A 55,605-nucleotide genomic window follows, 5' to 3' on the forward strand; every position below is an offset into this window, starting at 1 on the left:
TGGGCATGGAGCAGGAAGCCATCAAGTTGGTCGAGGTGGTGCAGGGTGATCGTGATGTGGACCTGGCCGGGGGCAAGAAGTGAAATTCCGCCGCAAGCCACGGGAAACCATCGACATCAACCTCGCGTCGCTGATCGACGTGGTGTTCATCCTGCTGCTGTTTTTTGTCGTGACGACCACCTTCACCCGTGAAACCCAACTCAAGGTCGAGTTGCCTCAAGCCGTCAGTGGCTCGCCGGCCGAAGACCAGCAGCTCAAAAGCATTGAAATCACCATCAGTGCCGAAGGAGCCTTCTCGGTGAATAATCAACTGCTGCCCAAGAGTGACCTGGCGAGCCTGATCGAGGCCCTGCAAAAGGAATCCGGCGGCGATACCAATCTGCCGCTGTCCATCAGCGCCGACGGCAAAACTCCCCATCAATCGGTGATCACCGCCATGGACGCGGCCGGCAAGCTCGGTTTCAGTCATCTGCGCATGACCACGGTCGAGGCGGCGCCGGCATCCTGATGGCCATTTCCGATCGATTGCTCGGCGCGTGGTATGAAGGTCATCCGGCCCTGGCCCTGTTGCGACCGCTGGAGTGGTTGTACCGGCGGGTGGTGGTCGGCAAGCGCGAGCGCTTCCTGGCGGGCGAGGGCAGCATTTATCAGCCGCCGGTGCCGCTGGTGGTGGTCGGTAATATCACGGTCGGCGGCACCGGAAAGACGCCGTTGATCCTGTGGATGATCGAGCATTGCCAACGCAGCGGCCTGCGGGTTGGCGTGGTCAGCCGGGGGTATGGCGCCAAGCCGCCGCAGTTGCCATGGCGCGTCGAAGCCGAGCAGGGCGCCGACGTAGCGGGTGACGAGCCGCTGCTGATCGTCCAGCGCACCGGTGTGCCGCTGGTGATCGACCCCGACCGCAGCCGTGCGATCCAGGCGCTGGTGGACGCCGAGCCGCTGGACCTGATCCTCTCCGACGACGGCATGCAGCATTACCGCATGGCCCGCGACCTTGAACTGGTGCTGATTGACAACGCCCGCGGCCTGGGCAACCAACGTTGCCTGCCCGCCGGGCCGTTGCGCGAACCTGTAGAGCGCCTGCAGTCGGTGGACGCCGTGCTGTTCAACGGCGCCAGCACGGATCGCGAGGACGGTTTCGCCTTCGAGCTACGACCGACTGCGCTGGTGAACCTGCTCAGCGGTGAACGGCGCGCCCTTGACCACTTCCCGGCAGGCCAGGCCTTGCACGCCGTGGCCGGTATCGGCAATCCCCAGCGTTTCTTCAAGACCCTCGAAACGCTACACTGGCGCCCCATACCGCACGGTTTCGCCGACCACGCCGAATACACGGTCCAGGCCCTGAGCTTCACGCCGCCGTTGCCCGTGATCATGACGGAGAAGGACGCAGTCAAATGCCGAGCCTTCGCGGCGACGGACTGGTGGTACCTGGCCGTGGACGCTGCACCATCGCCGGCCTTCGCAGCCTGGTTCGATATGCAGCTGATGCGCCTGTTGCCGGATCGACTTCTGCCTTAAACCTTTATTCAAGGGAATCTCATGGACACCAAATTGCTCGACATCCTGGCCTGCCCGGTCTGCAAAGGCCCGCTCAAGCTCAGCGCCGACAAGACCGAACTGATCAGCAAGGGCGCCGGCCTGGCCTATCCGATTCGCGACGGCATCCCGGTGATGCTCGAAAGCGAAGCCCGTACCCTGACCACCGATGAGCGCCTGGATAAATGAGTGCCGCCTTCACCGTTGTGATTCCGTCGCGTTTCGCCTCGACGCGCCTGCCGGGTAAACCGCTGTTGTCGATCGCCGGCAAGCCGATGATCCAACACGTGTGGGAACAGGCCAGCAAAAGCAGCGCCCAGCGCGTGGTGGTGGCGACCGATGATGCGCGCATCGTCGAGGCCTGCAAGGGGTTTGGCGCCGAGGTGGTCATGACCCGTGAAGACCATAACTCCGGTACCGACCGCCTGGCTGAAGTCGCGGCGAAACTGGGCCTGGCGCCCGACGCCATCGTGGTGAATGTGCAGGGTGATGAACCGTTGATCCCGCCAAGCGTGATCGACCAGGTCGCGGCGAATCTTGCCGCCCACACCGAGGCGCGCATGGCCACCCTGGCCGAGCCGATCGAAGACGTGCAAACCCTGTTCAACCCCAATGTGGTCAAAGTGGTCAGTGACCTCAACGGCCTGGCGTTGACCTTCAGCCGCGCCACGTTGCCCTGGGCCCGGGACGCATTCGCCCAAAGCCGTGACGTGATGCCCCAGGGCGTGCCGTATCGCCGTCACATCGGCATCTACGCCTACCGTGCCGGCTTCCTTCAGGACTTTGTCGCCTGGGGGCCGTGCTGGCTGGAAAACACCGAATCCCTTGAACAATTGCGTGCGCTCTGGCACGGCGTGCGGATTCATGTCGCCGATGCCGTGATTGCCCCGCCGACCGGCGTCGACACCCCTGAAGACCTCGAGCGCGTTCGTCGCCTGCTGGAGGCCTGATGCGGGTTCTGTTCGTCTGCCTTGGCAACATATGCCGCTCGCCCACCGCCGAAGGCATCCTGCGGCACAAGCTGCGCGAGGCCGGTTTGGCGGAGCAGGTGGAGGTTGCCTCCGCCGGCACCGGCGACTGGCACGTGGGCAAAGCCCCGGACAAGCGCAGCATGGCGGCGGCCTTGAAGCGCGGCTACGATCTGTCGGCCCAGCGGGCCCGGCAGGTGAGCCGCGCCGACTTCTCGGCCTACGACCTGATCCTGGCGATGGACAGCAGCAACCTGCGCAACCTCAAGGCGCTGCAACCGGCCAACGGCAGGGCCGAGCTGGACCTGTTCCTGCGGCGCTACGAAGCTGAACTCGATGACGTGCCGGACCCTTATTACGATGGCGAGCAGGGCTTCGAACAGGTACTGGACCTGATCGAGCGCGCCACTGATCGCCTGGTGATCGAATTGAAGGGGCGGTTATGACCTTACAGGTGCGGGCGAGCGTCAGCCTGAAGCCTTTCAACAGTTTCGGCGTGGATGTCAGCGCCCGACTGTTCGCTGAAGCCCATAGCGATGACGACGTTCGTCAGGCGCTGGCTTATGCTCGCGGCCATGACCTCCCGTTGTTGGTGATTGGCGGCGGCAGCAACCTGCTGCTGACCGGCGACATCGACGCCCTGGTGCTGCGCATGGCCAGCCAGGGAGTACGCGTGCTCGGTGATGACGGCGAGCGGGTGGTGGTCGAGGCCGAAGCCGGGGAGCCGTGGCATCCGTTTGTCCAGTACACGCTGGCCCAAGGCTGGTCGGGCCTGGAAAACCTCAGTCTGATTCCTGGAACCGTAGGCGCAGCACCGATGCAGAACATCGGCGCCTATGGCGTGGAGATCAAGGACGTATTCGCCGGCCTCACCGCTCTGGACCGCCAGACCGGCGAGCTACGGGAGTTCAGTCTCGAGGAGTGCTGTTTCGCCTACCGTGACAGCCTGTTCAAACAGCAGGCCGGTCGCTGGTTGATCCTGCGGGTACGCTTTGCGCTCAGTCGTGCCGCGCATCTGCATCTGGAATACGGCCCGGTTCGCCAACGCTTGACTGAGCAAGGTGTCGATCAGGCGACGCCCAGCGATGTCAGCCGGGCTATCTGCAGCATCCGCAGCGAGAAACTCCCCGATCCGGCCGTTCTGGGCAACGCCGGCAGCTTCTTCAAGAATCCGCTGGTGCCGGCCGCGCACGTGGCCCGGCTCAAGGAGCAATACCCGGACCTGGTGGCTTATCCACAGCCTGAGGGCCAGATGAAGATCGCCGCCGGCTGGCTGATCGAGCGGGCCGGTTGGAAGGGATTCCGCGAAGGCGATGCCGGTGTGCATAAGTTGCAGGCGCTTGTCCTGGTCAACTATGGCAGCGCCACGGGCCCGCAATTGTTGGACCTGGCCCAGCGCATCCAGAAAGACATCGCCGAGCGTTTCCAGGTTGAACTGGAAATGGAGCCCAACCGGTACTGAGCGAGTGAGAGTAGAGCTTGCTCGCGATCAACTGAAAAACGCCCTGTCTCAATCAGGCACACGATCATTTGTGCAGGATTGTGCAGGGCGTTTTGCTTCATCCTGGGTTAATTTAGCGAGCTGAAGATGCCATCATCGCATCATAGAAGGCCCGGTGCAGACGCCTTGCGTATCTGCACAAGAGAGCCCGATCAGCCTGAGCCAGTCTGCGACAACCGAACCGTTACCCACGCGGCAGATTGCTCGACCCCATAACTCCAAGACTATGCGGGCGTGCCCATGATTACCCTGAAACTCAATGGAAAAGACCATCAACTGGATGTGACCGAGGACATGCCGCTTTTGTGGGCGATCCGCGACGTCGCCGGTTACAACGGCACCAAATTCGGCTGCGGCATGGGCCTGTGCGGCGCGTGCACCATCCACATCGACGGTGCCCCGGCACGTAGCTGCATCACGCCGATCGGCTCGGTGAAAGGGCAGGCCGTCAGCACCATCGACGAGCTTCATGCCGACCCGGTCGGGCAAATCGTCCAGAAAGCCTGGCTCGACACCGCCGTGGCCCAGTGTGGTTATTGCCAGGGCGGGCAGATCATGTCCGCGACCGCCTTGCTCAAGACCAACCCCAACCCGAGCGACGAGCAGATCGAAGAAGCCATGGTCGGCAACCTCTGCCGCTGTGGGACCTATAATCGGATCAAGACCGCCATCCGCCAGGCTTCCACGCATCTGAAGGAGGCCAAGGCATGAGCCGTCTGCCCAATGATTTTGTGCTGAGCAACCTCAGTCGTCGCGGCTTTCTCAAAGGCGCCAGCGCCACCGGGGTATTGGTACTGGCCGCCAGCTGGGGCCTGCCGGACGCCTTCGCCGAAGAGAAAAAATACGGTGCCGAGGGCATGCCCCACGGCGCGGTCGACGACCCGAAGGTCTATGTCAGCATCGCTGCCGACGGCAGCGTGACGGTGATTTGCAACCGCTCGGAAATGGGCCAGGGCATCCGCACCAGCTTGAGTATGGTGGTGGCCGATGAACTGGATGCCGACTGGGCGCAGGTCAAGGTACAGCAGGCGCCGGCGGATGAAGCGCGCTTCGGCAACCAGGACACCGATGGTTCGCGCAGTATGCGCCACTGGTACGAGCCGATGCGCCGCTGCGGCGCTGCCGCCCGGACCATGCTGGAACAAGCCGCCGCTGCGCAGTGGAACGTCCCGGTGACTGAATGCCGGGCGCAATTGCACAAGGTGCTGCACCAACCGTCCGGGCGTGAACTGGGCTATGGCGCGTTGGCTGCCGCCGCCAGCGCCTTGCCGGTGCCGGCCCGTGACAGCTTGCGCCTCAAGCAGCCGTCGGAGTTCCGCTACATCGGCAAGGAAGCGAGCCGGGCCATCGACGGTGCGGACATCGTCAATGGTCGCGCGGTGTTCGGCGCCGATGTGCATCTGGACGGCATGCTCTCTGCCGTCGTGGCCCGCCCACCGGTCTATGGCGGCAAGGTCAAGTCGGTGGACAGCAGCGCCGCGCTGAAAGTACCCGGCGTGGTCAAGGTGGTGCAGATCGAGGGGCGGCCTTTGCCCTCGGAGTTCCAGCCCCTGGGCGGCGTGGCAGTGGTGGCGAAAAACACCTGGGCGGCAATCAAGGGCCGCGAAGCGTTGAAGATCGAATGGGACGACGGTCCGAATGCCGGCTATGACTCCGTTGCCTATCGCAAGGAGCTGGAGGCGGCAGCCCTCAAGCCCGGGAAAGTCGTGCGCAGCGCCGGTAACCTGGACGACGCATTGGGCAAGGCCGATTCGACCCTCGAAGCGACCTATTACCTGCCGCACCTGTCCCAATCGCCGATGGAACCCATGGTCGCCGTCGCCCGGTTCAAGGATGGCCAGCTCGAAGCCTGGGCGCCGAGCCAGGCTCCGCAGGTCACTCGCGAGCGTCTCGCTGAACGGTTGGGTATCCCCTTTGAAAAGGTTACGGTGAATATCACGCTGTTGGGGGGAGGGTTCGGGCGCAAGTCCAAACCGGATTTCGTCGTCGAGGCGGCAGTGTTGGCCAAAGAGTTTCCGGGCCAGCCCATACGGGTGCAGTGGACCCGCGAGGACGACATCCATCACTCGTATTTCCACACCGTGTCAGCGGAATACCTGAAAGCCGGGTTGAACCAGGACGGCATGCCCTCCGGTTGGTTGCACCGCACCGTGGCGCCGAGTATCACCGCGCTGTTTGCGCCGGGCATGACCCACGAGGCGCCGTTCGAGGTGGGAATGGGCCTGACCAACCTGGCCTACGCCATTCCCAATCTGCGCCTGGAGAACCCTGAAGCCGTGGCGCACGCCCGGGTGGGCTGGTACCGCTCGGTGTCGAACATCCCTCATGGTTTCGCGATTCAGAGCTTCATTGACGAGTTGGCCCACAAGGCCGGTCAGGATCCGCTGAAGTACCAGATCAAATTACTCGGCCCGGACCGCAGGATCGATCCCCGTACGTTGAGCGAAGAGTGGAACTACGGCGAATCCCCTGAGCGTTATCCCATCGATACGGCGCGGATCCGCACGGTACTGGAAACCGCCGCCAAGGCCGCCGGTTGGGGGCGTCAACTGCCCAAGGGTCGCGGCCTTGGGCTGGCGGTGCACTACAGTTTCGTCACCTACGTGGCGGCAGTGCTCGAAGTCGAGGTCAAGGACGATGGGACAGTGATCGTGCACAAGGCCGACATCGCCGTGGATTGCGGCCCGCAGATCAACCCGGAGCGGATCCGCTCGCAATTCGAAGGCGCCTGCGTCATGGGCCTGGGCAATGCGATGGTCGGCGAGATCAGCTTCAAGGACGGCAAGGTCCAGCAGGACAACTTCCACATGTACGAAGTGGCGCGCATGTCCCTTGCGCCGAAGGAAGTGGCAGTGCACCTGGTCACGCCACCGGGCGAGGTGCCGTTGGGCGGTGTCGGTGAGCCGGGCGTGCCGCCGATCGCGCCGGCGCTGTGCAACGCGATTTTCGCCGCCACCGGCAAACGCATCCGCAACCTTCCCGTGCGTTACCAGCTGCAAGGCTGGCAACAGGCCCAGGCCTGATGGACAGCGTTGATCTGAACGTGCTGCGCAGCGTGCTTGAATGGCGCCGCGCCGGACAGCGGGTGGTGTTGTTCACGGTGGTCCAGACCTGGGGGACCGCGCCTAGGCCTCCGGGGGCGATGCTGGCCTTGCGTGAAGACGGTGTAGTGATTGGCTCGGTGTCGGGCGGCTGTGTCGAGGATGACTTGATCGCCCGGCTGCACGACGGCCGTATTCCGGCCGAGGGGCCGCCGGTGCAGTTGATTACCTATGGCGTGACTCGCGAGGAAGCGGCGCGTTTCGGCCTGCCCTGCGGCGGTACTTTGCGCCTGACCGAGGAGCGGGTCGGCGATCCGCAATGGGTGGCGCAGCTGCTGGAGCGTTGTGAAGCCCATGAGATCGTGGCCCGTGAGCTGACAGTCGCCCGTGGTGATGTGGTGCTGACACCCGCCAGCAAGACTGACACCCTGACGTTCGACGGGCACGTTTTGCGGGCGATTTATGGCCCGCGCTGGCGGCTGTTGCTGATCGGCGCCGGGCAACTGTCGCGTTATGTGGCGGAGATGGCAAGGTTGCTGGACTTCGAAGTATTGATCTGCGACCCGCGCGAGGAATTCGTCTACGGTTGGGAAGAGCAGCATGGCCGTTTCGTCCCGGGCATGCCTGATGAAGCGGTGCTGAATATCCAGACTGACGAGCGCACAGCCATCGTTGCCCTGACCCACGATCCACGCCTTGACGACATGGCGTTGCTCACCGCGCTGGACTCCAGGGCTTTTTATGTCGGGGCACTGGGCTCGCGGGTCAACAGCCAGAAGCGCCGGGACAACCTGGCTCAGCTAGGCTTGTCGGCAGAGGCCATCGACCGCCTGCACGGACCGATCGGCCTGCACATCGGCAGCCACACCCCGGCGGAAATCGCCTTGTCGTTGCTGGCGGAAATCGTCGCCACCAAGAACGGTGTGGAGTTGCGTCAGAAAAAGCCGCTGTAACGTGTGGACGAGGAGGGCACATGGGCGAATCGATTGGCGTGATCATCCTGGCTGCGGGATCAGGCAGTCGTTTCCGGCAGGTTGCAGGTCCCGACAAGGATAAGTTGTTGGCCGACTGCACGGGACGTGATGGCGCTGTCCGTTCGGTGATCGAGCAGGTGCTGGTGAATCTGCCTGCATCGCTGGAAAAGCGCGTGCTGGTGACAAGTAGCGAACGGCCACAGGTCATGCGCATGGCCCAGGCTTACGGTTGCGATGTCGTGGCGCTGGATTCGCCAGGGCTGGGTGATAGCATCGCGGCTGGTGTCCAAGCCTGTCCGGACCTTGATGGCTGGTTGATGGTGTTGGGGGATATGCCTTTCATCTTGCCATCGAGCTATGAGCAGGTGACTGCCGGAATGCGCGAGGACGGCATCTGTGTGCCGGTCCTTGCGGGAGAGTACGGACATCCCGTGGGATTTGGCCGTGCCTTTGGTCCGAGATTAATGGCGCTGACGGGAGACCGCGGCGCCAAGGCTTTGTTTGCCGGGGCGTCAGTGGTTGAGGTAGTTGTGGACGATCCTGGCGTGACCTGGGATGTCGACGTGCCAGAGGCATTGGCCTTCAAATAACAACCATCACTGATTCCCCAGTCACAGCCTGGCAGCGGTCCTGTGCGGTCCGGCGCCAGGCTTTTGTGGCGAGGGAGCTTGCTCCCGCTCGGCTGCGAAGCCGTCGTGAACTGGCTGGCGCGGTCTGTCTGGGCAGTCGCATCGTCTGGATGGGGGCGGCTGCGCCACCCAGCGGGAGCAAGCTCCCTCGCCACAGCAGTCAAACAGTCCGAAACAAACCGCTCCCACATTTGAATTGAGATAGACAGTGATTCCATGGCCGTCGCAGATCCCCTGTGGGAGCGAGCTTGCTCGCGATTGCGGTCTGACATTCAGCATTGATGCAATCTGACCCGACGCCATCGCGAGCAGGCTCGCTCCCACAGGATTCTGGTGCGCCTGCTGCTTATGTTCCAGCCATGAAAAAGCCCCGCCTGGCATGACCGGGCGGGGCTTTTTTACTGGGCGATGGAATCAGGCGTGAGGTTTAGGCTCGTGCTCTTTTTCCAAGGCTTCAGTGTGACGCGGTGCGACTTCTTCGGCGAAGGGTTGAGGTTCGTCGATCACTGGAGCCGATTCCACCGGGGCTGGCTCGGCAGGCGCTTCGGCGACCGGGGCAGGGGCTGCCTCGACAACGTCCACTGCCGGAGCCGGCTCGGCGGCGGGTGTTTGAGCGGCAGCGGCCGCCAGTTCGGCTTCCTTCTGCAGGCGCTCGGCTTCGCGCTTGCGGCGACGCACTTCACGCGGGTCGTTCGGGGCGCGACCATTGGCTGTCAGGGCACTGGCAGGTGCCGGTTCCTGCACAGGGGTTGGCGCTTCGACAACCACCGGGGTTTCGACCACTGGAGCGGCCTCGACCACGGGTGTTTCGACCACGGGGGCTTCGACCGCTTTCACTGGCTCCGGAGTCGGCTCTGGCTCAGCGATCGGCGCCGGGGCGACCGGCTCGGCGTGCCAGTTGAACGCGGTCTGTTCCTCGCGGACCGGCTCGGCTGCCGGTGCTGGTGCAGCTGCCTCGACGGCCGGCTCAGCGGCAACCACTGGCTGCTCGATGACCGGCGCAGGCTCGGCAACGGCTTGGACGTCAGGCTGGGCTTCACGAACCGGAGCGAGCTCCACTTCCGGCGAAGCCGTCACTTCTACCGGGGTAGAAGCTTCAACCACAGGTGCTTCGACCGTCGGGGCGTTCTCCACAGCGGCAGTGGCGCGTTCGGCCTGCTCGTTGGCCTGGGCTTCAGCCGGGGCGCTGATCGTGCTGCTGGCAACCGCCGCAGTCACAGCCAGGCCGGCGGCCAGGTCGGCGGCGCTCGGCGCTTCGGCGTTCGCGGTGGATTCGGACTCTTCCGAACCTTCGATCACATTGCCGTTGGCATCGCGCTGACGCTCACGACGGTTGCTGCGGCGACGCTGGCCACGGGAGCGGCGGCGTGGACGATCGCCTTCGGCGGTGTCCTGGCCGTCTTCCGCTTGTTGCTCTTCGGCGCTCAGTACTTCTTCTTCGCTGGCTGCGGCGGCCTGTTCGGCGCGTGGTTGACGCTCTTCACGCGGTGGCCGCGGTGCGCGCTCTTCACGTGGCTGGCGAGCCGGACGTTCTTCAGCGGCAGTCGTGGCTACGGCCGGAGCGGCATCCAGTGGCTCGCGCAGTTCACGCACGCGTTCTTCACGCTCGCCACGTGGCTTGCGATCCTCACGCGGGGCGCGCGGTTGACGTTCTTCACGCGGCGGGCGCGGTGCGCGCTCTTCGCGAGCCACGGCTGGCGCGTCTTCACGGATTTCGCGAGGCTGGCGTTCTTCACGTGGCTCGCGCGGTGCACGCTCTTCACGCGGTGCACGCTCTTCACGAGGCCCGCGTTCTTCACGAGGCTTGCGCTCTTCGTCGCGGCGGCCATTGCGGTTGCGGGTCTGCTGGCGACCGTTGCGGCGTTCCTCGTTGCGAGCCGGACGCTCAGGAGCGGCAGGCTTGGCAACGACGGCAGGCGCGACGGGCTCTTCCTTGGTGGCGAACAGGCTGACCAGCGACTTCACCAGGCCTTTGAACAGGCTAGGTTCTGGCGCGGCGACCGGTGCCGCAGCCGGAGCAGCCACTTCGGTCGGGACCGGAGCGTTGGCGCGGGCCGGGGCAGTCTTGACCGCGGCTTCCTGGCGAACCAGGGTGCGGGTGGCGGCAGCCGGCTGGACGTCTTCGGCTTCGGCTGCGGCCGCGGCGATTTCGTAGCTGGACTGGTTGGTGTGGGCTTCCGGGCTGTCATCGCGCAGGCGCTGCACTTCGAAGTGCGGCGTCTCGAGGTGATCGTTCGGCAGGATGACGATACGCGCCCGGGTGCGCAGTTCGATCTTGGTGATCGAGTTGCGTTTTTCGTTGAGCAGGAACGCGGCGACCGGGATCGGCACCTGGGCACGCACTTCGGCGGTGCGATCCTTCAGGGCTTCCTCTTCGATCAGGCGCAGGATCGCCAGGGACAGCGACTCGACATCACGGATGATGCCGGTGCCGTTGCAGCGTGGGCAGACGATGCCGCTGCTTTCACCCAGGGATGGACGCAGGCGCTGACGGGACATTTCCAGCAGGCCGAAGCGCGAGATGCGACCGACCTGCACACGGGCGCGGTCGGCTTCCAGGCATTCGCGGACTTTTTCTTCCACGGCGCGCTGGTTCTTGGCCGGCGTCATGTCGATGAAGTCGATGACGATCAGGCCGCCGATGTCACGCAGGCGCAGCTGGCGGGCGATTTCCTCGGCCGCTTCCAGGTTGGTCTGCAGGGCGGTTTCTTCGATGTCGCTGCCTTTGGTGGCGCGAGCCGAGTTGATGTCGATGGACACCAGGGCTTCGGTCGGATCGATGACGATGGAACCGCCGGACGGCAGTTCGACGACGCGTTGGAACGCAGTCTCGATCTGGCTTTCGATCTGGAAGCGGTTGAACAGCGGGACGCTGTCTTCGTAGAGCTTGATCTTGCTGGCGTACTGCGGCATCACCTGGCGAATGAAGGTCAGGGCTTCGTCCTGGGCTTCGACGCTGTCGATCAGTACTTCGCCGATGTCCTGGCGCAGGTAGTCGCGGATGGCGCGGATGATCACGTTGCTTTCCTGGTAGATCAGGAACGGCGCGGAGCGATCCAGCGAGGCCTCTTTGATGGCGGTCCACAGTTGCAGCAGGTAGTCGAGGTCCCACTGCATTTCTTCGCTGCTACGGCCAAGGCCGGCGGTGCGAACGATCAGGCCCATGTCGGCCGGGGCCACCAGGCCGTTGAGGGCTTCACGCAGTTCGTTGCGCTCTTCGCCTTCGATGCGACGGGAGATGCCGCCGGCGCGAGGGTTGTTCGGCATCAGGACTAGGTAACGGCCGGCCAGGCTGATGAAGGTGGTCAGGGCGGCACCCTTGTTGCCACGTTCTTCCTTTTCGACCTGGACGATGACTTCCTGGCCTTCGCTCAGGACGTCCTTGATGTTGACGCGGCCTTCAGGGGCTTTCTTGAAGTATTCGCGGGAGATTTCTTTGAGGGGCAGGAAGCCGTGGCGCTCGGAGCCGAAATCGACAAAGGCAGCCTCAAGGCTTGGTTCGATGCGAGTAATCCGGCCTTTATAGATGTTGGCCTTCTTCTGCTCGCGTGCACCGGATTCGATATCCAGGTCGTAGAGGCGCTGGCCGTCTACCAGTGCAACACGCAACTCTTCGGGTTGAGTTGCGTTAATCAGCATTCTTTTCATGTAGTACCGTCGGTTTCCGGGCTGCCGGAAACGGCGTTCGGCACACACGACTTCTCACGGTCGGTGTCAGGTGCGTCCTGGAAGTGGCGGGGCCGTTCCAGTGTCCAGCGAGTTCGACCCAATGATGGCGAAGTCGCGACGGACGCGTCCTGCTTGCTGGTACTCAAGCACTCAGTCAGGAGGAGGAATCAACCGGCGCCTGTGGACGATATGAAGCGTCTAAATATAAGCCTAGTGCTACACAGTCCGACGGTTGTACATCTCCACCCTACACGTATCCCTGATAATTCGGGTGCTGCCGCGCGCAGAATCCGCAGCGGGTTGGCATTTACCGTGAGCTCCGAAAGGGGAGGTCACGCATCATGGCTCATTTAGGCGTTGTTTCCGAAGCTCTCGCTCGGGGTCGTTCATAGCTGACTGCACTTTGTGAACTGGCCGTGAATGTGGCGCGCAAGGCGAGTCAGAACTCTGCTTTGCGGCGTATTTCAGGCCTCATGTCACCTGCGCTCGTAACACCTGCAAACTCTACCGTTCGTAGCGAAAGCCCCGTAGGACGGCCTCTCGTCCTCGTGAATTGCGTTGGTCAGGGCCGGTTTTTGACCGTTGGTCCGCTGTCCAGCCACTTTTGGCGGCGTTCGCGACTATAGCAGCAATGATTAAGTGCTTCAATTCCATAAAAAATTGTTATGATCGCCGCCATGACAACTACTGCCCCTTCGACCCCTGGCGTTCAACTGCTCGAGGTCTCGCCGGAATATGCCGGCCAACGAATCGATAATTTCCTGCTGGCCCGACTCAAAGGCGTGCCCAAGACCCTGATCTACCGCATCTTGCGTAAAGGTGAAGTGCGGGTGAACAAGGGGCGGATCAAGCCTGAATACAAGCTCCAGGCGGGCGATGTCGTGCGTGTGCCGCCGGTTCGCGTGCCTGAGCGCGATGAGCCGGTGCCGGTGGCTCAAGGCCTGCTGCAACGCCTCGAGGCTGCGATCGTCTACGAAGACAAGGCCTTGATCGTGATCAACAAGCCCGCGGGCATTGCGGTTCACGGCGGTAGTGGGCTGAATTTCGGCGTGATCGAAGCCTTTCGTCAGTTGCGTCCGGACGCCAAGGAGCTGGAGCTGGTCCATCGCCTGGACCGCGACACGTCCGGCCTGCTGATGATCGCCAAGAAGCGCAGCATGCTGCGCCATCTGCATGAGCAATTGCGCGGCGACGGCGTGGACAAGCGCTACATGGCGCTCGTCCGCGGTCATTGGGCAACCTCCATCAAGCAGGTCCGTGCCCCGCTGCTCAAGAGCAACTTGCGTTCGGGTGAGCGCATGGTCGAAGTCAATGACGAGGGCAAGGAGGCGCTAACCGTGTTCAAGGTGCTGCGCCGCTTCGGCGAGTTCGCCACCCTGGTCGAGGCCAAGCCAGTGACGGGTCGTACCCATCAGATTCGCGTCCACACCCTGCACGCTGGACATTGCATTGCTGGTGACAGCAAATACGGCGACGATGATTTCACCAGGGAAATCCGCGACCTGGGCGGCAAACGCCTGTTCCTCCATGCCTACATGCTCACTGTGCCGTTGCCTGATGGCGGCGAGCTGAAGTTGCAGGCCCCGGTGGATGAAATGTGGGCCAAGACCGTGGAGCGCTTGAGTGCACCCTGATTACAAGCTGCTGATCTTCGACTGGGACGGCACGCTGGCCAATTCCATCGGCCGCATCGTGGAATCGATGCATGCCGCGTCGGACCGCTCGGGGTTCGCCCGGTGCGACGACCTGGCGGTGAAGGGCATTATCGGTCTTGGATTGCCAGAGGCGATTCGCAGTCTCTATCCCGAGATCGATGACGAAGCGCTGGTGGTTTTCCGCCAGCATTACGCCGACCATTACATCGCGCTGGAGGCCGAACCTTCGCCATTGTTCGACGGCGTGGCGGATACCTTGCACGCCCTGCGTGCCGAGGGTTATCACTTGGCGGTCGCGACCGGCAAGGCGCGGCGCGGGCTGGACCGGGTGTTGAAATCCCATGGCTGGGATGATTATTTCGATATCACTCGCGCTGCCGATGAAACTGCCAGCAAGCCGCACCCTCTGATGCTTGAGCAGATCCTGGCGCACTGCAACGTGCGGCCGGAGCAGGCGTTGATGGTGGGAGATTCGTCGTTTGATCTCCAGATGGCGCGCAATGCCGGCATGGGCTCGGTGGCTGTCAGCTATGGAGCCCAGACTATTCAGGCGCTGCAGGCCTTCGAGCCGCGACTGTCGATTGATCATTTTCCTGAGTTGCACGCCTGGCTGAGCGGGCGGGCCTATTAAGTTTTGCTGGGGATGCACGCATGACCGATGAATGGAAGGCACCTGCCAAGGCAAGCGTAGAAAGCGGTGACGACAAAAGCTGGAAGCTGTTGGAAAAGACCTTGCTGGCCAGTGTGCAGGAGCAACGTCGCTCCCGTCGCTGGGGCATCTTCTTCAAGCTCCTGACGTTTGTTTACCTGTTCCTTGCGCTGGCGTTGTTCACGCCGCTGATGTCGGTGGAAAAGAGCGCCGTCAGCGGATCGGCCTACACCGCGCTGATCAATATCGAAGGCATGATCGCCGACAAGGAGCCCGCCAGCGCGGACAATATCGTCGGCAGCCTGCGGGCGGCTTTCGAGGACTCCAAGGTCAAGGGCGTGGTGCTGCGCATCAACAGTCCGGGCGGCAGTCCGGTGCAGTCAGGGTATGTGTATGACGAGATCGTCCGGCTGCGCGGTTTGCACCCTGATATCAAGGTCTACGCCGTGATTTCCGATCTCGGGGCGTCCGGCGCCTATTACATTGCCAGCGCCGCCGACCAGATCTATGCCGACAAGGCCAGTCTGGTGGGCTCCATTGGGGTTACGGCCGCTGGCTACGGGTTTGTCGGAACAATGGACAAGCTTGGGGTTGAGCGTCGGGTTTACACCTCTGGCGAACACAAGTCTTTCCTGGATCCGTTCCAGCCGCAGAAGCCTGAGGAAACCGCTTTCTGGCAGGGCGTGCTCGACACCACTCACAAGCAGTTCATCGCCAGCGTCAAGAAAGGACGGGGCGAGCGCCTGAAGGACAAGGAGCATCCTGAGCTGTTTTCCGGGCTGGTCTGGTCGGGGGAGCAAGCCTTGCCGTTGGGCCTGATCGACGGTCTCGGCAGTGCCAGCTCGGTGGCGCGGGATGTGATTGGTCAGAAAGAACTGGTGGACTTCACCATCGAAGAGTCGCCATTTGACCGCTTCTCGAAAAAGCTTGGGGCGAGTATCGCCGAGCATCTGGCGATGTGGATGGGCTTCCAGGGGCCGACGCTGCGCTGATTGGCGTGCGCTGTCATGTGGCGAGGGGATTTATCCCCGCTGGGGTGCGGAGCACCCCAAGTAAACAGGCACTGAGGTCTTCTTGGTGGATTGTTTTAGGCTGCTTCGCAGCTCGACGGGGATAAATCCCCTCGCCACAGGTTCAGTGTCTCTTGGGGCTGATGAATCAGGGGATCTGCATGCCCTCGGCCAGTAACATATCCACAAGGCGAATCAGCGGCAGGCCGACCAGGCTGGTGGCGTCCGGGCCTTCGGTGCTCTGGAACAGGCTGACGCCCAGCCCTTCGGCCTTGAAACTGCCAGCGCAGTCGTAGGGTTGCTCGGCGTGCAGGTAGCGTTCGACGCGCGCAGGCTCAAGGGTGCGCATAGTGACGGTGAACGGAACGCAATCGACCTGGCAAGCGCCGGTCTGGCTGTTGAGCAGTGCCAGCCCCGTCAGGAAAGTGACCCGGGTGCCGCTGGCGGCCAGCAATTGTTCACGTGCGTTTTCGAAGGTGTGCGGCTTGCCCAGGATGCGCTCGCCGAGCACGGCAACCTGGTCCGAGCCGATGATCAGGTGCGCCGGGTGGCTGGCCGCCAATGCCTGGGCCTTTTCCCGGGCCAGGCGCTTTACCAGTTCGACGGCGGGCTCGCCGGGGCGATGACTTTCGTCGATGTCTGGCGAGCTGCAGACGAATGGCAGTCCGAGTCGGGCCAGCAATTCCCGTCGGTAGACTGAGCTGGAGGCAAGTAATAAAGGCAGCATGGGCATCTCCTAGGGCAATGGCCGATTCTAGCGAGGCGTGCGAGTGACGCACAGGGCTGAATTTCCTTTGACATGGCCGGGGGCATCCCTATAATGCTGCGCCTATGTTGAATGACCCGATTCCACCTCACGTTGACCCGCGCAAATTGGCTGACCGTGGCACCACCCTCCAAGGTGAGTTGTTGCTGGCCGATTTGAAGAGACTCTGCGACCCACTTTCCGACGATGTCGGAACGGTCCAGGCCAAATTCGTTTTTGAACGAGATGAACGTAAATCTGTGGTGATCCACAGCTTTATCGACACTGAAGTCAAAATGGTTTGCCAGCGTTGTCTTGAGCTGGTCACCCTGCCGATCCACAGCGAATGCAGTTACGCCGTGGTGAAGGAGGGTGCGAATACCCAGTCGTTGCCGAAAGGTTATGACGTGCTGGAACTGGGCGAAGATCCATTGGATCTGCAGTCACTGATCGAGGAGGAGCTTCTGCTCGCCTTGCCCATTGTGCCTGCTCATCATCCGGAAGAATGCCAGCAGCCGGCGGGAGCAGATGAGCCCGAACCGAGCGAGGACGAGGTAACGCGGTCCAACCCGTTCAGTGTATTGGCGCAGTTAAAGCGTGACCCAAACGTTTAGGAGTTAATCAATTATGGCTGTTCAGCAGAACAAAAAATCCCGCTCTGCCCGTGACATGCGCCGTTCCCACGACGCTCTCGAGGCTAGCACCCTGTCTGTAGAAAAAACCACCGGTGAAGTTCACCTGCGTCACCACGTATCGCCAGAAGGCGTATACCGTGGTCGTAAAGTGATCGACAAGGGCGCTGACGAGTAATCCTTGTCCGCTCAAGTCATCGCGATTGACGCAATGGGCGGGGACTTCGGTCCCCGCAACATTGTTCAGGCCAGCCTCGCTTGTCTGAATGCTACGCCCTCGCTGCACCTGACCCTCGTCGGTCAACCCTCCCTCCTGGAAGACATGCTCAGCGGCCAATCGGCTGTGGATCGCGCGCGCCTGACCGTTACACCGGCAACCGAAGTCATCACCATGGATGAAAAACCGGCCCAGGCCTTGCGCAACAAACCCGACGCCTCGATGCGGGTGGCACTCGAGCTGTTGCGCGACGGCAAGGTCCAGGCCTGTGTCAGCGCCGGCAATACCGGTGCACTGATGGCTCTGTCGCGCTACGTGCTCAAGACCCTGCCGGGCATCGACCGGCCGGCGATGGTGGCGGCGATCCCAACCCAGCGTGGCTTTTGTCAATTGCTCGATCTGGGCGCCAACGTCGATTGCAGCGCCGAACACTTGCTGCAATTTGCGGTGATGGGCTCGGTAGCGGCTGAAACCCTGGGTATCGTACGTCCGCGGGTGGCACTGCTGAACATCGGCACAGAGGACATCAAGGGCAACCAGCAGGTCAAGCTCGCGGCCACGCTGTTGCACAAAGCCCCCGGCATCAACTACATCGGCTTCGTCGAGGGGGATGGCCTGTACCGCGGCGAAGCGGATGTGGTGGTGTGCGACGGTTTTGTCGGCAATATCCTGCTCAAGTCCAGCGAAGGCCTGGCGACCATGATCGGTCAGCGCATCGAGAGCCTGTTCAGGCAGAGCCTGGCATCGAAAATGGTGGGTGCGCTGGCATTGCCGCTGATGCGTCGATTGCAGGCTGACCTGGCACCGGCACGGCACAACGGGGCGAGTTTCCTCGGACTGCAAGGTATCGTGATCAAGAGTCATGGTTCGGCGGGTGCCGAGGGTTTCCAGAGCGCGATCAACCGGGCGCTGATCGAAATCCAGGAGAACCTGCCCAAGCGTCTGCATGGGCGCCTCGAAGATTTGTTAACTTAGGCGTTTTACTGTGACAGTGCTTAAATGTGACCGGTCGGTTCAAGCCGCCATCCAACTGTCAGTTTCCCAGGGCTCGTACGAAGGGCCGCCGAGCGGCGATCAGGCAGGGCGAAAACAGGCGAGGAGGCGCAGTTTACGGGTGGTAAATGAGCATCCGAGCCGGTTTTCAACGCGGCCTGATCGGCGCGCAGGCACTTTTCGTACAAAGCCTAGCGTCCCCAGGGGCGTCAATTTTTGACAACAAGATCATTAGGGGCTTTGTTTTCATGTCCGCTTCCCTCGCATTCGTCTTTCCAGGACAGGGCTCGCAGTCCCTCGGCATGCTGGCCGAACTGGGCGCGCAATATCCGCTGATCCTCGAAACATTCAAAGAAGCTTCCGATGCTCTCGGTTATGACTTGTGGGCACTGACCCAGCAGGGGCCCGAAGAGCAGCTCAACCAGACCGATAAAACCCAACCGGCCATCCTGACCGCCTCGATCGCGCTGTGGCGCCTGTGGCTGGCCGAAGGTGGTGCGCGCCCGGCGTTCGTCGCTGGCCATAGCCTGGGCGAATACAGCGCGCTCGTCGCCGCTGGCAGCCTGAGCCTGGGCGACGCGGTGAAGCTGGTGGAGCGTCGTGGGCAGTTGATGCAGCAGGCCGTTCCGGCCGGGCAGGGCGCCATGGCCGCGATTCTCGGCCTGGAGGATGCCGACGTGCTGGCAGCCTGCGCCGAAGCGGCGCAAGGCGAGGTGGTCAGCGCGGTGAATTTCAACTCGCCGGGCCAGGTGGTGATCGCCGGTGCCAAGGCCGCTGTCGAGCGCGCCATCGAAGGCTGCAAGGCTCGTGGTGCCAAGCGCGCCATGCCGCTGCCGGTCAGCGTGCCGTCGCACTGTGAACTGATGCGACCGGCCGCCGAGCGCTTTGCCCAATCCATCGCCGCCATTGACTGGCAGGCCCCGCAGATTCCCGTGGTACAGAACGTCAGCGCCAATGTGGCGGCGGACCTGGAGGCGCTCAAGCGTGACCTGCTGGAACAGCTCTACAAGCCGGTTCGCTGGGTCGAGTCGGTACAGACCCTGGCCGCCAAGGGCGCCACTGAACTGGTTGAATGCGGTCCTGGCAAAGTGCTGGCCGGTCTGAACAAACGCTGCGCCGAAGGCGTGTCGACTTCCAACCTCAACACCCCAGACGCTTTCGCTGCTGCCCGTGCAGCGCAGGCCTGAACAGGAGAAACTTGCATGAGTCTGCAAGGTAAAGTTGCACTGGTGACCGGTGCAAGCCGTGGCATCGGCCAGGCCATTGCCCTGGAATTGGGTCGCCAAGGCGCCATTGTCGTGGGCACCGCGACCTCCGCCGCGGGCGCCGAGCGCATCGCCGCGACGCTCAAGGAAAACGGTATCCAGGGCACCGGCCTTGAACTGAACGTCACCAGCGACGAATCGGTTGCGGCGGTACTGGCGAGCATCCAAGAGCAATTCGGCGCGCCGGCGATCCTGGTCAATAACGCCGGTATCACCCGCGATAACCTGATGATGCGCATGAAAGATGACGAGTGGTTCGACGTAGTCGATACCAACCTGAACAGCCTGTACCGGCTGTCCAAGGGCGTTCTGCGTGGCATGACCAAGGCTCGTTGGGGGCGGATTATCAGTATCGGCTCGGTTGTGGGTGCCATGGGCAACGCCGGCCAAGTAAACTATGCTGCGGCGAAGGCCGGTCTGGAAGGTTTCAGCCGTGCGCTGGCACGTGAAGTGGGCTCGCGCTCGATTACGGTAAACTCGGTTACCCCGGGTTTCATCGACACCGACATGACCCGTGAACTGCCGGAAGCACAGCGTGATGCCCTGCAGACGCAGATTCCGCTGGGTCGTCTGGGGCAAGCTCAAGAAATCGCGTCCGTGGTCGCTTTTCTTGCGTCGGACGGTGCGGCATACGTGACCGGGGCTACAATCCCGGTGAACGGCGGGATGTACATGAGTTAAATGTGACGGATTGCTTCAAAAAAATGTCATACGAGCTGTCTAAAATCCGTTATAAAGCTGCAACCAATTTATAGGCGGCGGGCCCCAGGGTTTGAGGAGTGAAGCTTTCGGTTGAAAAACCGAAAAGTTCTTCTATACACTTACCCACCGGCCAGCTGCCTGAATTTGTCCATTAGGAGTGAAAACAAGGTATGAGCACCATCGAAGAGCGCGTCAAGAAAATCGTTGCCGAGCAACTGGGCGTTAAAGAAGAAGACGTTGTGAGCACCGCTTCCTTCGTTGAAGACCTGGGTGCCGACTCCCTTGACACCGTTGAGCTGGTGATGGCTCTGGAAGAGGAATTCGAGACCGAGATTCCTGACGAAGAAGCTGAGAAGATCACTACTGTACAAGCTGCTATCGACTACGTTACCAGCCACCAGGCGTAATCGTTTTTAGTCGTCGCTAGCTGTCATGGAAAAACCGCACTGCCTTTCTGGCGTGCGGTTTTTTCTTTAGGCCTGATGCAAAGTCGTCATTAGAAAAAGGAGAGTGCTGTGTCGCGTAGACGCGTCGTAGTCACCGGTATGGGTATGTTGTCGCCACTGGGCACGGATGTGCCGAGCAGCTGGCAGGGCATTCTGGCTGGCCGCAGTGGCATTGGTCTGATCGAACACACCGACCTTTCTGCCTATTCCACCCGTTTTGGCGGCTCGGTAAAGGACTTCAATGTCGAGGAATACCTGTCGGTCAAGGAAGCCCGCAAGCTTGATCTGTTCATTCAATACGGCCTGGCAGCCGGTTTCCAGGCGGTGCGTAACGCCGGTCTTGAAGTCACCGATGCCAACCGTGAACGCATCGGCGTGGCCATGGGTTCGGGTATCGGCGGCTTGACCAATATCGAGGATACCAGCCGCACGCTGCATGATTCGGGGCCGCGGCGGATTTCACCGTTCTTCGTGCCGGGCTCGATCATCAATATGATTTCCGGTTTCCTGTCCATCCATCTGGGGGCACAGGGACCTAATTACGCCATCGCCACTGCCTGCACCACCGGGACGCACTGCATCGGCATGGCCGCTCGCAACATCATGTACGACGAGGCCGACGTGATGATCGCCGGCGGCGCCGAGATGGCGGCCTGTGGCCTGGGCATGGGCGGTTTCGGTGCCTCCCGTGCGCTGTCGACCCGCAATGACGAGCCGACCCGCGCAAGCCGCCCTTGGGACAAAGGACGCGATGGCTTCGTGCTGTCCGACGGCGCCGGTGCGTTGGTGCTCGAAGAACTGGAGCATGCCAAGGCTCGCGGTGCGACCATCTATGCCGAACTGATCGGCTTCGGTACCAGCGGCGATGCATACCACATGACTTCGCCACCGGCCGATGGCGCCGGTGCTGCCCGTTGCATTGCCAATGCCCTGCGCGACGCGAAAATCAACGGCGAGCAGGTGCAGTACATCAATGCCCACGGTACCTCGACTCCGGCCGGCGACCTGGCCGAAGCCCAGGCGATCAAGACTGTCTTCGGCGAGCATGCCTATAAGCTTGCGGTCAGCTCGACCAAGTCCATGACCGGCCACCTGCTGGGTGCGGCAGGGGCAGTTGAGGCGATCTTCAGCGTACTGGCGATCAACAGCCAGGTCGCACCGCCGACCATCAACCTGGACGAACCGGACGAAGGCTGTGACCTGGACTTCGTGCCCCACACCGCCCGCGGCATGGACATCGATGTGGTGCTGTCCAACTCCTTCGGCTTCGGCGGGACCAACGGCTCGCTGGTGTTCCGCCGGTTCGCCGGCTGATGGAAAGCTGGGTCGACGGTCAGCCGGCCGACGTCCTGTCGCTGAAAGACCGTGGCCTGGCTTATGGCGACGGATTGTTTGAAACCATCGCCGTGCGCAATGGCACGGCGGTGTTGCTGGAGCGTCATCTGCAACGCCTGGAGACGGGCTGTCGGCGGCTGGCGTTGCGGGTTGACTGGGGCACGTTGAACGCGGAGCTGGATAGCTACGCCCGGTCCCTGGGCGACGGAGTGCTCAAGCTGATCGTCACCCGTGGCGACAGCCTGCGCGGTTATGCCGCTGATCCTTCGAGCGAGGCCCGGCGCATCTTGCAGGGCAGCCCTCCGGCGGCCTATCCGGCGACCCATGCCGAACGCGGCGTGAACCTCTTCCCATGCTCCGTGCGCTTGTCCGAGCAGCCCTTGCTCGCCGGTCTCAAGCATCTCAACCGCCTGGAACAAGTGCTGGCTCGGGCCGAGTGGAACGACGCGCAGTATGCCGAAGGCTTGATGCTGGATACGTCCGGGCGGGTGGTCGAAGGGGTCTTCAGCAACCTGTTCCTGGTGCGCGAGGGTGTCTTGATCACGGCGGACCTGGGCCGTTGCGGTGTGGCCGGGGTCATGCGTGCGGAATTATTGTTTCAAGCCGAGTCTTGTGGCATTGCCACCTGGATCACCGATGTGTCCCTTGAACAGCTGCACCAGGCCGATGAAGTCTTTGTCTGCAACAGCGTTTATGGCGTCTGGCCAGTGCTGAGCTGTGGTTCGGCACGCTGGTCGGCTGGGCCGCTCACCCGTAAACTGCAGACCCTTGCCCGCGCGTTATTGGATGTTTGATTCGTGAGACGTAAATTCTTGCTACTGCTGGAAACCGGACTGGTTCTGGCAGGGCTGCTGTTGGGTGCTTCGGCCTGGAAGATTCATTCGGCGCTGCAACAGCCGCTGAACATCACCCAGGAAGAATTGCTGGATGTGCCCAACGGGACCACCCCGACCGGGACCCTCAAGCGCCTCGAAGCCGATGGTCTGATCAAGGACGCTTTCTGGCTACGGATCTATTGGCGCTTCAATCTCGCCGACCAGCCGTTGCACTCCGGTGAATACCGGATGGTGCCGGGCATGACCATGGACGGCCTGATCGAAGTCTGGAAGCGCGGGGAAGTGGTGCAATACAGCGTCACGCTGGTGGAAGGCTGGAACTTTCGCCAGGTACGTGCGGCGCTGGCCAGGGACGAAAAGCTCCAGCAGACCCTGGCCGGCTTGAGCGACAGTCAGGTGATGGAGCGCCTGGGACATTCCGGGATATTTCCCGAAGGTCGGTTTTTTCCGGACACCTATCGCTTCGTGCGCGGTACCTCGGATGTCGACCTGCTGAAAAAAGCCTATGACCGTCTCGAGGATGTGCTTGCCAAGGAGTGGGCACAGCGAGCCGACGATGCGCCTTACACCCAGCCCTATCAAGCGTTGATCATGGCGTCGTTGGTAGAGAAGGAAACCGGCGTGCCCCAGGAGCGCGCCCAGATCGCCGGGGTATTCGTACGGCGGATGCGCCTGGGCATGCTGCTGCAGACCGACCCCACGGTGATCTATGGCCTGGGCGAGCGCTACACCGGCAAACTCACCCGTGCCCATTTGAAAGAAGACAATCCTTATAACACCTACCTGAACCCGGGTTTGCCGCCAACGCCGATTGCCATGGTGGGGCGCGAAGCGATTCATGCCGCCTTGAACCCGGCCTCGGGCAACAGCCTGTACTTTGTCGCGCGTGGCGATGGGAGCCACGTGTTTTCCGATGACCTGGAGACGCACAATAATGCGGTGCGCGAGTTCCAGCTCAAGCGCCGTGCCGACTACCGCTCCAGCCCGGCCCCGGCGACGCCGGACGAACAGGCCCCAATTCCTGCCGCATCGCCTGACACGGCACCGGAGGCCGTGCCCCAGGTGCCGGCGCAACAACCTGCTCCCGAACCGAATGCCAGCGAGCCGCCGAGCCCGCAATGACCCTGATTAAGGACCGCCCGTGACTGGCTTGTTTATAACGCTGGAAGGCCCTGAAGGCGCCGGCAAGAGCACCAACCGCGAATACCTGGCCGAGCGCCTGCAAGCCGCCGGCATCGAGGTGGTATTGACGCGCGAGCCGGGCGGTACACCGCTGGCCGAGCGGATCCGCGAAGTGCTACTGGCACCTGCCGAAGAGATCATGACCCCTGACACCGAGCTGTTGCTGGTATTCGCTGCCAGGGCCCAGCATCTTGCCGAGGTGATTCGCCCGGCGTTGGCCCGTGGCGCGGTCGTGCTTTGCGATCGCTTTACCGATTCCACTTTTGCCTATCAGGGTGGCGGTCGGGGCTTGTCCTTGGAGCGTATCGCTGCACTGGAGGCGTTCGTGCAGGGTGACTTGCGGCCGGACCTTACGCTGATATTCGACCTGCCCGTAGAAATCGGCCTGGCCCGCGCCAGCGCCCGTGGTCGGTTGGATCGTTTCGAGCTTGAGGGCCAGGCATTCTTCAATGCCGTGCGCAATGCCTTCCTGAGCCGGGCCAAGGCCGATCCGGTGCGCTACCTGGTGATCGATGCCGCGCAATCACTGAGCGAGGTCCAGCAGTCACTGGACGAATTGCTGCCGCGTTTGCTGGAGCGTGCCCGTGGCTGAAGCCTATCCCTGGCAGGACAGCCTCTGGCAGCAACTTGCCGGGCGCGCCCAGCATGCCCATGCATATCTGTTGCATGGCCCGGCGGGAATCGGCAAGCGCGCCCTCGCCGAGCGCTTGATGGCCAGCCTGCTGTGCCACAGCCCGAATGCGTCGAACGCCTGCGGTGAATGCAAATCCTGCCTGCTGCTCAAGGCCGGCAGCCATCCCGACAATTACGTGCTGGAGCCGGAGGAGGCGGACAAGGCGATCAAGGTCGACCAGGTCCGGGACCTGGTCAGCTTCGTGGTCCAGACCGCGCAGATGGGCGGGCGCAAGGTGGTATTGATCGAGCCGGTCGAGTCAATGAACATCAACGCCGCGAACGCCTTGCTCAAGAGTCTCGAAGAGCCTTCCGGAGACACCGTGCTGTTGCTCGTCAGCCACCAGCCGAGCCGCTTGCTGCCGACCATCAAGAGCCGCTGCGTGCAGCAGGCCTGCCCGCTGCCGAGCGAAGCGATGAGCCTGCAATGGCTGGCCCAGGCCTTGCCCGACAGCAGCGATGTAGAGCGTGTCGAGTTGCTGACGCTGGCCGCCGGTTCGCCCCTGGCGGCGGTCAGTCTCCAGGCCCAGGGCGTGCGTGAGCAGCGTGCGTTGGTGGTGGATGGGGTCAAGAAACTGCTCAAGCAGCAACAATCCCCCACGCAATTGGCCGAGGGCTGGAACGCCATCCCGTTGCTCTTGCTGTTCGACTGGTTCTGCGATTGGTCGAGCCTGATCCTGCGTTACCAACTGACCGAGGACGAGGCGGGCCTGGGGCTGACGGACATGCGTAAGGTCATCCAGTACCTGGCGCAGAAAAGCAGCCAGGATAAAATCTTGAACATTCAGGACTGGATTCTTGCCCAACGTCAGAAGGTGCTGAGCAAGGCGAACCTCAATCGGGTGTTGTTGCTCGAAGCGCTGTTGGTGCAGTGGGCGAGTTTACCTGGCCGAAACTGACAGCCTGCGCCTAGACTCAGCTCAATCGCAGCGGAGATCAGCATGAACGAACCCGTCAGCCCCGGACCACGCAACGGCATCCTGTCCCTGACCATCAAAGACAAGTCGGTGCTCTATGCCGCCTATATGCCCTTCATCAAGAATGGCGGCCTGTTCATTCCCACCAACAAGAACTATCGCCTGGGCGATGAGGTGTTCATGCTGTTGAGCCTGATGGACGAGCCGGACAAGATCCCGGTGGCCGGCAAGGTGATCTGGATGACCCCCAAGGGTGCCCAGGGCAACCGGGCCGCAGGTGTTGGCGTGCAGTTCAACGACGGCGATAATTCGGCGCGCAATCAGATCGAAACCCACCTGGCCGGCGCTTTGAAGTCCGACCGTCCCACTCATACGATGTAGCCCGTCTCTTTATGCTTGTAGATTCCCATTGCCATCTTGATCGTCTCGACCTCGCTGCCCATGACGGCTCACTGGATGCCGCGCTGGACGCCGCTCGCCAGCGGGGTGTCGGGCATTTCCTGTGCATCGGTGTCAGCGCCGACAACGCCGCCGATGTCAAGGCATTGGCCGAACGCTACGCGGATGTCGATTGTTCGGTCGGCGTCCACCCGCTGGATGTCCAGCCCGACGCCGCGCCGGCGCTCGATTGGCTGCTGCGTGAGCTCGACCATCCGCGGGTCGTCGCCATTGGCGAAACCGGCCTGGATTACCACTACGAGCCGGAGGCCGCCGAGGTGCAACAGGCTTCCTTCCAGTTGCACCTGGAGGCTGCCCGGCAGACCGGTAAACCCGTGATTATCCATACCCGGGGTGCCCGGGCCGACACGTTGGCCTTGTTGCGCTCTGCCGCGCTGCCCCAGGCTGGGGTGCTGCATTGCTTCACCGAGGATTGGGACATGGCCAAGGCTGCGTTGGACATGGGCTATTACATTTCCTTGTCCGGAATCGTCACGTTCCGCAATGCCGACGCCCTGCGCGACGTCGCCAGCAAAGTACCGGCCGACCGCTTGTTGGTGGAGACCGACTCGCCATACCTTGCGCCGATCCCGTATCGCGGCAAGCCGAACCTGCCGCAATACGTACGGGAGGTGGCGGAATTCCTGGCCATGCTACGTGGCGAGTCCTATGAGCGATTTGCCGAACAGACCACAGAAAATTTTAAGCAATTATTTCCACTGGCCCATGTCCGCTCGGCAGAAGCCTGAATTTTATGCAAAAAAAACCCGGGTTCTGGGGGGTGAATCCGGGTTAAGACCATTAGGAGTAAAACAAAGGCACGCGGTCCGTTGGTACCTTTATCAGGGCGTCACTTGGGGGAGATGTCGCCCCGACAGTTCAAGTATTGATCAGTATGCCGACCCGTCCAGTCTGGGCCGGGTGGTTTTTAAACGGATTTGGAATACGTTCGCTTCGGATAAGTTCTCACCGGCGCAGAGCCTGCCGCCGTGGCCTGCCAACAACCCAAGCGAAACCCGTAAAGCGATCGGTTTTGTGAAGAACTGCTGCCGGGAGCGGATGATCCGTGCATTTTTACGTAAGTTAGGCATAATACCCGGCTTCGAATTTTGACCCTTCAGACCTTTTTCTTATGCACAAAGAACCTCGTAAGGTCCGTGAGTTTCGCCGCCGCGAGCAGGAAATTCTCGACACCGCGCTCAAGTTGTTCCTCGATCAGGGCGAAGACAGCGTCACCGTCGAGATGATTGCGGATGCCGTGGGTATCGGCAAAGGCACCATCTATAAACACTTCAAGTCCAAGGCAGAGATCTACCTGCGCTTGATGCTCGACTACGAGCGCGATCTGAATGAGCTCCTGCATTCGGCCGATGTGGATAAGGACAAGGAGGCGCTGTCCCGTGCCTACTTCGAATTCCGCATGCGCGACCCGCAACGCTACCGCTTGTTCGATCGCCTGGAAGAGAAGGTGGTCAAGGGCAACCAGGTGCCGGAAATGGTCGAGGAGCTGCACAAGATCCGTGCCTCGAATTTCGATCGACTGACCCTGCTGATCAAAGGCCGTATCAGCGAAGGTAAGCTCGAGGACGTACCGCCTTACTTCCATTACTGCGCGGCATGGGCGCTGGTGCACGGCGCCGTGGCGCTGTATCACTCGCCGTTCTGGAGCAATGTGCTGGAAGATCAGGAAGGCTTCTTCCAATTCCTGATGGACATCGGTGTGCGCATGGGCAACAAGCGCAAGCGCGATACGGACGTGCCGAGCAACTGACATTCAGCTGTCTGATTGCGCCATGTCTGCTTACATGGCGCAGTGTCCCAGGAATATACTCAGGCTTGGGTCTTGTTAAAACTTGATTTATAGGTCAAGTTTCGTCAGTCCGTTCCCTCTTTCCCGCCGGAGTGATCCATGATCGTTGACCGTCAAGGTAGGCGCTTTCGCAATTTGCGGATCAGCCTGACGTCAGCCTGCAACTATGCCTGTACCTACTGCGTGCCCGATGGCAAGCGGCTGGTGGCTGCGCAGGATGAGCTGTCAGCCGAGGCGATGGCGCGCGGCGTGGAATATTTGATCGAGGCCGCCGGCATCGAGCGGTTGCGCATCACTGGCGGCGAGCCGCTGGTCAGCCCCAAGCTCGAGCGGTTCATGACGGCGGTGGGGCAGATGGGCCTGGAAGACATCAGCCTGACCACCAATGGGCAGTTGCTGGCAAAAAAACTGCCGTTGCTGGTCGATGCCGGCATTCGGAGGATCAACGTTTCCCTCGACACCCTGGATCCCCTGGCGTTTCGCAGCATTGCCCGGGGCGGTGACCTGGCGACTGTGCTCAGCGGCATGGAGCAGGCCCGCGCCGCTGGAATGAAGATCAAGGTCAACATGGTGCCGCTGCGCGGGCAGAACCTGGACCAGGTGATGCCGCTGCTTGAATACTGTCTGGAGCGTGGCTATGAGCTGCGTTTCATCGAGTTGATGCGCATGGGCCACCTGGCCCGGGACTCGAATGCGTTTTTGCAGCAGTTCGTCAGCCTCCAGCAGTTGCTCAGTCTGATCGGCGATCAGTACGAGTACCTGCAGGCCAACGCGCCGGTGGATGCCACAGCGGTGCGCTATGAAATTCCAGGGCAGGGGTATTTCGGTGTGATTGCCAACGAAAGCGTGCCGTTCTGCCGCACCTGTTCTCGACTGCGCTTGTCGTCCACAGGCTGGTTGCATGGCTGCCTGTCTTCAAGCAATCGGCACTTCGTCGGTGATTTGCTGGACAAGCCCCGCCACCAGGCGTTGCCGGCCCTTCAGCGCTTGCTGGTCAAGGCGCTGGGGGATAAGCAGGAAGTGGCGTTTTCCGGTGGTGCGACCATCATGAAGATCATCGGCGGCTGACAGCCTTTGTGGCGAGGGAGCTTGCTCCCGCTCGGCTGCGAAGCAGTCGTAAGGCTTCAGACCGAAGAGGGCTGCTTTGCAGCCCAGCGGGAGCAAGCTCCCTCGCCACGGACATATTCCGAGACTGAAGACCCGACAAGTCGCTGAGCTGGCGCAAAAGCTGCATCCCACGACCATTCGCCGGTTTTCCGACACCGGTTTCTGGAGGGTAGGATGCGTAGCCTGGTTTTGCTGCTGGCCGTTTTGGCACTCGGTGGTTGCATGAATGTCAGCGACATGGGGGAGGGCGTTCGTTATCACATGAGTGACGCCGGCCTGTTGGACCACAGCGACAGCCGTCGTATAAACAACCTGCGTATCCAGCCGGACTCGTTCATCTATATTGCCCAGGGCGCTTTCGCTCCGCCGGGCGGTGCCTATCCACGGCCCAATGTCGTGGCCGAGGAAGCCTTCAACGGTTTCATCGAATATTTCCCCATGGTCCGTCGTGCCCGAGTGCCCGAAGGGCTTGACCAGGCAATGGGCGAGGCCCGTGCCGCCGGCGCTCATTACCTGCTGTACACCCGGTTCGCCAAGGCCGACAACCGTATCGGCAACAGCGACGAGTGGGCCGACGAAGAGGCCGTGGATCGACTGGGCGTCGACACCAGCGTGATTCAGATCATGTTGATCGAGACCAGCACGCAGTATTTGATTGATACTGCACGGATCAAGAGTCGTGGCGGTTTACTGACGTTGCACGACAAACAACCCCAAGACCTCATCGCCGCGCCTTTGCGTGAGTATGCCCGCAGCCTGCTTGGGATGAGCGACGAATAATTCAAGGAGTCACCATGAGCGGACCGCAAAAAGCCAATGACTTGCTGGGGCAGATCCCCAAGACCAAAGGCCTGCCGCCGGTCCACTTGTGGAACCCCGACTTCTGCGGCGACATCGACATGCGCATCGCCCGTGACGGTACCTGGTACTACTTGGGCACGCCCATCGGGCGCAAGCCGATGGTCAAGTTGTTCTCCACCATCATCCGCCGCGACGGCGATGATTACTTCCTGATCACTCCAGTGGAAAAGGTCGGCGTCAAGGTCGACGATGCGCCCTTTGTGGCCGTGACCCTCGATGTCGAAGGCGAGGGAGAAGGGCAGCTCCTGCGCTTTACCACCAATGTCGAGGAAACCACCGAAGCGGGCCCCGAGCATCCGATGCGGGTGGTGATCGATCCTCAGACCCAGGAACCCGCGCCCTACGTGCATGTGCGCAGTAATCTCGAGGCGCTGATCCACCGTAATGTGTTTTACCAGTTGGTGGAATTGGCAGTCAGTCGTGAGGTGGACGGGCAGCGCTGGTTGGGCGTGTGGAGTGGGGGTGAGTTCTTTCCGATAGGCCTGGAACCCTGATTTGCCCCTGTGGGAGCGAGCTTGCTCGCGATGGCGTCGGATCAGTTGACTCATGTGTTGCTGAAACACCGCTATCGCGAGCAAGCCCGCTCCCACAGCGGTTACCCAAAATTCGGATTGACACCCAATCATATGATGATTAGCGTGGGCCACCATAAGAACAGCCCGCGGGGTTTCCATGTCCAGCAGTTTTCACGCATCGACCGTCGATTGGCTGGGTGGCTGGATAGCGGCCGGCCAGGTCAAGCCTGGGCAGGCCATCAAGGTTGAAGCGGACCTCGGCGAGCAACTGGGGGTCAGCCGCACGGTGATCCGCGAGGCGATCAAGACCCTGGTGGCCAAGGGCATGCTGGAGGTCGGGCCGAAAGTTGGCACCCGGGTCCTGCCGGTGCGGCGCTGGAACCTGTTCGACCCGCAAGTGGTGGGGTGGCTGTCACGCAGCGGCCTGCCGGAAAACTTCGTCGACGATCTGCTGGACTTGCGCCGGACCATCGAGCCGATGGCGGTGCGCTGGGCTTGCGAACGGGCCACCAGCGAGCAGGTGCAAGCGATCCGCCTGGCCTACCATGCGCTGGAGAGGGCGGTGGACAGCGGTGCCGATTACAACCGCGCCGACCAGTTTTTCCACGAGTGCATCCTCGCCGCGAGCCATAATCAATTCATCGAACAGATGGTCCCGGCCCTGGGGGCCTTGCTGGCGGTGTCGTTCGAGGTCTCGGCGGCCGACCCCGATGAACTGCGCCGCACCTTGCCCATCCACAAGGATATCGCTGAAGCCATTGCCGCTCGCGATGCCACGCGAGGTGTCTGGGCCTGCATGACCCTGATCGATAACGCCGACATGGCGATCAAACGTTTTTACCCCAATGTCATGGCCGGTCGAACCGACACCGCCAGGCACACCGGGAATGGGAGATTTCAATGAAGTGGACGGCAGTGACGGAACACCGGGCGCAACTGGGCGAGGGGCCGTTCTGGGATGAGCCGACCCAGGCGCTGTACTGGGTCGATATCGCCGGCAAGCAGGCGCTGCGGCTGATCGGTGCCAATGTGCAGATCTGGCAGATGCCCGAGCATGTGTCGGCCTTTATACCCACCCAAAGTGGCGACGCGTTGGTAACCCTGAGCAGTGGCGTCTATCGGCTGGACCTGGATTCGCCGGGCCTGGAGCCCAGGCTGACGCTGCTGTGCATGGCCGATCCCCAGCCAGGCAATCGGCCCAACGAGGCTCGCTGCGATGCCCTGGGCCAACTCTGGCTCGGCACGATGCAGAACAATATTGGTGAAAACGGCGAAGACTTGCCCATCGAGCAACGTTCCGGCGGACTGTTTCGCGTCGCTGCTGATGGTCGTGTGATGCCGCTGCTGCGCGGGTTGGGGATCCCGAACACCTTGCTGTGGAGCCCTGACGGCACCACGGTGTACTTCGGCGACAGCCTCGATGGCACGTTGTACCGGCACTTCATCTACCCTGAAGGCAACCTGGCGCCTGCCGAGGTCTGGTTTGGCCCGCATTCCCGTGGCGGGCCGGACGGTTCGGCGATGGATGCCCGGGGTTATATCTGGAACGCTCGTTGGGACGGCAGTTGCCTGCTGCGGCTGCACCCGGACGGTCACGTTGATCAGGTAATCGAACTGCCGGTCAGTCGTCCCACCAGTTGCGTGTTCGGTGGACCGGACCTCAAGACACTGTACATCACCAGTGCGGCGAGCCCGTTGGGCCATCCGCTGGACGGAGCGCTGCTGTCGATGCAAGTCGATGTTCCAGGCGTGGCCTGTACCCGGTTTGCAGGCTGAATCCCATAATATGGGATGTAAATATATATATTGAGATTATCCGGTGGCCGGGTTTATAGTCGGCTCCATCAGCAATACGCACTCACACTAAAAAAACAAAACAGGTGAAGCGATGCAACGATCTCCCTCCGTGCGCTCTGGCGGTGTACGTGAACCCATGTTGTTCAAGCTTGCGTTGAGCCGGTCATCCTCGGGTGCCCGGCTTTTGTCGTGCCTGTACGTTGGGGACGTGGTCCATGGCTGAGCCACTGTCCCTGCCGCCAGTGCCAGAGCCACCCAAGGGCGAGCGCCTGAAAAACAAGGTGGTGTTGCTGACCGGTGCCGCCCAAGGTATTGGCGAGGCGATTGTCGCTGCGTTCGCTTCGCAGCAGGCGCGACTGGTCATCAGTGACATCCAGGCTGACAAAGTCGAGCAAGTGGCCGCCCACTGGCGCGAGCGTGGTGCGGATGTGCAGGCGCTGAGGGCCGATGTGTCGAAGCAGCAGGACCTGGTGGCCATGGCCCGGCTTGCCGTCGAGCGGCACGGGCGCATCGACGTGTTGGTCAACTGTGCCGGGGTCAACGTCTTCCGTGACCCGCTGCTGATGACTGAAGACGACTGGCGCCGCTGCTTCGCTATCGACCTGGATGGCGCCTGGTACGGTTGCAAGGCGGTATTGCCGCAGATGATCGAGCAGGGCGTGGGCAGCATCATCAACATTGCATCGACCCATTCGTCCCACATCATTCCCGGCTGTTTCCCATACCCGGTAGCCAAGCATGGCTTGCTCGGCCTGACGCGTGCCCTGGGCATCGAATATGCCGCCAAAGGGATTCGCGTCAACGCCATTGCACCGGGCTATATCGAAACCCAACTGAACGTCGACTACTGGAACGGCTTTGCCGATCCCCATGCCGAACGCCAGCGTGCGTTGGACCTGCACCCGCCACGGCGAATCGGCCAGCCGATCGAAGTGGCAATGACGGCCATATTCCTGGCCAGCGATGAAGCACCGTTTATCAACGCCTCATGCATCACCATCGATGGTGGACGTTCGGTCATGTATCACGACTGAATATTCTTGAGTGGCAGCGGGAAACTTCGCCTGTCATTCAATCATCATACGATATGACTATTTAGCCCTATGCTGTAGCAACTTGTTGTACCGCCCAGCCTGCGTGAGTCCACCCTAGGTGGAGCAGAATCCTGGACGTTTTGGCTTTCAATAAAAAAAACAAGGAGTCAACTATGAAGCATCGTCGTGGGATCCGTTCCCTGTGTCGCGCCGCCCTGGCGGTAACCGCGGTCAGCCTGAGCTGCAACCTGCTGGCGGCTGAAGAAGTGAAAATCGGTTTTCTGGTCAAGCAGGCCGAGGAGCCCTGGTTCCAGACCGAATGGGCGTTCGCCGAGAAGGCGGGCAAGGACAAGGGCTTCAAGGTGATCAAGATCGCCGTGCCCGATGGTGAGAAAACCCTCTCGGCCATCGACAGCCTCGCCGCCAACGGCGCCAAGGGCTTTGTGATCTGCCCGCCGGACGTGTCGCTCGGCCCGGCCATCATGGCCAAGGCCAAACTCAATGACTTGAAAGTCATCGCCGTCGACGACCGTTTCGTCGACGCCAGTGGCAAGTTCATGGAGGACGTCCCGTACCTGGGCATGGCCGCGTTCGAAGTGGGCCAGAAGCAGGGCGCCGCCATGGCCGCCGAAGCGAAAAAACGCGGCTGGGACTGGAAAGAGACCTACGCGGTGATCAACACCTTCAACGAGCTGGACACCGGCAAGAAACGCACCGACGGTTCGGTCGACGCGCTGAAAAAAGCCGGTTTCCCGGAGGATCACATCCTCTACTCGGCCCTCAAGACTCTCGACGTACCGGGCAGCATGGACTCCACCAACTCCGCGCTAGTCAAACTGCCCAGCGGCGCGAAGAACCTGATCATCGGCGGCATGAACGACAACACGGTGCTGGGCGGTGTGCGCGCCACCGAAAGCGCCGGCTTCAAGGCGGCTAATGTAATCGGTATCGGTATCAACGGCACCGACGCAATCGGCGAGTTGAAGAAACCTGACAGCGGCTTCTTCGGTTCGATGCTGCCAAGCCCGCACATCGAAGGCTACAAGACAGCCGAGATGATGTACGAGTGGGTCACCACGGGTAAGGAACCACCGAAATACACCGCCATGGACGAGGTGACGCTGATCACCCGGGAGAACTTCAAGCAAGAGTTGGAAAAGATCGGCCTGTGGAATTGACGGCGGGTTGATTCAAAGCGGCCTTGGCAACAGGGCCGCTTGATCTCTGTAAGTTCGAGGTGGTTATGCAAGCGCAAACAGCGACACAACAACAAAGCATCGGCGGCAGCCTGCGTTTCAACGGGATCGGCAAGACCTTTCCCGGCGTGCAGGCGCTGGCCAATATCAGTTTCGTTGCGCATCCGGGGCAGGTCCATGCCCTGATGGGCGAGAACGGCGCGGGCAAGTCCACGTTATTGAAGATTCTTGGCGGTGCCTACATCCCGAGCAGCGGCGAGCTGCAGATCGGCGAGCAGACGATGGCCTTCAAATCCACCGCCGACAGCATCGCCAGCGGCGTGGCGGTGATCCACCAGGAACTACACCTGGTGCCGGAAATGACCGTCGCGGAGAACCTGTTCCTTGGCCATTTGCCGGCGCGGTTCGGCCTGGTCAATCGCGGGCTGCTGCGTCAGCAGGCGTTGAAACTGCTCAAAGGCCTGGCGGACGAAATCGACCCCCAGGAAAAAGTCGGTCGTCTGTCCCTCGGCCAGCGCCAACTGGTGGAAATCGCCAAGGCGCTGTCCCGCGGCGCCCACGTCATCGCTTTCGATGAGCCCACCAGCAGCCTTTCGGCGCGGGAAATCGACCGTCTGATGGCAATCATCGCCCGCCTGCGGGACGAGGGCAAAGTGGTGCTCTACGTCAGCCACCGTATGGAAGAGGTGTTTCGGATCTGCAATGCGGTGACGGTGTTCAAGGATGGCCGCTACGTGCGCACGTTCGAGAACATGAGCGAGCTGACCCATGACCAACTGGTGACCTGCATGGTCGGTCGCGATATCCAGGACATCTACGACTATCGGACTCGTGAGCGCGGTGAAGTGGCGCTGCAAGTCGAGCGCCTGCTGGGGCCGGGCCTGCGCGAGCCGGTGAGTTTCCAGGTGCACAAGGGGGAAGTCCTTGGGTTGTTCGGGTTGGTGGGGGCCGGTCGGACCGAGCTGCTGCGCATGCTCAGTGGCCTGGAACGCCAGACGGAAGGGCGGCTGGTGCTGCACGGAAGGGAACTGAAGCTGCGCTCACCCCGCGATGCCATCGGCGCCGGCGTGCTGCTCTGCCCGGAAGACCGTAAGAAAGAAGGCATCATGCCGCTGGCGAGTGTGGGCGAGAACATCAATATCAGCGCCCGCAGCAGCCATTCCACACTGGGTTGCCTGTTGCGCGGCGAGTGGGAGCGAGGCAACGCCGAGAAACAGATCAAGGCGCTGAAAGTGAAGACCCCGACGGCGGGGCAGAAAATCATGTACCTGTCCGGCGGCAACCAGCAGAAGGCGATCCTCGGTCGCTGGCTGTCGATGCCGATGAAGGTCTTGCTGCTGGACGAGCCGACCCGCGGCATCGACATCGGCGCCAAGGCCGAGATCTACCAGATTATCCACAACCTGGCGGCGGACGGCATCGCGGTGATTGTGGTGTCCAGCGACCTGATGGAAGTGATGGGCATTTCCGACCGGATCCTAGTGCTCTGCGAAGGGACCCTGCGCGGCGAACTGCCGCGTGACCAAGCCAATGAATCCAACCTGCTGCAACTGGCGCTGCCACGCCAACGCGTTGCCGACGCGGCGAACTGAGAGGTAAACATGACCATTCAAAACAATGCACTGCCAACGGCACGCAAACCCCTGGATATGCGTCGTTTCCTCGACGACTGGGCGATGTTGCTGGCGGCCATCGGGGTCTTCGTGCTGTGCACGCTGATGATCGATAACTTCCTGTCGCCACTGAACATGCGCGGCCTTGGCCTGGCGATTTCCACCACAGGCATTGCGGCTTGCACCATGTTGTACTGCCTGGCCTCCGGGCACTTCGACCTGTCGGTCGGCTCGGTGATCGCCTGCGCCGGCGTGGTCGCGGCGGTGGTGATGCGCGACACCAACAGCGTGTTCCTTGGCATCAGTGCGGCGCTGGTGATGGGGCTGATCGTCGGTCTGATCAACGGCATCGTGATCGCCAAGCTGCGGGTCAATGCGCTGATCACCACGTTGGCTACCATGCAGATTGTCCGCGGCCTGGCCTATATCTTCGCCAACGGCAAAGCGGTTGGCGTTTCCCAGGAAGCGTTCTTCGTCTATGGCAACGGCCAGTTGTTCGGTGTGCCGGTCCCGATCCTGATCACCATCGTGTGCTTCCTGTTCTTCGGCTGGCTGCTGAACTACACCACCTATGGGCGCAACACCATGGCCATCGGCGGCAATCAGGAAGCGGCGCTGCTGGCGGGGGTGAACGTTGATCGCACCAAGATCATCATTTTCGCCGTGCACGGCGTGATCGGCGCCCTGGCGGGGGTGATCCTGGCCTCGCGCATGACCTCGGGCCAACCGATGATCGGCCAGGGGTTTGAACTGACCGTGATCTCGGCGTGCGTACTGGGCGGGGTTTCGTTGAGCGGTGGTATCGGCATGATTCGCCACGTCATCGCCGGCGTGCTGATTCTGGCGATCATCGAGAATGCGATGAACCTGAAAAACATCGACACCTTCTACCAATACGTCATCCGCGGCTCAATCCTGCTGCTGGCAGTGGTGATCGACCGCTTGAAACAGCGCTGAGCCTTGCCACAATGGATCGGCGCACATCGCCGATCTCCTGTGGGAGCGGGCTTGCCCGCGAAGGCGGCGGTACATTCGACAGCTTCTTGCCTGACACGCCGCTATCGCGAGCAGGCTCGCTCCCACAGGGTTTTGTGTAGGTCAGCAGGGTTGAATACACCGCCATCCATTGTGGGAGCGGGCTTGCCCGCGAAGGCGGCGGTACATTCGACATCGTTGTTGCCTGACACGCCGCTATCGCGAGCAAGGCTCGCTTCCACAGGTTGTGTGTAGGTCGCGGGGCTGGATACACCGCCAATCCACTGTGGGAGCGAGCCTGCTCGCGATAGCGATGTGTCAGGCGCCAATATCACCCAGCCTTGCGCAGCGCCTCGACCAGTTCCTGCTTACGCATCTTCGAACGCCCTGGAATGTTTTTCGCTCGGGCTTCCTTCATCAGGTTGTCCACCGTCTGCGTCGCATGGGAGGCCTTGCCGCTGCGCGGATGGCCTTCACGGGTCTTGGCAGCGCGCCGGGCGGATTCCTTGCGATCAGTGTTCTTCTCAGCGGCCGGTTTCTCTTTCCCCGAACCGCCGGGGCGTTCGCCGCCGCCCGACTGCTTGTTCACCGTTGCCCACGCGCGTGCCTCGGCCTTGTCTTCGGACAAGCCCTTCTTCTCGTAGCTTTCTTCGATGTGTTCGGCCTTGCGCTTTTGCTCGGCGGTGTATTTGTCTTTGCTTCCACGAGGCATGGGATCTTCCTCCTCTTGTGTGTGAGCAGAGGGCTACTGGCTGGCGCCACCGCCTTCAGAGCCCGAACCACCGGTGGTGGTCTTGGAACCCACGCCTGTCTCGGCGTTATCAGGAGCGGTGGAGTCCGGCGTGGTCACACCCTGACGCCCCATGTCATTGCCCTGCACTCGCGGATCGGTGCCGGTAGCGGGTGGCTGGCCATTGTTCAACGTGCCGCCGGTACCGTCAGTGTTCAGCTTGGGCAAGCCTTGGGTGGCCGGCGAGTTGGGTGCCTGCACCGGGTCGGTCGGGCCGGTGCCCGAGGTGGTCGCGGCAAAAGCCATCGAAGACAGCAGCGTGGCAAGAGTGAATACAGTCAGCCTTGAAGTGATCATGGTGTCGCCTCCATTTTTTGAATGCTTGCCTGATCTTGGGCTGCGCCCGAGCCGCGTGGTGCCTTGGCGGCGACGAATGGTCTAATCGCTCAGGCCGGCTTCCTCCATGAACTGCCTGAGGAAGTCTTTGAGTCGCTCGTGGCGGATCAGCGCCATACGTTGCCCCGTAGCGGTCTGGAAGCCATCGCACAGGTGCAGCAATTTGGTCTGGAAGTGATCGAGGCAGTAACGCTTGTCGTCATAATCCCTGGCGATGGCCAAGGGGTCCTGAGGGTCATAGAGCACACTGCCCATGCGTCCGGCGACATAAAACGTTCGCGCAACGCCGAGCAAGCCCAGTGAGTCGAGGCGATCAGCATCCTGGAGGATTTTTGCTTCCAGCGTGACTGCAGCAATATTGGCTGAAAAGCTGTGAGCTTCAATGGCATGGGCAACGGCGCTGATTTTTTCGCCGGGCCAGTCGAGTGTCGACAACAGCGTCGCTGCTTTGTCCGCCGCCAGGCGAGATGCCTGGTCGCGCAACGGCGAATTCTTTTCCACTGCCACACAGTCGTGCAGCAATGTTGCCGCGAGGAGGATGGCCATATCGCCGCCCTCATGGCGCTCAAGTGCGCGAACGTTGCTCCAGACCCGTTGCAAATGCGACAGATCGTGAGCGCCGTCCCCGGAAGGTTCCAGCGCATGGGGCAGCAGTTGAGTGGCTAGGGCCTGCAATGGAGCGAAGTCGGCAGCGAACATGACAGTTTCTCGGATGCACGCGTCCGATGACTCGGGGCGCGAGATTGTTTTCATATGTGACGAGCGGCTGTTAGCGGCTTAGTATGGCGCTTTCAATTGGCTACAAGGCCTGTTCATGTCGATCGAGATCCGTCCCGCGCAACCCAGCGATGCGCCGCAAATCCTTGCTTTCATCACCGAATTGGCCGATTACGAAAAGGCTCGTCACGAAGTCATCGCCAGTGTGGCCGACATCGAGCGCAGTCTGTTCAGTGAGGGCGCGACCGCCCATGGCTTGATCTGCCTGCGCGATGGCGTGCCGATCGGGTTTGCGGTGTTCTTCTTCAGCTATTCCACCTGGCTGGGCAGCAACTGCCTGTACCTTGAAGACCTGTACATCACGCCGGATCAACGCGGCGGCGGGGCGGGCAAGACGTTGTTGCGGCACCTGGCAAAGATCGCCTGCGACAACGATTGCGGTCGTTTCGAATGGAGTGTCCTGGACTGGAACACCCCGGCGATCGAGTTCTACAAATCCCTCGGCGCGCAGCCACAGGAAGAGTGGGTGCGCTATCGGATGGACGGCAAGGTCTTGAGGGATTTTGCCCAAGGTAACTAAGACTCCTGCGCGGCACGTGTTGTCGGTGGTCCAGCTTCCTGCAGGGTGTTCACGCGTGCCAAACGAGGCATCAAGGATGCGGTCACCAGCAGCGATAGGGCACCGAATAGCGTAATGGTGTAGCCGGCTCCGAGGAGTTCGGCCGTGCCGCCCGCTGCCAAGGCAAAAATGCCCTGGGCCGCCAGCCGGCCGGAGGACTCCAGCCCCTGGACCTGTCCGATACGATCCTGGGGAATGTGGGCCACCAGGCGTTCTTGAAGCCCCAGCGACGCAGAAAACCCGAGGCTGGCGAGCAAGACCAGCAGCGCGGCTACCATCCAAGGCAACTCGATGAAAAATATCAGGTAGGGTGCTGCCAGCAACACTCGCTGGTAAAGGTTGATCCTGCTGCGGGTGTCGGAGCGCATCCACCGGCCAACCATCAGATCACCGAACAGCATGCCAACCGCTCCTGCCGCCAGTAGATAGCCGGCATTGTCGTGAGCGTAGGGGATAAACAAGCTTTCGGCACCGACCACGATTCCGTTGGGTACCCACAGCGCCAGCAGCAAGACCCTGACGTTGGGGTGGCGTAGCGCCCACTTGTTAACCGCCTGGGTGGCAGCGAACCCGGTTGATCGACGTACAATGCCTGGTTCAATGCCTGGGCGGGGCGTGGGCGGTATCCCCCACAGCACCACGCAGGCACCCAGAGCCATGAGTATTCCCAGAGCCACGAACATGGGCGAGGGATCCACGAACTGGATAAGCGCCCCTGCGAAGGCGAAGCCACAGATCTGCATTGCCCCGTTCGTCAGGTTCAGAAGACTGCGAGCCATGGCATAGTTGTCACGTCCGACGCTGGTCACGACCAGGCCTAGTTGCAACCCACTGCTGATCGCCGCGAGCAGCCCACTGAAGATCAGGAGCACAAACCGCATCCACAAGGGCAGTGGCAAGGCCTGGGCGCCCATGCAGATCGCGCTGAGGAGCTGCAGGGCGGTCATCAGCGCACGAGGCGAGGAGGTGTCGGCCAGCGACATCAGGCTCGCCGCACCCAAAAGGCTGGCCAGCGACGGCGCAAACATCGCAAAGGATGTAAGAAATGTTGACCCGGTCGCGGCGTCGACTACGGTGCCCAGGTAAAGGCCGGATATGGAGGTGGCCAGCACATTGGTAACTTGCGTGGCGAACAAGCTGCCGAACTGACGTTCGCGCAGCAGCGAAAGGTATCCTGCTGACATCAACTACTCACTCCCTGTTCATGATCGCGCCGTCGAAGTCTCTCGTGCAGAGCCGTCCTTGACGAAGGCTTGGAACTGCCTGGCGATGTCCGGAAGCGACAAGCCTATACGGCCCACGGGATCGGGACCAGGCTGCACACGACAATTAAGTAGGGCACTGCTGCCGCCCGAAATAGCCGCTGCCGCGACGGGAAGCGCTTCGGCGAACGTCGTCGCTGACGTTTTCAGCTCTGTTACAAAGCCATACCCGGCGGCCCTGGCCAGGTCGCAGATGGAGTCAACGCTGGGCGGGATATCCTGGCCTCCCGTGGAGGCGTAACTGGAATCGTTGGCGACGATGTGCAGGATGGCGCTGGCGGTTTCCTGCTCAAGCAGCAGGCAATGGAGCCCCATGAGCATTGCACCGTCGCCATCGACGATCACCGGATGTCTAGAGCCGCTCCCCAACCCCCTCACTACGCCACGGCCGATGGCGGAGGCCATCCCCATGCTCCCCACCATGTAGAAGTGATTGGTGGAGGCGGGTCGCAAAGCGAACGCAATGCGCGACGCGTACCCGGTTGTGAAAATGATCGGATGTCCCTCGAAGCGAGTGACTATTTCGGCGATGAGTTCTGTCTTGTTCATGGGCACCATCCAAAATACTCGGGAGCGATCAGCACGGCACTGGGGCCGTTCCTGGCGAGATTTCGTGGAATAAGCAGGTCTTCGGGAGCTGCCAGGAGGGTCGTCGCGACGCCCCAATGAGAAAGAATCGACGCGGTTGTCGCACCCATGGCGCTGTTCTCGGGTGTCGTGTCGTTGCCGGTTCCCCTGAGGCTTATGACCAAGGTCACGTGGAGGTCATAAGGACATATGAGCGAGGCCATGACGTTGACGCAGTTCCCGAACCCGGAATTCTGCATAAGCACGGCCGGATGGCCGCCAGCGAGTGCCTCACCGGCAGCGAAAGCGAGCGCTGTATCCTCGCGGGACACTGTAACCAGGGAAAGATTACTGTTTTTGTCGCGTGCCTGGCGCCACAAAGGCGCCAGAATTCCGCACGGGGTACCCGTCAGAGAGGTGGTGCCTGCGTCCCTCAGGACGCCGAGCAGATGTCTGGCTCGTTCAGCGGGTGAGTGCAGATCGATAGGGTGAATGGGCGTTGTCATGGCTTCTCCTTAATCGGGGGCGATGGCGGTTTCAAATGCTCCGAACCCTTCGCAACTGACGACACCGTAGCTGTCGTCGGGTCGGAACCGTGCCCAGCCACTGCCGGGACGGCCGCCGAACACGAAGAAGCTGATGATGGGGCGCATCTTCAGCAGCTCCGTCTGATCGTCGTGGGCCCCATGGCTCATCCACACCTGCTGCAGGCACGGTTCGACGTACGCTTGCACGATGGAGTTTCCAGACGCGGCCGCTGTTGTGACCAAGTCATGCCATTGCGCCTGCGACACCTCACGTCCGACTGTGACCTGGCGCCCCTGCATGCCGATCGCCTCTTTCAGGACCAGGCGCTCTTGATGCGTGATACAGAAAGGTAAGAGCGCTCCTTCGGCGCCGCCAAGCAGGGTCGTATTGCGATCCGTGAGGCAACGCGACCAAGGGACAAACTCCGCCACTGTTTCACGGTCCTGGCGTGTCATCCAAGGCAGGCCCTCGGAAAGCCAGGCAAGGGTTTTTTTGTTCGCCAGAAACGCCGAGGTCTGTGGGCCGAGGAGCAGTGAGCCACCGTCCAGCCAACGCCGCACGGTGGATAGGTCGATACCGAGCTCGGCCCATTCAGGAATGGTGAACATGCGCAGGCTGAGCGGGAACGCCGCGTGGCTATCGCCGTGGGTCGCTTCGAGAATGTTATCGAGGTGTTCCGGTTCGCAGAAATCTGCGACCAGGCCTTGGCGATGCAGGGCTTCGACTTCCAGGTCGAAAACCTTGGTGCTGTTGGTGTATTCAAGGTCGCGTACCGACCCTACTACCAGAACCCGGCCCTCCAGGTCCGTGCGCGTGGCGATCTCGCGAAAGGCCCTGGCGCGGTCGTCATAGGGGCTGCTCCACTTGAAACGAATGGGTTCTCGCCGACCATAAGCGGCCTGGAGGCCGGCCTGGAGGCACGCCAGCTCGGGCACCCCACCCACGGCGCCACTGACGTTGAACTCTAGTACCTTGGGACCGGACGTGGTCAGGACAAAGTCAGGGCGGGCAAATACATCACTGTATGGATCCTCGAAATGCAGGTCGGTGCTGAACAATGGGTAGTCTTGCTCGGTAGCGCCGTAAGCGTTGAGTCTCGCCTGGGTGCAATCACCCACTGACAGTGCGGCGCGTTTCAAGAGCTTGAGCAGAGACACCGCCGCATTCTGTAATTGGTGGTGGACGCGACGATCAAGGATTATCGGCGAAATCGAGCAGGACTCCCGGGCCTGGATCCCAGTATCGGCCAGGTGACACTGCAGGATGCGGCGGGTGAGTTCGATGGGCGTAGCGGGGCGCGGAGTATGGGGCATATCAGGACCTTCTCGCGTGAAAGCGGGTGTTGTTGGCAATGACGATGGCAAGCGAAGCGTTGCCCGAACGTCCTTCGACGGGCGGGACATGACGCCTGAATTCAGGTATCGCGTGGCCTTTCGGCGTATTGATTTACAGCACCCTCCGAGGACAGGAATTCATCAATCGGAATATGCAGTGGCGGATTCAACCCACCCATCCGGGCGCTGAATTCACACGCCGCGCCTTGCTCCCCTGCCGTGAAATACACCGGAGCGAAGCCGGTAGGCGTATCGATCAGCATCGGATTGTGCAGCAGGAATTGGCGTACCCCCGGGCTGTCGCGGTGGACCTTCAGCCGCAGGAATTTGTGCCGGAAATGGTTGGGGGCCGGACGTACCTGTGCGCCTAGTTTTCGTTTCCACTGGAATATGCCTTTGGCGATGAAGGCCTCGGTTCCAAAAAGATCCATAGCCTGGATAGCGCTGCTCCTGGCGCAGTGCTGGAGCATCAGGTGATAGAGGTTCTTGAACGCGCCGTTGTCATAGTGCTCATCAGCCCCTTCATCGACGCCCAGCAGTCGTGTGGTGAACACGCCGCCACACTGGGTAAACAGGCATCCGGCTACCGGGCCTGCGGACGATTCGGACAAAAACAACCCGCCTTGCCTGGCGATGTGCAACGCCAGTGCCAAGGGCTCGGTCCGCGCTGCGTCAGCGTGCCGTTTGGCCATGGTTGGCAAGTGCATTCGAAAGTAGAAACGGCGTACTTCAGCCTCATCCGTCGTGATTCGCGCGCGCCATTGCTGTTGGTCGAACGACGACGAGAAGCGTGGTCGCTCGCGTTTTGAAACGGCTTGCTTGACCGATTCGAGGTCGGGAGTCGGAATCGCAAGGTGAACGCGAAAAGGCAGGATCAGCTCGCGTGGGCCCGCGGGAGACCCGCGTACCGAGGTGCCTTGCAGCGAGATATCGGCTGCGGCGCCGTCGTGGTCATCCTGCCAATGTACTGGCCCGGGAAAGTCTCGTGACCGCAGGACATCCATGAGCTTGAGAATGTTGGTCAGCCCTTGGGAAAGGCCCGCGTAGGAAATGGACGGCGCGTGCGGACACGTCGGAACTGTACTGGTCACGGTGCCGGTTTTCGGCGCCCATGAATCCAGTAGCCTGTGCATGTGAATGACCCCGGGATGGGACGAGTTTCTCCAACCATATCGTATCGCCGTCGCAAGTCTTGCTGGCATCGTCATAGCAATCCCTCCAGCGAGCTCACCCAGGTCCCAAGGTCAGTGCCGTTTAGCCGGGTGTCGGGCGGCGCCATCATCCCCATGCCAGCGCGAGCGTCTGATGAAAGCTCCAGTACGTCATCAAAAATATCCCATCCCTCGGCCATGCATTCCTGACGGTGTCTGGCGCGGACTTGGTTCAGGTCCGCCCCCGAAAGCTTGATACATGGCTTCGCTGCGCGCCCCAATCCCAGGCTTACAGGCATCGCCCCGGTTTCCACGCCGACGCCGGGCAGGCATGCGTTCACCGAGGGCGACATGGCCAACTCGGCTATCAGCGATGCCGCCGCCGTGGCGCCTATGTCGTTGCGTTCCTCTCGGGATAAGGCCCGCCGCCGGTCAAGCGCTTCGATGCATGCCGCCAGGGGTTCGTGGATCAGGCCATTCGTTGCGTCGTACATCAACGGTATTTTCCTGGGGTTTTTCCCAAGGTGCGAATGGTGAGCCAGAGCCTGGAAACGGTCACCTTGAGCGCCAAAGTCCTGAGCCCAGTTCAAGGTCTGGGCGTTTCCCAGGCCCGCGTCGAACGGGGTTCCGAGCAAGCGAGCGACAGGGTTGACGAGTTCGGGGTAACAGGCGTTGAGCAACAACCCGTCGTTGCCGCATGAATGCGCCGCCCTGGCGACGTTGGTTGCGATGGGAAGTTGGAGCGGCAGTGTCGAGCCGAAAGGCGCTCCGGCCCCAGGTCCCGAGCCGTACGGCGAGTACGCCGATGCTGCAGACACGATCACGTCCGGCTTGAACGAGACCATCAACGCCTGAAGGTTCGCCAACCCTTCCTCGCCCAGCAGGGTATGCATCGGAGCCTGCCGGACGTGCGGTGCCGCAAAGGCGTTGCCCGCAGAGGAGGCGAGCCGGGCATCCCGGTAACATTGGACGATCTGCGCACCTTCATCGAGTACACCGCAAAGGTGTGCAAGCAGGGTCCGCGCAAACCGTCCACGTCCGATAACAAGCACCTTTACCGCAGCGTTTTCATTGCCGCTCATCGGGCGCATCCTTGCAGCCCACCGCTCGCGCTGATTTGCAGGCGCCGCAGGTGGCGTCGACTGTCCTGGAACGCGTTGCGTGCATGGAGCACACGCCAGTTGTCCCATAGCAAGATGTCGTTCTGCGCATAACGAACCCACACCGAGTCCGACTGATAGCGTGACTGCCAATCTTGTTGCAGGGTCGTCGCGATCACGTCGTTCTCGTGCAAGAGGTTATTGCAGGAAAACCGCACGATGCGGCCTGAGCCGGTGTCCTCGAGAATCGGATGCTCGGTGCGTAGATCCAGCCCCTGCCGTTGTATGCCCTCGGTGGTTTTCCAGGCATAGACGGTCTTCAACAGATGCTCGCGCGAAATGTCATCGAGCGCATCGATCCATGGCTGGGTCAGTGCAAGCGTGGTTTCCCCACCGTCGCCCTCTGCTGGGACCACACACCAAAGCATGATGTAGCGGGGCGGCAGGTGCTTGAAGTCGTATCCCTCGGTGTGCGGGGTGAGCGGTTGATGGTTGCCAGCGTGGTAGACGTCATCCATGCCCGGTTCGGGACGTACATTGCCTACCACCGCTCCGCCATAGTTCGGCACGAAGCTGCCCAACCGTCGACCGAAGCGGATGTAGTCAAATCCATCCGCAATGTTCACGACTTGTACGTAGCCGTGCTCCTCCAGGAGCGACTGAGCGGTGGCATGCAGGTTTTCAAGAGGGATGGGCTCATCGTTGAAGTCGATGGCCGAGACAATACTAATCGGCGAGTTCATCCAAGCATTCTCCCTCTGGTTCGCTCGATAAGGTCATCAAGCGCTTGGGGTTGGTCCTGGTGCAGGTGTGTCAGGTGTCGATGGGGTACTGGGTCAAAATCGCTATCGGTATAGCTGCCGCTGTTATGGAGCACGACCGATCCGACACCCTCCAGCAACCCTCGCGTATGGGCCAGCCTTGCTCCGGTAGCTGCCATTAATAACGAGTGCTCTCGCAGGCGACCCGGATCGTCTGGCAAGCGCACGTCGGTATGCGCGAGCGCCTTTCGGACCTGGTCATAGCCTCTTTCACATTCGATACGGCTGACGACGATCCCGGTGCCTCCATGCCGAGCGATGTAGCCTTCCATCTCCGGCTGCGTTACAGGTGCGGAGGTGTAGAACGTTGTGTCGATGCATTCGTCAATTCGGTGGGTTTCAGTGGGGAAATGCGCCGAGTCTGTTTGCTTGAATCGCCCATTGGCGCTGGGCTGGTACTGGGGGAGCTGCGTTCGGTCAAAGGTGCCTCGCGTTAGATGCAAGACCATGTCAGGGGTATCGAGGTGTTGAACGAGCAGGTAACCGGGCCGTAACGGTGCGTCTGACCACCTTCGCTCCCACCCTCGACTATGTCCTATCAACCCGAACGCACTGGATACGCTGTGTGCGTGCCAGCGACGGACCTCCGGTGCGAAACGGTCAATCTCCAGAAAGGCCCGCAGTTGATCGGCGAGAACGTAGTTGTCCAGCGAGAGCGTGAACCACAATCGTCGCTTCGATGCCAGGGAGGGAAGCCTGCGAGCGGCGCTGGAAACCATTTTCTTGACGGTGTCACGAGTCGACGTTTCAACGGTCACGAGTGGATTGAGGGCGCGCAGCCGGTCGTCCGACGATAGGGGGCTATCCCACAGTTTGAGCTCCGCATCCGCTGGCACAACGCACACGATATTCAGCGTGTCTGGAGAGGCCAGTCCGAGCTCGTAGGCGCGGTATACCGCAGCGCGCAATGCGGTCGCTTTATTTCCTGAAGAGGGGGTGACTATGGTGACCGCCTCGCCGCTGCGACGACTATGTTCGATCGCTCGCGCCACCATGAGCAGGGAAGGATTGGTTTTAGTCGTACGGGTTCGTTCGAATCTCGACATATTGAGCAAGATGGTTTCAATGCCCAAACCCAAGTCAATCAGTGAGTAACTTATCGAAGACGCTGCAAAAAACTGCTTTATCTGCTGGTCCAGTTCCGGAAGGTATCGGGGACTGAATAATCCGTCCCCAGCCTGCTCCAGATGATCAGTGGAGGCACGCAATTGGTTACAGATGTGATCGTAATAATCACAAATCGGATTTTCAACAAGAGTGGTCATGTAAATACTCCCTAGCGAATAGCTAAGTTCTTACGGTAGCCATTAATGTGATATTGGATCCAAAATTCAAATGCCTCAGCGAGACTAGACGTGAAGTTTTTAAAAAACAAAATTTTTTTTGACTTTATTAAGTGAACGGCCATAACAGATTGGTAAACAAGATTTTTTACAAAAATTGGAATGCAGTAACGAAATGGTACGTACGCTCGAAGAAACGAAGCGGTGCAAGGTTCAATCTTTTTAAGCAATATTTTTTTATTGAAATCGATCTTGTAAAAATAAGAACTTATAAGTAAGTCTTGCCATGACTCAAGATGCGACTAGGCTATCCGTCAACTTCTTCGGCACGCACCAGCGTTGTGTCGTGAGATGAGAACAAGCTAGAGTGAGTTGACTATGAACACTAAATTCTTTGCAGAGGCTCGACGTGAAAGTACGGGCATTATGCTCTTGCCTCCGGACGCGCTTCTGCCCACTGAGCAGTTTATTGAAGCGCGGGTGCAGCAAGTCGCCTACGAAATTGCAAGCCGCGGCTTTTGGTTGCAACCGATTCTGGTAGAGCGCGGATCATGGGTCATAATGGACGGTCACCATCGGCGTGAGTTTGCACGGCGAACGTCGTTGAAAGTGGTTCCCTGCTTATTGCTCGATTATTCGCAGGTCGAACTTGAATCCCGTCAAGCGGGCATTGAAGTGACAGCCCACGAGATTATCGCCAGGGGTCTGGAAGGCCGTCCTTATCCACCCAAGACCACTCGGCATATCATGAACTCAAGGCTGCATGTCGAGTGCAGATATGCGTTGGCCGACTTGGCCAAGTCAATGCCTGTCGATTGAATAACCAGGAAGGAACTTGATGTTCGAACAATTCTCTCTCGATACCGTCGTCCTGCCTGAGGCGACGTTGAGGGTCAGGCATGGAGGCAGGGGTTCTCCCGTTCTACTGCTCCATGGTCATCCTCGTACGCACGCGACTTGGCACCGGGTAGCGCCGTTGTTGGCGCGGCACCACACGGTGGTTTGCCCCGATCTGAGAGGTTTCGGTCGTTCCTCCAAACCTGCCGATACGCCGGACCATGCCGGCTCGTCGAAACGTGCCAAGGCCCGTGATTGTATTGCGCTGATGCGCCATCTAGGACACGAGCGGTTTTCGGTTATCGGCCATGATCGGGGCGCTTATACGGCCTTTCGCATGGCCATGGATCATCCCGACGCCGTAACCCACCTCGGTGTACTGGACGGCGTACCTATAATCGAGGCACTGGAACGCTGCGACGAGCGATTCGCCGCCATGTGGTGGCACTGGTTCTTCTTCATGCAGGCCGAGAAACCGGAACAAGCCATCCTGGTCGATCCAGATGCATGGTATGGCGGCTCTCCCGAGAAAATGGGGGCACTTGCCTATGAAGACTACAGGGCCGCTATTCATGATCCCGAGACGGTCCATGGCATGCTTGAGGATTATCGCGCAGGCCCGGGGATCGACCGCGACCACGATGAGGCGGACCGGCGCGCGGGGCGCCGGATTGCGTGTCCCACCATGGTCCTGTGGTCCCAGCGTGATGATTTGAAACTGATCTATGAGGATGTGTTGGCCGTTTGGGAGCCGTGGACGACGAAATTGCAAGGGCGTGCTCTGGACTGTGGTCATCACATGGCGGAAGAAGCGCCCGAGGCGTTGGCTGCCGAAATCCTCGGGTTCTTGAACGGCGAATCACGCTAGGGCATACCGGCACTTACTTGCATGATTGCCGGCTGTCCGCGACGTCACGGTTACCCATCAAACTGCAATTCCCAATATATGAGATGCATTTTTATATATTGAGATTTGTGCGGGTCCAGGTTTATAGTCCGCCTCACTCACTGCCAAAAAACAAAACAGGTGAAGCGGATGCAGGCGCAATTGATTGCGCTCGATTGGGGGACCACCTCATTACGGGCTTACAAACTCGCAGCCGATGGCGAGGTGCTCGACCAGCGCTCGCTGTCGTCGGGGATCATGCAGTTGCCGGCGGGGCCGCGCACCGTGGCCGGTCGGCTATGCAGCGATGGTTTCGAGCTGGCGTTCGACGAGGCCTGTGGCGACTGGCTCGATGCACAGCCAGGCTTACCGGTGATCGCCTGCGGCATGGTGGGCAGCGCCCAGGGCTGGCGCGAGGCGCCTTACTGCGACACGCCGGCCAACGTGGCCAATCTCGGACATTCCCTACAAGTCATTCGTAGTCTTCGCGGTGTCGACGTGCACATCGTGCCCGGCGTGATCCAGCGTTCCCGCTTGCCCAATGTGATGCGCGGTGAAGAAACCCAGGTGCTCGGCGCCTTGCACAGCCTGCCGGACGAAGCCGTGTTGATCGGCCTGCCCGGCAGCCACTCGAAATGGGTCGAGGTGGCCCACGGCTGCATCGTGCATTTCGATACCTTCATGACCGGCGAGATCTTCGCCGTGCTCAGTGACCACAGCATTCTCGGCCGCACGCAGCAGCGGGGCGCGACGTTCGACGGCGAGGCCTTCGATCGCGGCGTGCAGGTGGCGCTGTCCACGGACGGCCAGATCGGCCCGCTGTCGACGGTGTTCAGCGCCCGTAGCCTGGGCCTGACCGGTGCACTCGGCGCCGCAGCCCAGGCGGACTACCTATCCGGCCTGTTGATCGGTCATGAATTGACGGCCCTGGCCGCCGTGCAACGCCAGCGGCGCAACAGCGTCCACTTGCCGACGGTGGTGTTGATCGGCAATTCCCAACTCTGCGCCCGTTATCGACGAGCGCTCGACGCCTGCGGTTTCGCCCGGGTGACCCTGGCCGAACAGGCCACCGAACGTGGGTTGTGGCAGCTGGCCCTGGCGGCCGGGCTACTCGATCGCTGAATTTGACTGGAGGTCTGAAATGCTCACTCAAGCACTGGCACAAAACGGGTTGATCGCGATCCTGCGCGGCTTGCGTCCCGAAGAGGCCGCCGCCATCGGCGAGGTTCTCTACAGCGCCGGATTTCGCGTCATCGAAGTACCGCTCAATTCCCCCGAGCCGTACGAAAGTATCCGCATCCTGCGCAGTACCTTGCCCGCCGATTGCCTGATCGGTGCCGGCACCGTGCTTACGCCGGAGCAGGTGGAACAGGTTAAGGCCGCCGGCGGCCAGGTAATCGTCATGCCCCACAGCGACCCGAAAGTCTTGCGTGCGGCGAAAGCGGCGGGGCTGTACCTGTCGCCGGGGGTCGCCACGCCTACCGAGGCTTTTGCCGCGTTGGCTGAAGGCGCTCATGTATTGAAGATGTTTCCCGCCGAGCAAATGGGCCCGGCGGTGGTCAAGGCCTGGCTCGCGGTGCTGCCGGCCGGGACCGTGCTGGTGCCGGTGGGCGGGATCACGCCGGACAACATGGCGGTGTTTATCGAGGCTGGCGTCAAGGGCTTCGGCCTCGGTTCCGGGTTGTTCAAACCGGGGCTGACCTGCGACGAAGTGGCGGTGCGCGCCAAGGCCTATGTGGCTGCGTGGAATGCCTTGAACTGAAGATTTTTCCGGCGCTGCAGGCGCTGCATCGACAAGAGAGATAACAAGATGAAAATCACCAAACTGACCACGTTTATCGTTCCGCCGCGCTGGTGCTTCCTCAAGGTCGAAACCGACGAAGGCGTGACCGGTTGGGGCGAGCCCGTGGTTGAGGGCCGTGCCCACACGGTGGCGGCTGCCGTTGAGGAATTGTCCGACTACCTGATCGGCAAAGACCCACGCAATATCGAAGACATCTGGACCGTGCTGTATCGCGGTGGCTTTTATCGCGGTGGCGCGGTGCACATGAGCGCCCTGGCCGGCATCGACCAGGCATTGTGGGATATCAAGGGCAAGGCCCTCGGCGTGTCGGTCAGCGATTTGCTCGGCGGACAGGTCCGCGACAAGATCCGCGTGTATTCGTGGATCGGCGGCGACCGCCCGGCCGACACCGCTCGCGCGGCGAAAGAAGCGGTAGGGCGCGGGTTCACCGCCGTGAAAATGAACGGCACTGAAGAGCTGCAATTCCTCGATACCTTCGAGAAAGTCGACCTGGCCCTGGCCAACGTCGCGGCAGTGCGCGACGCGGTCGGGCCGAACGTCGGCATTGGCGTGGACTTTCACGGCCGGGTCCACAAGCCGATGGCCAAGGTGCTGATGAAAGAGCTCGATCCCTTCAAGCTGATGTTTATCGAAGAGCCTGTGCTCAGCGAAAACTACGAAGCCCTCAAGGAGCTGGCGCCGCTGACCAGCACGCCGATTGCCTTGGGCGAGCGCTTGTTCTCCCGTTGGGACTTCAAGCGGGTGCTCAGTGAAGGCTACGTGGACATCATCCAGCCGGATGCGTCCCATGCAGGTGGCATCACCGAAACCCGCAAGATTGCCAACATGGCCGAAGCCTATGACGTGGCGCTGGCATTGCACTGCCCGCTGGGCCCGATTGCCCTGGCGGCCTGCCTGCAACTGGACGCGGCCTGTTACAACGCGTTCATCCAGGAGCAGAGCCTGGGCATCCACTACAACGAGAGCAACGACTTGCTGGATTACATCAAGGATCCGCAGGTGTTCGACTACGACAAAGGCTTCGTGAAGATCCCCAACGGCCCGGGCCTGGGCATCGAGATCAACGAGGAATACGTCATCGAACGCGCGGCCATCGGACACCGCTGGCGCAACCCGATCTGGCGGCATGCCGATGGCAGTTTTGCCGAGTGGTGATTCACGCCTGACCCAGTGGGAGCGAGCTTGCTCGCGATGGCGATGTATCAGTCACGCCTGTGCCAACTGACACACCGTCATCGCGAGCAAGCTCGCTCCCACAAATTGATCTTCGCAAGCAGGAAGATCTTCTTCGATGCGCCCGTTTCCTCAATAACCATAAAAAGAGGCACCTCACATGCAAGCGCACACCTTGAGCGCGCAGGCGTCGTTGGTGACGCCCAGCCGCAAGCGTTTTTTCATCATGGTCCTGCTGTTCATCACCGTGGTGATCAACTACCTGGATCGCAGCAATCTATCCATCGCCGCCCCGGCGTTGACCAGTGACCTGGGCATCGACCCCATCCATGTCGGGCTGATTTTCTCGGCGTTCGGCTGGACCTACGCGGCCATGCAGATCCCCGGCGGCTGGCTGGTGGACCGGGTGCCGCCGCGCATCCTGTACAGCGTGGCGCTGCTGTTGTGGTCCTTGGCGACGGTGATGCTCGGTTTCGCGGCCAGCTTCATCGCACTGTTCGTCCTGCGCATGGCCGTCGGCGCCTTGGAAGCCCCGGCGTACCCGATCAACAGCCGTGTAGTCACCACCTGGTTTCCCGAGCGCGAGCGGGCCACGGCCATCGGCTTCTACACCTCCGGGCAGTTCGTCGGGCTGGCGTTCCTGACGCCGGTGCTGGCCTGGCTGCAACACGCGTTCGGCTGGCACATGGTGTTCGTGGTGACCGGTGCGGTGGGGATTCTCTGGGCGGTAATCTGGTACGCGGTCTATCGCGAGCCACGCGATTTCAAAGGCGCCAACGCCGCCGAAATCGAACTGATCCGCGACGGCGGCGGGCTGGTGGATATCCAGGCCGATACAGCCAAGGCCAAGGCGAAATTCAATTGGGCTGACCTGGGCATCGTCCTGACCCAGCGCAAACTGTGGGGCATCTATCTGGGGCAGTTCTGCCTGAATTCCACGTTGTGGTTCTTCCTGACCTGGTTCCCGACCTACCTGGTGAAATACCGCGGCATGGACTTCATCAAGTCTGGCTTGCTGGCGTCGTTGCCGTTCCTGGCGGCGTTTGTCGGCGTGTTGTGTTCCGGGTTCTTTTCCGACTGGCTGATCCGTCGTGGCAGCAGCGTGGGCTTTGCACGCAAGCTGCCGATCATTGTCGGTCTGTTGATTTCCACCGCAATCATTGGTGCCAACTTCGTCGAATCGACGCCGCTGGTGATCGCTTTCCTGGCCCTGGCGTTCTTTGGCAATGGCCTGGCATCGATCACCTGGTCGCTGGTGTCGACCTTGGCGCCAGCGCGCCTGCTCGGGTTGACGGGTGGGGTGTTCAACTTCATCGGTAACCTGGCCGCCATCGCCACGCCGATTGTCATTGGTTTCCTGGCCAGCGGTGATTCGTTCGCCCCGGCCATTACCTACATTGCCGTCTTGGCGCTGGTTGGCGCGCTGTCCTACATCCTCCTGGTGGGAAAGGTCGAGCGCATCGAGTTGTAGTCCGACGGGGCGGGCGACCATAATGCCGCCCGTTCCCCGCTCACTGTTGAAGGCCGGATATGCAGCAAGACGATCCAAAAACCACCAAGGACGCGGCACCTACGGGCACACAGACGTTGCTGCGTGGCCTGGGCGTCGTCCAGGCGGTTGCCAGCGGCGCCCGTGACTTGAAGGAAATCGCCCGGCTGATCGGCACTACCCGCAGCACCACCCACCGGCTGGCCAGTTGCCTGGTGGATGAACGCTACCTGCGCGTGGTGCCGCAAGTGGGTTACCTGCTGGGGCCGAAGTTGATCGAGCTGGGTTTCCAGGCCCGGGAAGAGCTGCCATTGGTGAGCCTGGCGGGGCCGTATCTGGACGAATTGTCGGCACTCACCGGGGACACCGTGCACCTGGCGATTCGCGAGGGCGACGAGGTTTTGTACCTGCTGAAGAATCCGGGACGCAACGGCCCGGAGATGCGCTCGCGGGTCGGCCATCGCATGCCGCTGGCGCGCACCGGGATCGGCAAGGCGCTGATGCTCGATGACACCCAGGAACAATGGCAACGACTGTATGAAATCAGCCTGCCATCGGGTGGGAAGAATCAGTTCTGGCCCCAGCACCAGGAGCAATCCTGGGAACAGTTCCAGCAGCGGATGGTGGAATATGTGGCGGGCGGCTATGCGTTCGACCTGGAAGACAACGAACCGTCGATTCGTTGCGTGGCGGCGCCGATTCGTGACGCCGGCAAGCGGATCGTCGCTGGTATCAGCATTGCCAGCACCGTGCCGTATATGCCGCTGGAAAAAATGGCCGAGCTGATCCCCCTGGTCAAAGGGGTCACAGCCCGGCTGTCGGCGGAGCTGGGCGCCAAGGTCTGATGAGTGGCCTGGGTGGCTGATTCATGCACTCAACTCAACCGTACAGGCCACTGCGTCAGGCCTTGAGCGTGGCCATGTCGATGACGAAGCGGTATTTCACGTCCCCGGCAATCATGCGGCTGTAGGCCTCGTTGATCTGACGGATGTCGAGCATCTCGATGTCGCAGCTGATGTTGTGCTCGGCACAGAAATCCAGCACTTCCTGGGTTTCGGCGATGCCACCGATCAGCGAGCCGGCGAGGACCCTGCGGCCCATGATCAAGTTGGCCGCATGAACAGGTGGATCAATCGGTTCGACCAGGCCCACCAGGATGTGCACACCGTCGAAACGCAGGGTACTGAGGTAGGGGTTGAGGTCGTGCTGGACCGGGATGGTGTCCAGCAGGAAGTGGAAGCGCCCGGCTGCGGCGGCCATCTGCTCGGCGTCGGTGGACACGATCACATGGTCCGCACCCTGGCGACGGGCTTCTTCTGCCTTGCTGGCCGAGCGGGTGAACAAAGTGACTTCCGCCCCCATCGCCTTGGCGAACTTGATGCCCATGTGGCCGAGACCGCCCATGCCCAGCACGCCGACCTTGTCGCCGGCTTTCACCCCATAGTGCTTGAGGGGCGAGTAGGTGGTGATGCCGGCACAAAGAATCGGTGCGGCGCCGGCCGGGTCCAGCGCGGCCGGGATGCGCAACACGAAGTGCTCCTGGACCACGATGCTGTTGGAATAGCCGCCCATGGTATGGCCACCGCTGACGCGGTCCGGGCTGGCATAGGTCTGGGTCATGCCCTGATAGCAGTATTGCTCCAGGTCGGCATGACAGGCTTCGCACTCACGGCAGGAGTCCACCATGCAGCCTACGCCCACCAGATCTCCGACTTTATGGCGGGTCACATTCGCACCAACGGCGGTAACCTTGCCTACGATCTCGTGACCGGGCATCAGCGGGTAGACGGCGATGCCCCACTCGTTGCGCGCCTGGTGGATGTCGGAGTGGCAGACTCCGCAGTAGAGGATTTCGATCGCCACATCGTCGGCTCGCGGGTCGCGGCGTTCGAACTTCATAGGGGCAAGGGGCGCGGTGGGTGATTGAGCGGCGTATCCGATGGCGGTGTACATAGTGGACCTCGCTTAGCAGTGAACAGTGAGGTGAT

General features: G+C 61.2%; 59 protein-coding genes (1 of these 59 running past the window's edge). 45 read left to right on the top strand and 14 right to left on the bottom strand.

The window, feature by feature from the left end:
* From ACLEJR_RS13235 to ACLEJR_RS13285, 11 genes are all read left to right on the top strand, one after another.
* Positions 1 to 83: the 3' portion of a MotA/TolQ/ExbB proton channel family protein gene (locus tag ACLEJR_RS13235; RefSeq protein ID WP_440814460.1), read on the top strand. 553 nt of this gene lie to the left of the window's left edge; only the last 83 of its 636 coding nucleotides appear in the window; its start codon lies beyond the left edge, outside the window; it ends in the stop codon at positions 81 to 83.
* A complete protein-coding gene (locus ACLEJR_RS13240) occupies positions 80 to 508 on the top strand; it encodes an ExbD/TolR family protein (protein ID WP_440794222.1) in 429 nt (142 codons plus the stop codon). Before ACLEJR_RS13235 ends, ACLEJR_RS13240 begins: the two co-directional genes overlap by 4 nt.
* A complete protein-coding gene (gene lpxK, locus ACLEJR_RS13245; RefSeq protein ID WP_440814462.1) occupies positions 508 to 1,518 on the top strand; it encodes a tetraacyldisaccharide 4'-kinase in 1,011 nt (336 codons plus the stop codon). Before ACLEJR_RS13240 ends, lpxK begins: the two co-directional genes overlap by 1 nt.
* Positions 1,519 to 1,539: 21 nt before the next feature.
* Complete coding sequence (locus ACLEJR_RS13250) at positions 1,540 to 1,725, top strand: Trm112 family protein (protein ID WP_003179363.1); 186 nt, start codon at positions 1,540 to 1,542, stop codon at positions 1,723 to 1,725.
* Positions 1,722 to 2,486: a 3-deoxy-manno-octulosonate cytidylyltransferase gene (gene kdsB / locus ACLEJR_RS13255; RefSeq protein ID WP_440814465.1), complete on the top strand. Its 765-nt coding sequence runs from the start codon at positions 1,722 to 1,724 to the stop codon at positions 2,484 to 2,486. Before ACLEJR_RS13250 ends, kdsB begins: the two co-directional genes overlap by 4 nt.
* On the top strand, positions 2,486 to 2,950 hold the full coding sequence (locus ACLEJR_RS13260; protein ID WP_440794215.1) for a low molecular weight protein-tyrosine-phosphatase: 465 nt from the start codon (positions 2,486 to 2,488) through the stop codon (positions 2,948 to 2,950). Before kdsB ends, ACLEJR_RS13260 begins: the two co-directional genes overlap by 1 nt.
* The gene (murB, locus tag ACLEJR_RS13265; protein WP_440814466.1) at positions 2,947 to 3,966 is read left to right on the top strand and encodes a UDP-N-acetylmuramate dehydrogenase; all 1,020 of its coding nucleotides are present in this window, start codon (positions 2,947 to 2,949) and stop codon (positions 3,964 to 3,966) included. The genes ACLEJR_RS13260 and murB overlap by 4 nt, the downstream gene beginning before the upstream one ends.
* 279 nt (positions 3,967 to 4,245) lie before the next feature.
* Positions 4,246 to 4,716 carry a (2Fe-2S)-binding protein gene (locus ACLEJR_RS13270; RefSeq protein ID WP_440814468.1) on the top strand — a complete coding sequence of 157 codons (471 nt, stop codon included), beginning with the start codon at positions 4,246 to 4,248 and terminating at the stop codon, positions 4,714 to 4,716.
* Positions 4,713 to 7,028 carry a molybdopterin cofactor-binding domain-containing protein gene (locus tag ACLEJR_RS13275; protein WP_440814470.1) on the top strand — a complete coding sequence of 772 codons (2,316 nt, stop codon included), beginning with the start codon at positions 4,713 to 4,715 and terminating at the stop codon, positions 7,026 to 7,028. The genes ACLEJR_RS13270 and ACLEJR_RS13275 overlap by 4 nt, the downstream gene beginning before the upstream one ends.
* Positions 7,028 to 7,999, top strand: coding sequence for an XdhC family protein (locus tag ACLEJR_RS13280; protein ID WP_440814471.1), 972 nt, complete (start codon positions 7,028 to 7,030; stop codon positions 7,997 to 7,999). Before ACLEJR_RS13275 ends, ACLEJR_RS13280 begins: the two co-directional genes overlap by 1 nt.
* A gap of 20 nt (positions 8,000 to 8,019) precedes the next feature.
* Positions 8,020 to 8,610: a nucleotidyltransferase family protein gene (locus ACLEJR_RS13285; protein ID WP_440794205.1), complete on the top strand. Its 591-nt coding sequence runs from the start codon at positions 8,020 to 8,022 to the stop codon at positions 8,608 to 8,610.
* A 453-nt stretch (positions 8,611 to 9,063) separates the two neighbouring features.
* On the opposite strand, the gene rne is transcribed toward ACLEJR_RS13285, so the two are convergent.
* Complete coding sequence (rne, locus tag ACLEJR_RS13290; protein WP_440794203.1) at positions 9,064 to 12,297, bottom strand: ribonuclease E; 3,234 nt, start codon at positions 12,295 to 12,297, stop codon at positions 9,064 to 9,066.
* Positions 12,298 to 12,995: 698 nt separating this feature from the next.
* Between rne and rluC the strand changes: the two genes are divergently transcribed.
* Genes rluC through ACLEJR_RS13305 form a run of 3 tightly spaced genes read left to right on the top strand, consistent with a single transcriptional unit; the run spans position 12,996 to position 15,614 of the window.
* On the top strand, positions 12,996 to 13,952 hold the full coding sequence (gene rluC / locus ACLEJR_RS13295) for a 23S rRNA pseudouridine(955/2504/2580) synthase RluC (RefSeq protein ID WP_440794201.1): 957 nt from the start codon (positions 12,996 to 12,998) through the stop codon (positions 13,950 to 13,952).
* Positions 13,942 to 14,604 (top strand): HAD-IIIA family hydrolase, encoded by a 663-nt coding sequence (locus ACLEJR_RS13300; protein WP_440814474.1) that lies wholly within the window; start codon positions 13,942 to 13,944, stop codon positions 14,602 to 14,604. The genes rluC and ACLEJR_RS13300 overlap by 11 nt, the downstream gene beginning before the upstream one ends.
* A 20-nt stretch (positions 14,605 to 14,624) precedes the next feature.
* Positions 14,625 to 15,614 carry a S49 family peptidase gene (locus ACLEJR_RS13305; RefSeq protein WP_440794197.1) on the top strand — a complete coding sequence of 330 codons (990 nt, stop codon included), beginning with the start codon at positions 14,625 to 14,627 and terminating at the stop codon, positions 15,612 to 15,614.
* 166 nt (positions 15,615 to 15,780) lie between these two features.
* On the opposite strand, the gene ACLEJR_RS13310 is transcribed toward ACLEJR_RS13305, so the two are convergent.
* Positions 15,781 to 16,359 carry a Maf family protein gene (locus tag ACLEJR_RS13310; RefSeq protein ID WP_440794195.1) on the bottom strand — a complete coding sequence of 193 codons (579 nt, stop codon included), beginning with the start codon at positions 16,357 to 16,359 and terminating at the stop codon, positions 15,781 to 15,783.
* A gap of 104 nt (positions 16,360 to 16,463) precedes the next feature.
* Between ACLEJR_RS13310 and ACLEJR_RS13315 the strand changes: the two genes are divergently transcribed.
* The 23 genes from ACLEJR_RS13315 to araH all read left to right on the top strand — a co-directional run bounded on the left by ACLEJR_RS13315 (position 16,464) and on the right by araH (position 36,902).
* Positions 16,464 to 16,991, top strand: coding sequence for a YceD family protein (locus ACLEJR_RS13315; protein WP_003204262.1), 528 nt, complete (start codon positions 16,464 to 16,466; stop codon positions 16,989 to 16,991).
* 13 nt (positions 16,992 to 17,004) lie between these two features.
* Positions 17,005 to 17,187 (top strand): 50S ribosomal protein L32, encoded by a 183-nt coding sequence (gene rpmF / locus ACLEJR_RS13320; protein ID WP_003179396.1) that lies wholly within the window; start codon positions 17,005 to 17,007, stop codon positions 17,185 to 17,187.
* A gap of 3 nt (positions 17,188 to 17,190) precedes the next feature.
* Entirely contained in the window at positions 17,191 to 18,201 is a 1,011-nt protein-coding gene (gene plsX, locus ACLEJR_RS13325) for a phosphate acyltransferase PlsX (protein ID WP_440814475.1), read from the top strand.
* Between the two features lie 266 nt (positions 18,202 to 18,467).
* Positions 18,468 to 19,406: an ACP S-malonyltransferase gene (gene fabD / locus ACLEJR_RS13330; protein WP_440814476.1), complete on the top strand. Its 939-nt coding sequence runs from the start codon at positions 18,468 to 18,470 to the stop codon at positions 19,404 to 19,406.
* 15 nt (positions 19,407 to 19,421) lie between these two features.
* Entirely contained in the window at positions 19,422 to 20,165 is a 744-nt protein-coding gene (gene fabG / locus ACLEJR_RS13335; protein ID WP_440794189.1) for a 3-oxoacyl-ACP reductase FabG, read from the top strand.
* 191 nt (positions 20,166 to 20,356) lie between these two features.
* A complete protein-coding gene (gene acpP / locus ACLEJR_RS13340) occupies positions 20,357 to 20,593 on the top strand; it encodes an acyl carrier protein (protein ID WP_440794187.1) in 237 nt (78 codons plus the stop codon).
* Positions 20,594 to 20,701: 108 nt separating this feature from the next.
* Positions 20,702 to 21,946, top strand: a complete 1,245-nt coding sequence (gene fabF, locus ACLEJR_RS13345; protein ID WP_440794186.1) for a beta-ketoacyl-ACP synthase II — start codon at positions 20,702 to 20,704, stop codon at positions 21,944 to 21,946.
* Positions 21,946 to 22,761, top strand: a complete 816-nt coding sequence (gene pabC, locus ACLEJR_RS13350) for an aminodeoxychorismate lyase (protein WP_440814478.1) — start codon at positions 21,946 to 21,948, stop codon at positions 22,759 to 22,761. Before fabF ends, pabC begins: the two co-directional genes overlap by 1 nt.
* A 3-nt stretch (positions 22,762 to 22,764) precedes the next feature.
* The gene (gene mltG / locus ACLEJR_RS13355) at positions 22,765 to 23,925 is read left to right on the top strand and encodes an endolytic transglycosylase MltG (protein ID WP_440814480.1); all 1,161 of its coding nucleotides are present in this window, start codon (positions 22,765 to 22,767) and stop codon (positions 23,923 to 23,925) included.
* A 19-nt stretch (positions 23,926 to 23,944) separates the two neighbouring features.
* Positions 23,945 to 24,577, top strand: a complete 633-nt coding sequence (tmk, locus tag ACLEJR_RS13360; RefSeq protein ID WP_440814481.1) for a dTMP kinase — start codon at positions 23,945 to 23,947, stop codon at positions 24,575 to 24,577.
* Positions 24,570 to 25,556 (top strand): DNA polymerase III subunit delta', encoded by a 987-nt coding sequence (locus ACLEJR_RS13365; RefSeq protein WP_440814483.1) that lies wholly within the window; start codon positions 24,570 to 24,572, stop codon positions 25,554 to 25,556. Before tmk ends, ACLEJR_RS13365 begins: the two co-directional genes overlap by 8 nt.
* Positions 25,557 to 25,598: 42 nt before the next feature.
* Entirely contained in the window at positions 25,599 to 25,955 is a 357-nt protein-coding gene (locus ACLEJR_RS13370; RefSeq protein WP_440794176.1) for a PilZ domain-containing protein, read from the top strand.
* 11 nt (positions 25,956 to 25,966) lie between these two features.
* Positions 25,967 to 26,761, top strand: coding sequence for a TatD family hydrolase (locus tag ACLEJR_RS13375; RefSeq protein ID WP_440794174.1), 795 nt, complete (start codon positions 25,967 to 25,969; stop codon positions 26,759 to 26,761).
* A gap of 383 nt (positions 26,762 to 27,144) precedes the next feature.
* Positions 27,145 to 27,783: a TetR/AcrR family transcriptional regulator gene (locus tag ACLEJR_RS13380; protein WP_440794173.1), complete on the top strand. Its 639-nt coding sequence runs from the start codon at positions 27,145 to 27,147 to the stop codon at positions 27,781 to 27,783.
* 138 nt (positions 27,784 to 27,921) lie between these two features.
* Entirely contained in the window at positions 27,922 to 28,890 is a 969-nt protein-coding gene (locus ACLEJR_RS13385) for a GTP 3',8-cyclase MoaA (protein ID WP_440794171.1), read from the top strand.
* A 213-nt stretch (positions 28,891 to 29,103) separates the two neighbouring features.
* A complete protein-coding gene (locus ACLEJR_RS13390) occupies positions 29,104 to 29,709 on the top strand; it encodes a DUF4823 domain-containing protein (protein WP_440794169.1) in 606 nt (201 codons plus the stop codon).
* 14 nt (positions 29,710 to 29,723) lie between these two features.
* A complete protein-coding gene (locus ACLEJR_RS13395) occupies positions 29,724 to 30,284 on the top strand; it encodes a DUF1285 domain-containing protein (protein ID WP_440814484.1) in 561 nt (186 codons plus the stop codon).
* Between the two features lie 178 nt (positions 30,285 to 30,462).
* Positions 30,463 to 31,209 (top strand): FadR/GntR family transcriptional regulator, encoded by a 747-nt coding sequence (locus tag ACLEJR_RS13400; RefSeq protein WP_440814487.1) that lies wholly within the window; start codon positions 30,463 to 30,465, stop codon positions 31,207 to 31,209.
* Positions 31,206 to 32,081: an SMP-30/gluconolactonase/LRE family protein gene (locus tag ACLEJR_RS13405; RefSeq protein WP_440794163.1), complete on the top strand. Its 876-nt coding sequence runs from the start codon at positions 31,206 to 31,208 to the stop codon at positions 32,079 to 32,081. Before ACLEJR_RS13400 ends, ACLEJR_RS13405 begins: the two co-directional genes overlap by 4 nt.
* A gap of 236 nt (positions 32,082 to 32,317) precedes the next feature.
* Positions 32,318 to 33,136, top strand: a complete 819-nt coding sequence (locus ACLEJR_RS13410; protein WP_440814488.1) for an SDR family oxidoreductase — start codon at positions 32,318 to 32,320, stop codon at positions 33,134 to 33,136.
* Positions 33,137 to 33,309: 173 nt separating this feature from the next.
* On the top strand, positions 33,310 to 34,314 hold the full coding sequence (locus tag ACLEJR_RS13415) for a substrate-binding domain-containing protein (RefSeq protein ID WP_440794159.1): 1,005 nt from the start codon (positions 33,310 to 33,312) through the stop codon (positions 34,312 to 34,314).
* Between the two features lie 65 nt (positions 34,315 to 34,379).
* The gene (araG, locus tag ACLEJR_RS13420; protein ID WP_440814491.1) at positions 34,380 to 35,924 is read left to right on the top strand and encodes an L-arabinose ABC transporter ATP-binding protein AraG; all 1,545 of its coding nucleotides are present in this window, start codon (positions 34,380 to 34,382) and stop codon (positions 35,922 to 35,924) included.
* Positions 35,925 to 35,933: 9 nt separating this feature from the next.
* Positions 35,934 to 36,902 (top strand): L-arabinose ABC transporter permease AraH, encoded by a 969-nt coding sequence (gene araH / locus ACLEJR_RS13425; protein ID WP_440814493.1) that lies wholly within the window; start codon positions 35,934 to 35,936, stop codon positions 36,900 to 36,902.
* A 349-nt stretch (positions 36,903 to 37,251) separates the two neighbouring features.
* Here the strand turns inward: araH and ACLEJR_RS13430 are convergent, their stop codons facing one another.
* The 3 genes from ACLEJR_RS13430 to ACLEJR_RS13440 form a co-directional block, all read right to left on the bottom strand.
* Positions 37,252 to 37,632, bottom strand: coding sequence for a Rho termination factor N-terminal domain-containing protein (locus ACLEJR_RS13430; protein WP_440814495.1), 381 nt, complete (start codon positions 37,630 to 37,632; stop codon positions 37,252 to 37,254).
* A gap of 33 nt (positions 37,633 to 37,665) precedes the next feature.
* Complete coding sequence (locus ACLEJR_RS13435) at positions 37,666 to 38,007, bottom strand: hypothetical protein (RefSeq protein ID WP_440814498.1); 342 nt, start codon at positions 38,005 to 38,007, stop codon at positions 37,666 to 37,668.
* A gap of 81 nt (positions 38,008 to 38,088) precedes the next feature.
* Complete coding sequence (locus tag ACLEJR_RS13440; protein WP_440814499.1) at positions 38,089 to 38,745, bottom strand: HD domain-containing protein; 657 nt, start codon at positions 38,743 to 38,745, stop codon at positions 38,089 to 38,091.
* Positions 38,746 to 38,860: 115 nt separating this feature from the next.
* On the opposite strand from ACLEJR_RS13440, the gene ACLEJR_RS13445 reads away from it, so the two are divergent.
* A complete protein-coding gene (locus ACLEJR_RS13445; protein ID WP_440794149.1) occupies positions 38,861 to 39,343 on the top strand; it encodes an N-acetyltransferase family protein in 483 nt (160 codons plus the stop codon).
* Here the strand turns inward: ACLEJR_RS13445 and ACLEJR_RS13450 are convergent.
* The 8 genes from ACLEJR_RS13450 to ACLEJR_RS13485 form a co-directional block, all read right to left on the bottom strand.
* Positions 39,340 to 40,566, bottom strand: coding sequence for an MFS transporter (locus ACLEJR_RS13450; RefSeq protein ID WP_440814500.1), 1,227 nt, complete (start codon positions 40,564 to 40,566; stop codon positions 39,340 to 39,342). The two genes, ACLEJR_RS13445 and ACLEJR_RS13450, sit on opposite strands and share 4 nt — an antisense overlap.
* Positions 40,567 to 40,584: 18 nt before the next feature.
* Positions 40,585 to 41,193: a thiamine pyrophosphate-dependent enzyme gene (locus tag ACLEJR_RS13455; protein ID WP_440794145.1), complete on the bottom strand. Its 609-nt coding sequence runs from the start codon at positions 41,191 to 41,193 to the stop codon at positions 40,585 to 40,587.
* The gene (locus ACLEJR_RS13460; RefSeq protein WP_440814503.1) at positions 41,190 to 41,717 is read right to left on the bottom strand and encodes a thiamine pyrophosphate-binding protein; all 528 of its coding nucleotides are present in this window, start codon (positions 41,715 to 41,717) and stop codon (positions 41,190 to 41,192) included. The genes ACLEJR_RS13455 and ACLEJR_RS13460 overlap by 4 nt, the downstream gene beginning before the upstream one ends.
* A 9-nt stretch (positions 41,718 to 41,726) precedes the next feature.
* Positions 41,727 to 43,052: a hypothetical protein gene (locus tag ACLEJR_RS13465; protein WP_440814506.1), complete on the bottom strand. Its 1,326-nt coding sequence runs from the start codon at positions 43,050 to 43,052 to the stop codon at positions 41,727 to 41,729.
* Between the two features lie 101 nt (positions 43,053 to 43,153).
* On the bottom strand, positions 43,154 to 44,206 hold the full coding sequence (locus ACLEJR_RS13470; protein WP_440814508.1) for a hypothetical protein: 1,053 nt from the start codon (positions 44,204 to 44,206) through the stop codon (positions 43,154 to 43,156).
* A gap of 71 nt (positions 44,207 to 44,277) precedes the next feature.
* Positions 44,278 to 45,306, bottom strand: coding sequence for a hypothetical protein (locus ACLEJR_RS13475; RefSeq protein WP_440814510.1), 1,029 nt, complete (start codon positions 45,304 to 45,306; stop codon positions 44,278 to 44,280).
* Entirely contained in the window at positions 45,303 to 46,067 is a 765-nt protein-coding gene (locus ACLEJR_RS13480; RefSeq protein ID WP_440794135.1) for a TauD/TfdA dioxygenase family protein, read from the bottom strand. The genes ACLEJR_RS13475 and ACLEJR_RS13480 overlap by 4 nt, the downstream gene beginning before the upstream one ends.
* The gene (locus ACLEJR_RS13485; RefSeq protein WP_440814512.1) at positions 46,064 to 47,410 is read right to left on the bottom strand and encodes a DUF6002 family protein; all 1,347 of its coding nucleotides are present in this window, start codon (positions 47,408 to 47,410) and stop codon (positions 46,064 to 46,066) included. Before ACLEJR_RS13485 ends, ACLEJR_RS13480 begins: the two co-directional genes overlap by 4 nt.
* Positions 47,411 to 47,806: 396 nt before the next feature.
* Between ACLEJR_RS13485 and ACLEJR_RS13490 the strand changes: the two genes are divergently transcribed.
* The 7 genes from ACLEJR_RS13490 to ACLEJR_RS13520 all read left to right on the top strand — a co-directional run bounded on the left by ACLEJR_RS13490 (position 47,807) and on the right by ACLEJR_RS13520 (position 54,462).
* Complete coding sequence (locus ACLEJR_RS13490) at positions 47,807 to 48,247, top strand: ParB N-terminal domain-containing protein (protein WP_440814514.1); 441 nt, start codon at positions 47,807 to 47,809, stop codon at positions 48,245 to 48,247.
* Between the two features lie 19 nt (positions 48,248 to 48,266).
* Positions 48,267 to 49,133, top strand: a complete 867-nt coding sequence (locus tag ACLEJR_RS13495; protein ID WP_440814517.1) for an alpha/beta hydrolase — start codon at positions 48,267 to 48,269, stop codon at positions 49,131 to 49,133.
* A 168-nt stretch (positions 49,134 to 49,301) separates the two neighbouring features.
* Entirely contained in the window at positions 49,302 to 50,273 is a 972-nt protein-coding gene (locus tag ACLEJR_RS13500) for a 2-dehydro-3-deoxygalactonokinase (RefSeq protein WP_440814519.1), read from the top strand.
* 19 nt (positions 50,274 to 50,292) lie between these two features.
* Complete coding sequence (locus ACLEJR_RS13505; RefSeq protein WP_440794125.1) at positions 50,293 to 50,913, top strand: 2-dehydro-3-deoxy-6-phosphogalactonate aldolase; 621 nt, start codon at positions 50,293 to 50,295, stop codon at positions 50,911 to 50,913.
* A gap of 48 nt (positions 50,914 to 50,961) precedes the next feature.
* Positions 50,962 to 52,110: a galactonate dehydratase gene (dgoD, locus tag ACLEJR_RS13510; protein WP_440794123.1), complete on the top strand. Its 1,149-nt coding sequence runs from the start codon at positions 50,962 to 50,964 to the stop codon at positions 52,108 to 52,110.
* 178 nt (positions 52,111 to 52,288) lie between these two features.
* Complete coding sequence (locus tag ACLEJR_RS13515; RefSeq protein ID WP_440814521.1) at positions 52,289 to 53,599, top strand: MFS transporter; 1,311 nt, start codon at positions 52,289 to 52,291, stop codon at positions 53,597 to 53,599.
* A gap of 59 nt (positions 53,600 to 53,658) precedes the next feature.
* Positions 53,659 to 54,462 (top strand): IclR family transcriptional regulator, encoded by an 804-nt coding sequence (locus tag ACLEJR_RS13520; RefSeq protein WP_440814523.1) that lies wholly within the window; start codon positions 53,659 to 53,661, stop codon positions 54,460 to 54,462.
* 55 nt (positions 54,463 to 54,517) lie between these two features.
* Here ACLEJR_RS13520 and ACLEJR_RS13525 read toward each other — a convergent pair whose 3' ends face one another.
* The gene (locus ACLEJR_RS13525; RefSeq protein ID WP_440794118.1) at positions 54,518 to 55,570 is read right to left on the bottom strand and encodes an NAD(P)-dependent alcohol dehydrogenase; all 1,053 of its coding nucleotides are present in this window, start codon (positions 55,568 to 55,570) and stop codon (positions 54,518 to 54,520) included.
* Positions 55,571 to 55,605 lie beyond the last annotated feature (35 nt).

Origin of the sequence: Pseudomonas sp. SMN5, from assembly GCF_052041925.1 — a bacterium.
Classification (GTDB): Bacteria; Pseudomonadota; Gammaproteobacteria; order Pseudomonadales; family Pseudomonadaceae; genus Aquipseudomonas.

Bases quoted from the DNA above. Each gene is read 5' to 3' on its own strand.
- lpxK (WP_440814462.1), top strand. From the start codon at position 508: ATGGCCATTTCCGATCGATTGCTCGGCGCGTGGTATGAAGGTCATCCG.
- ACLEJR_RS13250 (WP_003179363.1), top strand. From the start codon at position 1,540: ATGGACACCAAATTGCTCGACATCCTGGCCTGCCCGGTCTGCAAAGGC.
- kdsB (WP_440814465.1), top strand. From the start codon at position 1,722: ATGAGTGCCGCCTTCACCGTTGTGATTCCGTCGCGTTTCGCCTCGACG.
- ACLEJR_RS13260 (WP_440794215.1), top strand. From the start codon at position 2,486: ATGCGGGTTCTGTTCGTCTGCCTTGGCAACATATGCCGCTCGCCCACC.
- murB (WP_440814466.1), top strand. From the start codon at position 2,947: ATGACCTTACAGGTGCGGGCGAGCGTCAGCCTGAAGCCTTTCAACAGT.
- ACLEJR_RS13270 (WP_440814468.1), top strand. From the start codon at position 4,246: ATGATTACCCTGAAACTCAATGGAAAAGACCATCAACTGGATGTGACC.
- ACLEJR_RS13275 (WP_440814470.1), top strand. From the start codon at position 4,713: ATGAGCCGTCTGCCCAATGATTTTGTGCTGAGCAACCTCAGTCGTCGC.
- ACLEJR_RS13280 (WP_440814471.1), top strand. From the start codon at position 7,028: ATGGACAGCGTTGATCTGAACGTGCTGCGCAGCGTGCTTGAATGGCGC.
- ACLEJR_RS13285 (WP_440794205.1), top strand. From the start codon at position 8,020: ATGGGCGAATCGATTGGCGTGATCATCCTGGCTGCGGGATCAGGCAGT.
- rne (WP_440794203.1), bottom strand. From the start codon at position 12,297: ATGAAAAGAATGCTGATTAACGCAACTCAACCCGAAGAGTTGCGTGTT.
- rluC (WP_440794201.1), top strand. From the start codon at position 12,996: ATGACAACTACTGCCCCTTCGACCCCTGGCGTTCAACTGCTCGAGGTC.
- ACLEJR_RS13305 (WP_440794197.1), top strand. From the start codon at position 14,625: ATGACCGATGAATGGAAGGCACCTGCCAAGGCAAGCGTAGAAAGCGGT.
- ACLEJR_RS13310 (WP_440794195.1), bottom strand. From the start codon at position 16,359: ATGCTGCCTTTATTACTTGCCTCCAGCTCAGTCTACCGACGGGAATTG.
- ACLEJR_RS13315 (WP_003204262.1), top strand. From the start codon at position 16,464: ATGTTGAATGACCCGATTCCACCTCACGTTGACCCGCGCAAATTGGCT.
- rpmF (WP_003179396.1), top strand. From the start codon at position 17,005: ATGGCTGTTCAGCAGAACAAAAAATCCCGCTCTGCCCGTGACATGCGC.
- fabD (WP_440814476.1), top strand. From the start codon at position 18,468: ATGTCCGCTTCCCTCGCATTCGTCTTTCCAGGACAGGGCTCGCAGTCC.
- fabG (WP_440794189.1), top strand. From the start codon at position 19,422: ATGAGTCTGCAAGGTAAAGTTGCACTGGTGACCGGTGCAAGCCGTGGC.
- acpP (WP_440794187.1), top strand. From the start codon at position 20,357: ATGAGCACCATCGAAGAGCGCGTCAAGAAAATCGTTGCCGAGCAACTG.
- pabC (WP_440814478.1), top strand. From the start codon at position 21,946: ATGGAAAGCTGGGTCGACGGTCAGCCGGCCGACGTCCTGTCGCTGAAA.
- ACLEJR_RS13370 (WP_440794176.1), top strand. From the start codon at position 25,599: ATGAACGAACCCGTCAGCCCCGGACCACGCAACGGCATCCTGTCCCTG.
- ACLEJR_RS13375 (WP_440794174.1), top strand. From the start codon at position 25,967: ATGCTTGTAGATTCCCATTGCCATCTTGATCGTCTCGACCTCGCTGCC.
- ACLEJR_RS13380 (WP_440794173.1), top strand. From the start codon at position 27,145: ATGCACAAAGAACCTCGTAAGGTCCGTGAGTTTCGCCGCCGCGAGCAG.
- ACLEJR_RS13385 (WP_440794171.1), top strand. From the start codon at position 27,922: ATGATCGTTGACCGTCAAGGTAGGCGCTTTCGCAATTTGCGGATCAGC.
- ACLEJR_RS13390 (WP_440794169.1), top strand. From the start codon at position 29,104: ATGCGTAGCCTGGTTTTGCTGCTGGCCGTTTTGGCACTCGGTGGTTGC.
- ACLEJR_RS13395 (WP_440814484.1), top strand. From the start codon at position 29,724: ATGAGCGGACCGCAAAAAGCCAATGACTTGCTGGGGCAGATCCCCAAG.
- ACLEJR_RS13400 (WP_440814487.1), top strand. From the start codon at position 30,463: ATGTCCAGCAGTTTTCACGCATCGACCGTCGATTGGCTGGGTGGCTGG.
- ACLEJR_RS13405 (WP_440794163.1), top strand. From the start codon at position 31,206: ATGAAGTGGACGGCAGTGACGGAACACCGGGCGCAACTGGGCGAGGGG.
- ACLEJR_RS13410 (WP_440814488.1), top strand. From the start codon at position 32,318: ATGGCTGAGCCACTGTCCCTGCCGCCAGTGCCAGAGCCACCCAAGGGC.
- ACLEJR_RS13415 (WP_440794159.1), top strand. From the start codon at position 33,310: ATGAAGCATCGTCGTGGGATCCGTTCCCTGTGTCGCGCCGCCCTGGCG.
- araG (WP_440814491.1), top strand. From the start codon at position 34,380: ATGCAAGCGCAAACAGCGACACAACAACAAAGCATCGGCGGCAGCCTG.
- araH (WP_440814493.1), top strand. From the start codon at position 35,934: ATGACCATTCAAAACAATGCACTGCCAACGGCACGCAAACCCCTGGAT.
- ACLEJR_RS13430 (WP_440814495.1), bottom strand. From the start codon at position 37,632: ATGCCTCGTGGAAGCAAAGACAAATACACCGCCGAGCAAAAGCGCAAG.
- ACLEJR_RS13435 (WP_440814498.1), bottom strand. From the start codon at position 38,007: ATGATCACTTCAAGGCTGACTGTATTCACTCTTGCCACGCTGCTGTCT.
- ACLEJR_RS13440 (WP_440814499.1), bottom strand. From the start codon at position 38,745: ATGTTCGCTGCCGACTTCGCTCCATTGCAGGCCCTAGCCACTCAACTG.
- ACLEJR_RS13445 (WP_440794149.1), top strand. From the start codon at position 38,861: ATGTCGATCGAGATCCGTCCCGCGCAACCCAGCGATGCGCCGCAAATC.
- ACLEJR_RS13450 (WP_440814500.1), bottom strand. From the start codon at position 40,566: ATGTCAGCAGGATACCTTTCGCTGCTGCGCGAACGTCAGTTCGGCAGC.
- ACLEJR_RS13455 (WP_440794145.1), bottom strand. From the start codon at position 41,193: ATGAACAAGACAGAACTCATCGCCGAAATAGTCACTCGCTTCGAGGGA.
- ACLEJR_RS13460 (WP_440814503.1), bottom strand. From the start codon at position 41,717: ATGACAACGCCCATTCACCCTATCGATCTGCACTCACCCGCTGAACGA.
- ACLEJR_RS13465 (WP_440814506.1), bottom strand. From the start codon at position 43,052: ATGCCCCATACTCCGCGCCCCGCTACGCCCATCGAACTCACCCGCCGC.
- ACLEJR_RS13470 (WP_440814508.1), bottom strand. From the start codon at position 44,206: ATGCACAGGCTACTGGATTCATGGGCGCCGAAAACCGGCACCGTGACC.
- ACLEJR_RS13475 (WP_440814510.1), bottom strand. From the start codon at position 45,306: ATGAGCGGCAATGAAAACGCTGCGGTAAAGGTGCTTGTTATCGGACGT.
- ACLEJR_RS13480 (WP_440794135.1), bottom strand. From the start codon at position 46,067: ATGAACTCGCCGATTAGTATTGTCTCGGCCATCGACTTCAACGATGAG.
- ACLEJR_RS13485 (WP_440814512.1), bottom strand. From the start codon at position 47,410: ATGACCACTCTTGTTGAAAATCCGATTTGTGATTATTACGATCACATC.
- ACLEJR_RS13490 (WP_440814514.1), top strand. From the start codon at position 47,807: ATGAACACTAAATTCTTTGCAGAGGCTCGACGTGAAAGTACGGGCATT.
- ACLEJR_RS13495 (WP_440814517.1), top strand. From the start codon at position 48,267: ATGTTCGAACAATTCTCTCTCGATACCGTCGTCCTGCCTGAGGCGACG.
- ACLEJR_RS13500 (WP_440814519.1), top strand. From the start codon at position 49,302: ATGCAGGCGCAATTGATTGCGCTCGATTGGGGGACCACCTCATTACGG.
- ACLEJR_RS13505 (WP_440794125.1), top strand. From the start codon at position 50,293: ATGCTCACTCAAGCACTGGCACAAAACGGGTTGATCGCGATCCTGCGC.
- dgoD (WP_440794123.1), top strand. From the start codon at position 50,962: ATGAAAATCACCAAACTGACCACGTTTATCGTTCCGCCGCGCTGGTGC.
- ACLEJR_RS13515 (WP_440814521.1), top strand. From the start codon at position 52,289: ATGCAAGCGCACACCTTGAGCGCGCAGGCGTCGTTGGTGACGCCCAGC.
- ACLEJR_RS13520 (WP_440814523.1), top strand. From the start codon at position 53,659: ATGCAGCAAGACGATCCAAAAACCACCAAGGACGCGGCACCTACGGGC.
- ACLEJR_RS13525 (WP_440794118.1), bottom strand. From the start codon at position 55,570: ATGTACACCGCCATCGGATACGCCGCTCAATCACCCACCGCGCCCCTT.